General features: G+C 44.1%; 41 protein-coding genes. 23 read left to right on the top strand and 18 right to left on the bottom strand.

What is annotated here, in order from left to right:
- Positions 1 to 487 precede the first annotated feature (487 nt).
- The 5 genes from AB4517_RS08475 to AB4517_RS08455 all read left to right on the top strand — a co-directional run bounded on the left by AB4517_RS08475 (position 488) and on the right by AB4517_RS08455 (position 3720).
- Complete coding sequence (locus tag AB4517_RS08475) at positions 488 to 1735, top strand: RidA family protein (RefSeq protein WP_372148199.1); 1248 nt, start codon at positions 488 to 490, stop codon at positions 1733 to 1735.
- A 213-nt stretch (positions 1736 to 1948) separates the two neighbouring features.
- Positions 1949 to 2305, top strand: coding sequence for a hypothetical protein (locus AB4517_RS08470; protein ID WP_017062659.1), 357 nt, complete (start codon positions 1949 to 1951; stop codon positions 2303 to 2305).
- Between the two features lie 94 nt (positions 2306 to 2399).
- Positions 2400 to 2549: a hypothetical protein gene (locus AB4517_RS08465; RefSeq protein WP_017062658.1), complete on the top strand. Its 150-nt coding sequence runs from the start codon at positions 2400 to 2402 to the stop codon at positions 2547 to 2549.
- Positions 2550 to 2667: 118 nt separating this feature from the next.
- Entirely contained in the window at positions 2668 to 3132 is a 465-nt protein-coding gene (locus AB4517_RS08460; protein WP_372148198.1) for an acyltransferase, read from the top strand.
- A 69-nt stretch (positions 3133 to 3201) separates the two neighbouring features.
- Positions 3202 to 3720: a GNAT family N-acetyltransferase gene (locus AB4517_RS08455; RefSeq protein ID WP_017062656.1), complete on the top strand. Its 519-nt coding sequence runs from the start codon at positions 3202 to 3204 to the stop codon at positions 3718 to 3720.
- A 117-nt stretch (positions 3721 to 3837) separates the two neighbouring features.
- Here the strand turns inward: AB4517_RS08455 and AB4517_RS08450 are convergent, their stop codons facing one another.
- On the bottom strand, positions 3838 to 4284 hold the full coding sequence (locus AB4517_RS08450; RefSeq protein ID WP_017108085.1) for a DUF417 family protein: 447 nt from the start codon (positions 4282 to 4284) through the stop codon (positions 3838 to 3840).
- Positions 4285 to 4565: 281 nt separating this feature from the next.
- On the opposite strand from AB4517_RS08450, the gene AB4517_RS08445 reads away from it, so the two are divergent.
- Positions 4566 to 4928, top strand: coding sequence for a RidA family protein (locus tag AB4517_RS08445; protein WP_017062654.1), 363 nt, complete (start codon positions 4566 to 4568; stop codon positions 4926 to 4928).
- A 129-nt stretch (positions 4929 to 5057) separates the two neighbouring features.
- On the opposite strand, the gene AB4517_RS08440 is transcribed toward AB4517_RS08445, so the two are convergent.
- Positions 5058 to 6644 carry a BCCT family transporter gene (locus AB4517_RS08440; RefSeq protein WP_017072212.1) on the bottom strand — a complete coding sequence of 529 codons (1587 nt, stop codon included), beginning with the start codon at positions 6642 to 6644 and terminating at the stop codon, positions 5058 to 5060.
- Positions 6645 to 7120: 476 nt separating this feature from the next.
- Here AB4517_RS08440 and AB4517_RS08435 point away from each other — a divergent pair, with 476 nt between their 5' ends.
- Together AB4517_RS08435 and AB4517_RS08430 are read left to right on the top strand one after the other, a co-directional pair.
- The gene (locus AB4517_RS08435) at positions 7121 to 10288 is read left to right on the top strand and encodes a chitinase C-terminal domain-containing protein (RefSeq protein ID WP_372148197.1); all 3168 of its coding nucleotides are present in this window, start codon (positions 7121 to 7123) and stop codon (positions 10286 to 10288) included.
- 293 nt (positions 10289 to 10581) lie between these two features.
- Positions 10582 to 12045, top strand: a complete 1464-nt coding sequence (locus tag AB4517_RS08430; RefSeq protein WP_372148196.1) for a diguanylate cyclase domain-containing protein — start codon at positions 10582 to 10584, stop codon at positions 12043 to 12045.
- A gap of 135 nt (positions 12046 to 12180) precedes the next feature.
- Here the strand turns inward: AB4517_RS08430 and AB4517_RS08425 are convergent, their stop codons facing one another.
- Positions 12181 to 12435 carry a YgjV family protein gene (locus AB4517_RS08425; RefSeq protein WP_017068159.1) on the bottom strand — a complete coding sequence of 85 codons (255 nt, stop codon included), beginning with the start codon at positions 12433 to 12435 and terminating at the stop codon, positions 12181 to 12183.
- Positions 12436 to 12703: 268 nt separating this feature from the next.
- Here AB4517_RS08425 and AB4517_RS08420 point away from each other — a divergent pair, with 268 nt between their 5' ends.
- The 3 genes from AB4517_RS08420 (at position 12704) to AB4517_RS08410 (ending at position 15123) form a co-directional block, all read left to right on the top strand.
- Positions 12704 to 13291 carry a DUF4136 domain-containing protein gene (locus AB4517_RS08420; protein ID WP_017064475.1) on the top strand — a complete coding sequence of 196 codons (588 nt, stop codon included), beginning with the start codon at positions 12704 to 12706 and terminating at the stop codon, positions 13289 to 13291.
- A gap of 178 nt (positions 13292 to 13469) precedes the next feature.
- A complete protein-coding gene (locus AB4517_RS08415) occupies positions 13470 to 14654 on the top strand; it encodes a D-alanyl-D-alanine carboxypeptidase family protein (RefSeq protein WP_017064476.1) in 1185 nt (394 codons plus the stop codon).
- A 175-nt stretch (positions 14655 to 14829) separates the two neighbouring features.
- Positions 14830 to 15123, top strand: coding sequence for a YkgJ family cysteine cluster protein (locus AB4517_RS08410; RefSeq protein ID WP_080582263.1), 294 nt, complete (start codon positions 14830 to 14832; stop codon positions 15121 to 15123).
- Between the two features lie 166 nt (positions 15124 to 15289).
- Here the strand turns inward: AB4517_RS08410 and AB4517_RS08405 are convergent, their stop codons facing one another.
- From AB4517_RS08405 to AB4517_RS08380, 6 genes are all read right to left on the bottom strand, one after another.
- Positions 15290 to 16966 (bottom strand): RluA family pseudouridine synthase, encoded by a 1677-nt coding sequence (locus AB4517_RS08405; RefSeq protein WP_102333491.1) that lies wholly within the window; start codon positions 16964 to 16966, stop codon positions 15290 to 15292.
- Positions 16967 to 17116: 150 nt separating this feature from the next.
- Positions 17117 to 17737 (bottom strand): glutathione S-transferase family protein, encoded by a 621-nt coding sequence (locus AB4517_RS08400; protein WP_017064479.1) that lies wholly within the window; start codon positions 17735 to 17737, stop codon positions 17117 to 17119.
- A gap of 35 nt (positions 17738 to 17772) precedes the next feature.
- Positions 17773 to 18804: an NADP-dependent oxidoreductase gene (locus AB4517_RS08395; protein ID WP_372148195.1), complete on the bottom strand. Its 1032-nt coding sequence runs from the start codon at positions 18802 to 18804 to the stop codon at positions 17773 to 17775.
- A gap of 143 nt (positions 18805 to 18947) precedes the next feature.
- Positions 18948 to 19538, bottom strand: a complete 591-nt coding sequence (locus AB4517_RS08390) for a TetR/AcrR family transcriptional regulator (RefSeq protein ID WP_017062643.1) — start codon at positions 19536 to 19538, stop codon at positions 18948 to 18950.
- A gap of 188 nt (positions 19539 to 19726) precedes the next feature.
- Entirely contained in the window at positions 19727 to 20200 is a 474-nt protein-coding gene (locus AB4517_RS08385; protein WP_017062642.1) for an FKBP-type peptidyl-prolyl cis-trans isomerase, read from the bottom strand.
- Between the two features lie 76 nt (positions 20201 to 20276).
- A complete protein-coding gene (locus AB4517_RS08380) occupies positions 20277 to 20903 on the bottom strand; it encodes a thioredoxin domain-containing protein (protein WP_017062641.1) in 627 nt (208 codons plus the stop codon).
- Positions 20904 to 21161: 258 nt separating this feature from the next.
- Here AB4517_RS08380 and AB4517_RS08375 point away from each other — a divergent pair, with 258 nt between their 5' ends.
- The gene (locus AB4517_RS08375) at positions 21162 to 21797 is read left to right on the top strand and encodes an OmpA family protein (protein WP_372148194.1); all 636 of its coding nucleotides are present in this window, start codon (positions 21162 to 21164) and stop codon (positions 21795 to 21797) included.
- 109 nt (positions 21798 to 21906) lie between these two features.
- On the opposite strand, the gene AB4517_RS08370 is transcribed toward AB4517_RS08375, so the two are convergent.
- Positions 21907 to 22266 (bottom strand): glutaredoxin, encoded by a 360-nt coding sequence (locus AB4517_RS08370; RefSeq protein WP_017062638.1) that lies wholly within the window; start codon positions 22264 to 22266, stop codon positions 21907 to 21909.
- An 89-nt stretch (positions 22267 to 22355) separates the two neighbouring features.
- Complete coding sequence (norR, locus tag AB4517_RS08365) at positions 22356 to 23948, bottom strand: nitric oxide reductase transcriptional regulator NorR (protein ID WP_017062637.1); 1593 nt, start codon at positions 23946 to 23948, stop codon at positions 22356 to 22358.
- 368 nt (positions 23949 to 24316) lie between these two features.
- On the opposite strand from norR, the gene hmpA reads away from it, so the two are divergent.
- Positions 24317 to 25513: an NO-inducible flavohemoprotein gene (gene hmpA / locus AB4517_RS08360; protein WP_372148193.1), complete on the top strand. Its 1197-nt coding sequence runs from the start codon at positions 24317 to 24319 to the stop codon at positions 25511 to 25513.
- A 158-nt stretch (positions 25514 to 25671) separates the two neighbouring features.
- Here the strand turns inward: hmpA and AB4517_RS08355 are convergent, their stop codons facing one another.
- Positions 25672 to 26652 carry a TDT family transporter gene (locus AB4517_RS08355; RefSeq protein WP_104216296.1) on the bottom strand — a complete coding sequence of 327 codons (981 nt, stop codon included), beginning with the start codon at positions 26650 to 26652 and terminating at the stop codon, positions 25672 to 25674.
- 206 nt (positions 26653 to 26858) lie between these two features.
- Complete coding sequence (gene clcA / locus AB4517_RS08350; RefSeq protein ID WP_372148192.1) at positions 26859 to 28265, bottom strand: H(+)/Cl(-) exchange transporter ClcA; 1407 nt, start codon at positions 28263 to 28265, stop codon at positions 26859 to 26861.
- A gap of 541 nt (positions 28266 to 28806) precedes the next feature.
- Between clcA and AB4517_RS08345 the strand changes: the two genes are divergently transcribed.
- The 3 genes from AB4517_RS08345 to AB4517_RS08335 all read left to right on the top strand — a co-directional run bounded on the left by AB4517_RS08345 (position 28807) and on the right by AB4517_RS08335 (position 32062).
- Positions 28807 to 29790 carry a GTP-binding protein gene (locus tag AB4517_RS08345; RefSeq protein ID WP_017082085.1) on the top strand — a complete coding sequence of 328 codons (984 nt, stop codon included), beginning with the start codon at positions 28807 to 28809 and terminating at the stop codon, positions 29788 to 29790.
- Positions 29791 to 29972: 182 nt separating this feature from the next.
- Positions 29973 to 31259 (top strand): DEAD/DEAH box helicase, encoded by a 1287-nt coding sequence (locus tag AB4517_RS08340; RefSeq protein ID WP_004731392.1) that lies wholly within the window; start codon positions 29973 to 29975, stop codon positions 31257 to 31259.
- 182 nt (positions 31260 to 31441) lie between these two features.
- Positions 31442 to 32062 (top strand): LysE family translocator, encoded by a 621-nt coding sequence (locus AB4517_RS08335; RefSeq protein WP_017064486.1) that lies wholly within the window; start codon positions 31442 to 31444, stop codon positions 32060 to 32062.
- A gap of 256 nt (positions 32063 to 32318) precedes the next feature.
- Here AB4517_RS08335 and AB4517_RS08330 read toward each other — a convergent pair whose 3' ends face one another.
- The gene (locus tag AB4517_RS08330) at positions 32319 to 34346 is read right to left on the bottom strand and encodes a PhoX family phosphatase (protein ID WP_372148191.1); all 2028 of its coding nucleotides are present in this window, start codon (positions 34344 to 34346) and stop codon (positions 32319 to 32321) included.
- A gap of 254 nt (positions 34347 to 34600) precedes the next feature.
- On the opposite strand from AB4517_RS08330, the gene AB4517_RS08325 reads away from it, so the two are divergent.
- From AB4517_RS08325 to AB4517_RS08305, 5 genes are all read left to right on the top strand, one after another.
- Positions 34601 to 34942 (top strand): YggL family protein, encoded by a 342-nt coding sequence (locus AB4517_RS08325; RefSeq protein ID WP_008219317.1) that lies wholly within the window; start codon positions 34601 to 34603, stop codon positions 34940 to 34942.
- A gap of 409 nt (positions 34943 to 35351) precedes the next feature.
- Positions 35352 to 36059 (top strand): spondin domain-containing protein, encoded by a 708-nt coding sequence (locus AB4517_RS08320; RefSeq protein ID WP_372148190.1) that lies wholly within the window; start codon positions 35352 to 35354, stop codon positions 36057 to 36059.
- Positions 36060 to 36068: 9 nt separating this feature from the next.
- Positions 36069 to 36749 (top strand): spondin domain-containing protein, encoded by a 681-nt coding sequence (locus AB4517_RS08315; protein ID WP_017072230.1) that lies wholly within the window; start codon positions 36069 to 36071, stop codon positions 36747 to 36749.
- A gap of 81 nt (positions 36750 to 36830) precedes the next feature.
- Complete coding sequence (locus AB4517_RS08310; RefSeq protein WP_372148189.1) at positions 36831 to 37562, top strand: response regulator transcription factor; 732 nt, start codon at positions 36831 to 36833, stop codon at positions 37560 to 37562.
- Between the two features lie 66 nt (positions 37563 to 37628).
- Positions 37629 to 39002 (top strand): sensor histidine kinase, encoded by a 1374-nt coding sequence (locus tag AB4517_RS08305; protein ID WP_372148188.1) that lies wholly within the window; start codon positions 37629 to 37631, stop codon positions 39000 to 39002.
- A gap of 49 nt (positions 39003 to 39051) precedes the next feature.
- On the opposite strand, the gene AB4517_RS08300 is transcribed toward AB4517_RS08305, so the two are convergent.
- Both AB4517_RS08300 and AB4517_RS08295 read right to left on the bottom strand, forming a co-directional pair.
- Positions 39052 to 39516 (bottom strand): exoribonuclease R, encoded by a 465-nt coding sequence (locus tag AB4517_RS08300; protein ID WP_372148187.1) that lies wholly within the window; start codon positions 39514 to 39516, stop codon positions 39052 to 39054.
- A gap of 158 nt (positions 39517 to 39674) precedes the next feature.
- Positions 39675 to 40604: a DMT family transporter gene (locus tag AB4517_RS08295; protein ID WP_017064490.1), complete on the bottom strand. Its 930-nt coding sequence runs from the start codon at positions 40602 to 40604 to the stop codon at positions 39675 to 39677.
- Positions 40605 to 40753: 149 nt separating this feature from the next.
- Here AB4517_RS08295 and AB4517_RS08290 point away from each other — a divergent pair, with 149 nt between their 5' ends.
- A complete protein-coding gene (locus AB4517_RS08290; RefSeq protein ID WP_017062622.1) occupies positions 40754 to 41212 on the top strand; it encodes an Lrp/AsnC family transcriptional regulator in 459 nt (152 codons plus the stop codon).
- A 169-nt stretch (positions 41213 to 41381) separates the two neighbouring features.
- On the opposite strand, the gene AB4517_RS08285 is transcribed toward AB4517_RS08290, so the two are convergent.
- Together AB4517_RS08285 and AB4517_RS08280 are read right to left on the bottom strand one after the other, a co-directional pair.
- Complete coding sequence (locus AB4517_RS08285; RefSeq protein ID WP_017062621.1) at positions 41382 to 41624, bottom strand: hypothetical protein; 243 nt, start codon at positions 41622 to 41624, stop codon at positions 41382 to 41384.
- A 269-nt stretch (positions 41625 to 41893) separates the two neighbouring features.
- Positions 41894 to 42469: a hypothetical protein gene (locus AB4517_RS08280; RefSeq protein WP_371721746.1), complete on the bottom strand. Its 576-nt coding sequence runs from the start codon at positions 42467 to 42469 to the stop codon at positions 41894 to 41896.
- 96 nt (positions 42470 to 42565) lie between these two features.
- Here AB4517_RS08280 and AB4517_RS08275 point away from each other — a divergent pair, with 96 nt between their 5' ends.
- A complete protein-coding gene (locus AB4517_RS08275) occupies positions 42566 to 43249 on the top strand; it encodes an SH3 domain-containing protein (protein ID WP_372148186.1) in 684 nt (227 codons plus the stop codon).
- The last annotated feature ends 266 nt before the right edge of the window (positions 43250 to 43515 follow it).

Below are 43515 nucleotides of genomic sequence, written 5' to 3'. Positions count from 1 at the left end.
GAGTAAATGTATCTAATCATAGGCATTGTCAGATTGTAGGTATTTGATTCTCGAATATATTATTAACGTACTTATATAAAATAAGCTCTCGAAAATAATTAATTAAATAGCCTAAGAGTTTATGCACAGGTATAGGGGAGAAACTCACTAACTTAGCTATTAACGAAGTTTTAGTGTGAACAACCTATCAAATATTATCTAAAATTCTGGAATTACTCACCGTACTATCAGAGAGAGTATTCAGGATTATTGAATAGACTTAAAATTAAAGATAATTTAGCAGTTGATAAAGCCTAGTACGACGGATAATTAGTCGTTTGATGACTAATTATTCTGTAACTTGCTGATTTGTAGTCAACTGAGAGTCTGATTGATATCACGTTTACCTTAAAATAATTCACTTAATATGGAGCTACTTTAATCATTCTTTCCAATACGATTGTTAAATATAAATACGTATACCTATTTTATTAAAAGGATAATACCGATGAGTAGCGATATCATTAAAATTTCAAGAAACACTGAAAACGCACCAATTAATTCTGTATCTACACAAACGGTCGCTTTTTCTCATTATAATAACTTTTCTGCTCAACTTCCGATTGACCCTAAAACGGGTGAAATAGTCATCGGTGATATTAAAGATCAAGCAGCACAATGTTTGAATAATATTAAAGCGATTGTTGAAAGCATCGACCATGTTATGGATGATGTCGTGAAGATTAATGTTTTCGTTAAGAATATTTCTGATATCGATGCTATTGATGAAGTTTACAAAAACTTCTTCTACAACAGCCTTCCAACACGCACTGTCGTGGGTGTCACTGCACTGCCAAGCAGCGATGCGCTGGTTCAAATGGATGCTCTCATTTCTAACGGTGAAGGCACTAAACCACAAGCTCCTTGCGCGCTAATTAAGGTCTCAAGAAATACGGATAACGCACCTCAAAGTGCTGTGTCTACGCAGACTGCAGCCTTTTCTCACTACAACAATCTTTCAGCTCAGTTGCCTATAGATGTAGCCACAGGTGAGTTGGTTGATGGTGGTATCAAAGCGCAAACAGCGCAATGTCTATCAAACATTAAAGCTATTTTAGAAAGCATCGGACACGTCATGAATGATGTGGTTAAAACGACTATCTACCTAAAAAATATCGCAGATGCGGAAGTGGTAAATGAAGTATGTGCTAAATTCTTCCCAAGCTACGTTCCTGCTCGTACTGTTGTTAACGCAGCTGAATTACCAATGGGTGCTTTAATTCAAATTGATACATCCATTTCACATGGCGACGGTACACCGCCGCAATTACCAGAAGACACTCGCTTACTGGTTATTGAAACCAATAATACTGTTTCTGCACCATTCATGCCTTATTCGCATACTGTTGCTTTCTCTCACTACAATCATATTTCAGCCCAATTACCTTTAGATCCGAAAACAAATGAAATCGTTGCTGGCGGGGTAAAAGAACAAGCGGAACAATGTTTAAACAATATTAAGGCGATAATTGAAAGCGTTGACCATAGCATGGACGATACGGTGAAAATTAATATTCAACTTAAGGATATTTCAGATATTGATGTGGTAAACGAAGTCTACACCACATTCTTTAATGCTGAGCTGCCTGCAAGAACGGTAGTAGGGGTTTCAGAAATCCCAATGAATGCTTTAGTACAAATTGATGCTGTCGTTTCTAACTGTGAAGGGACACCTCCACAAGACGTTGTTGCATAAATCAATTGAACCCTTCTCGATAATATCGATCAGATCTCGGTTTAGCTTCCAAATAGGGAGCAAACTCAACAGGCCGAGATCTGATCCGTTCACTTCATTACTCAAGTCCATCGAAGTGACACACCTAAGCTTATCCCGTAAACATGGTATTTATAAGGTTGAAGTGTTTTAATATGAAAAACGGACGCTTAACGTAATAAAGAAAACCAGTTTATGCAATTTCGAGCCATTTTACTGCTATGCCTTACCCTAATAGGGTGTTCGTCCAATCAAGAGTTGGTACCCGACCCAACAACCATCACGCTATTTTATGGTGATACATCCATCGCCGCAGGTGTTTTAGAGGATAAAACATTCAATTCAGTCCTTGCCGATAGGGTTGAAAGCGTTACGTTTTCGGGCTCAATATCAAAGAAAGACTCTGGCTATTTTGTCGATATGTTAGTGATTCGAGAAACAAAAGAGCCACGTTCAACACGACAGCTTAACACCTCGCTTCTAATGAAACCGGGAGAGTTAGTAGATGTTGGCGGCGTGAATAACGATGTGTTCAGGGTAATCCTCGAGTAACAAAAATAAAGTGTTCAATTAATCTGATTTTTTGCTTTACCTCAACCTAACTTCAAGTCTTAAGCTTCTCTTACTGATTAAGAAGGAGCTTATTATGCAAAATAACTACGTAAAAGAACTCGCCGTTAAAACTTACCAAGAAGACCTTCAAAAAGAGTACGTTAGATCTAAAGCTCAGCCATTCCACGCCCCAAGTTTTATCGGTGGGGTGCTGTTGTCAGTTGTGCTGGTGGGACTGTTTTAATTTATGCAGAATTTCTGATCCATTGCCAACTCTCAACATATCTATTTGCTGCACTTTAATGCTTACGGCACAATCTCTTAGGTTGAATTGTGACGCTAATGTCGAGAGGAAGTGAAGTATGGCAAGTCCAAGAGTATTAAAGTCACAGATTACTGATATTACCTGTGGCGAGAATGTCACTATCATCGAGCCAAGTAACGTTTATGGCTGTGAGCTTAAAGATGATGTGTTCGTTGGCCCCTTTGTTGAGATTCAAAAGAACACCGTGATAGGTGCGAGAAGCAAGATTCAATCTCACACCTTTATCTGTGAGTATGTGACCATTGGAAGTGACTGCTTTGTTGGTCACGGAGTCATGTTTGCCAACGACTTATTCAAAGAGGGCAAGCCAGATCCTAATCCTGAAAGTTGGGGGCGTATCTTGATAGCTGACAACGTCACGATCGGTTCTAACGCTACGGTTCTGTCTGTCAGCATTTGCGAAGGTGCAGTAATCGGCGCGGGCAGTGTGGTAACGAAAGACATCACCGAAAAAGGTATCTACGCAGGTAACCCAGCCAAGAAATTGAGAGGTTTACCGTAACCGTATTAATAAGCCGTGGTTCATGAATCATAAGGTGCGGCTTTTTAGGGAAACATTAGAGTATTTGTCATGGATGTATTTTTACACTTACTTCAACCGAATGACGCGAGTGCGCTTTTGGATTTTGAGGTCGAAAATCGAGAGTGGTTTGAGCAATTTATTCCAGTTAGGGGTGATAGCTTCTATTCAAATGCAGGTGTGACCGAGCAAATCACCAGCTTTCTAACTGAATACGAGAATGGTGAGATGATTCCTATGTTGATCAAAGATGCCAATGGCACTGTCTGTGGAAGAATCAACATCCGCGATATCGACCAGATCGCCCATAGTGGAGAGCTAGGGTATCGAGTAGGTCGTTCCTTTGCTTCAAAAGGCATTGCGTCTAACGCAGTAAAGCAGTTTCTACTCTATTTGGAGGAACAGACCAACCTTAAATATGTTGATGCCTATGCGTTAGTGGGCAATATCGGTTCCAACAAAATCTTATCCAATACCGGTTTTGAATTGGTCGAGTATGTTGAGAGCTACGCGGTGTTTAAAGGAGAACATCAAGATGCTAATTTTTATCGTAAGGTTTTAGCTGACTAGGTGACTATCAGTGCCTTATACATTAGAAGCTGGCAGCGTCCTTCTAGCCAGCTTCGAGTCTTTTTATTTAAAGGTTTAAGGTTACTTCTAGGGTTATGGCCACTTCTAGTTATACAGTTACTTCTGAGGTTTATTGCGTTCGATTACGCTAATTGCGATTGCCAAAAACAGGATGTCTTTCACTAGGAAGAAGTTAGTGACTAAGATGCCATCCGATACTTTCCAAGCGTTTGGCGTTGTAATCAGGAAGCTGAGTGTCACAACAAAGATAGCCGCTGCAGCAATGCCTGAGTAGAAGGCAACTGTCGGTTTCTTAAATCCAACGATCAGTCCAATCGCGACAATGATCTCCGCGCCACCCACCATGTTAGACACAGCTTGGACTGAGAACAGATTGTAAAGCCAGTTCATTGCAGGATGGTTTGCGATTAAAGGCTCGATAAGCATTGCTTCGGTTGGCGTAAACTTGTAAATACCAATCCAAGCTAACACCAACGCTACGCCAATCACGCCTAGGTTATATCCCACATTACTCTGTTTTAAATCATAGGTTTGAACATGCATAAAAGTACTCAATTTAATAAACTCCCTGAATATGACCGCAATAGCTCAGATTAAATTTCGCATTGAGAATAATAATTAATATATTTATCTAAAAACTTAATAGGTAGCGACTTATTGTCTCGATAGGAACTCAAAGGCTAGTGATGTTGAGAACCAAAGCAATGGGTAGGCGATAGTGCTGTTCAAAAGGTAACGCGAGCTTTCTAATTTTTGTTTTCAATATTCATGATTTGGATTAGATTACGCTGATGTTCACCCTAATTATAAGAAGAGTATAACCAGTGAAAATTCATAGAATTAACCCGACCAAACGTTGGTCTGATGTAACTGTTTTTAACGGTATTGCAAGCTTTGTGGAAGTGGCAGAGACGGATACAACAGCAGGAATTAAGAGTCAGGTTCAGCAAATCTTCGAACAAGCCGAAGAAATGATGAGTTTGGTAGACAGCGACAAATCTCGCGTATTGTCAGTGACTATTTATCTCACGGATTTCGCTAACTTTGATGCACTCAATGAAGTTTGGGAAGCGTGGTTCCCTGAAGGCTGCGCGCCAAGCCGTGCATGCGTGAAAGCAGAACTTGCTAATCCTGAGCTACTGGTTGAGATGTCGTTTATGGTTGCTGCGGGTGAAAAGTTTCAATAAGCCGAACTATCGGTTGAAATAAGCTATCGTAGATAGAAGTAACGAACAGATAAAACAAAGCCACTCAGGTGAATCACTTGAGTGGCTTTTTAGTGTTCTACGCTACCCGAAACTAAATCGGGTCAGGTATTAAGCGATACCTTGATCTCTTGCCATCTGCTTCGCGATCTTCGGCGCGTGCCATAGACACGGGAGCAAGATAAACGATACCGGAACCGCTGTGATTACAATGAACGACTGTAGAGCGGAGATGCCGCCTGAACCCATTGAGATAAGTGCGATCGCTACCGCACCCATGATGATACCCCAGAAAGTACGTACCGCTGCGTTTGGCTCTGTCGTACCCGTCATTACCACACTGATGGTGTAAGTCATTGAGTCACCTGTTGTCACGATGAACGTGGTCGTCAGGATCAGGAACAGAATTGCAATCAGAGTTGGGAACGGCAGTTGCGCGGTAATTGCTAGAAGAACCGCCGGAAGGTTGAAGCCTTCGAACGCACTAGAAATCACACCTGGGTTCTCTAATTCAAACGCTAGACCACTACCACCAACGATGCTGAACCAGAAACACGTTACAAGCGGTGCAACGATGCTAATAGAAACGATCATTTGGCGAATAGTACGGCCACGTGAGATACGAGCAATAAAGATTGCCATCATTGGGCCATAACCTAAGAACCAACCCCAGAAGAACACAGTCCAGCCACCTAGCCATGCTGTATCTTGGCGGTATAGCGCCATTGGGATGAAGTTATCAACCATTTCGCCCATACCTTGCAGGTAGCCATCAACGATGAAGCTCGTTGGGCCAACAAGAAGGATGTAGCCGATTAGACACACAGACAAGATGATGTTGTAACGGCTTACCAGTTGGATACCTTTGTTCACGCCGCTCAAAGCAGAAAGCGTGTACATTGCGATAGCAAAGATAATAACAACACTTTGAGTTGCAAAGCTGTCTGAAATGCCAAACAGTTCGCTCAGTGCGTAGCTGATTTGTAGGCCAAGGAAGCCGATAGGGCCGATAGTACCTGCGGCTACAGCCACGATGCTGCATGCGTCGACAACGTTACCAACCCAACTGTTAATCGCTTTGTCGCCAAGTACTGGGTAAAGCAGAGTGCGAGGCTTAAGAGGAAGGCCTTTGTCGTAATGCAAGTGCATTAACACGATGGAAGACAAACCACCTAAGATTGCCCATGCAAGGAAACCCCAGTGCATGAAAGATTGTGATAGAGCATTGAACGCCATCGCTTGAGGATCTGCGTTGCCATACAGTGGCGGAGCTGAAACAAAGTGAGCGATAGGCTCTGCGGCTGCCCAGAACACACCACCGCCGGCTAGCAGCGTACATAGGACGATAGACATCCATTTAAAGGTGGTCATTTCAGGTAGGGCAAGCGTTCCTAAGCGAACGTGGCCGGTGCGACCTAGTGCAAGCACTAAACCGATAATGAAGTTGAGAAGTAGTAGGACTTGCCAGAAAGCACCGAACCACTTAGTTGAATAACTAAAGCCGATGTTTACAAGTTCGGACAACACGGAGGTGTTGGTGAAGGCTAGGATGACAAAGAGGGTTAAAAAACTGCCACTAAGCCAAAAGACTGGGTTTCCGAGTTCCAGTTTTTCACCCAAAGATTGAGCTTTATTGAAATCGATAGAAGTAGATTCTGCGTTGATGTTTTCGTTGGCGACTTGCGTCAAGTTGGACATTATTTCTTCGCTATATTTGGCTCTTTCGAGCCTATGTATTTCTCCCACACTTGCATTGGAAATGTGAGGTTCGTCAAAAAAATCCGCGATACTACCACAATTGTTAAGAAAAAGTGGGCAAATTTAGAAAAGAAATCAGTTCTACGGCGAAATCAATCCCTTTTGGTTAGTTTTAAAACGAAATTTCAGAACGAACAAATAAAGCAGATATGAATAGAGTTTTGTAATTAAGGATACGAATTAGGCGATATTTTTTAGCGTACCGAAATAAATTTAATATTAGTTGTTCGTGCAAAATAAGTGTCGACTCATTGCATGCTATAAACAAATTAATGCGAGTCATTTTATAAATATCGAATATTTTAGGTGTTAAATTGGCACTGTTACCTACAGTTGTTTTGCGAAGAGATTTAAGTGATGAGAAATATGACACTTAAATTAAGCATCTTGAAACAATAACTTAAGGGACAGCTAACATGCACCTAAACCAAGGAAGAGTGGCCAAGAAGGTTTTTACACTCAGTACTCTCACCGCGTCATGCTTAATGGCGTTCAACAGCTACGCGGCTGTGGATTGTTCAACGTTAGAAGCGTGGGATTCCGCCACGGTGTACACCGGTGGTGATCAGGTTTCACATGACGGCAGCGCGTACTCAGCGAATTACTGGAATCAAAATAACAACCCGAGCCAATTTGAGGGTGACTATGCACAATGGAAAAAGATTGATGTGTGTAGTGGTGGCGGAGGTGGCGGTACGCCAAATGAAGTACCAACGGCTTCATTAACGGCACCCTCTGCTTCTGACGTGATTACTGAAGGCGATAATGTTGTATTGAGTGCAACAGCACTAGATTCTGATGGCAGTGTGGCTTCGGTTGAGTTCTTTGTTGATGGCGCATCTGTTGCGGTAGTCACAGCGGCACCTTTCGAAACGACTTGGGCTGCAACGTCGGGTAATCATCAGGTTTCTGTTGTTGCAACGGATAATGAAGGCGCAGCAAGTGTTGCAAGTGCGGTTTCTGTTTCTGTTGATTCAGCACAACCAGGGAATGAAGCACCGACAGTTTCAGTTGCACTTTCAGTGACATCTGTTGATGTTGGTGGTGTAGTCACACTGACAGCAACGGCAGCAGATAGCGATGGCACGGTTGATAAGGTTGATTTCTACGTAGCGGGTGCTCTTGTGGGCACTGCTGCAACGAGCCCTTACACGTTAGATTACACAACAACTCAAGCGGGTTTTTTAGCGGTTTACGCGAAAGCAACAGACGACCAAGGTGCGACTGCAGATTCTGCGTTGGCATCTTTGACCGTGAACGGCGCTCCAACAGTGAGCACATGTCGCCCTGATGGCTTATATCAAACTCAAGGTGTCGATGTTCCTTACTGTACAATTTACGATGATGAAGGCCGTGAGAAAATGGGCGCAGACCATCCCCGTCGTGTCATTGGTTACTTCACAAGTTGGCGTGCAGGGGATGACCCACAAGCTGCTTACCTAGTAAATGATATTCCTTGGGAACAACTCACACACATTAACTACGCTTTCGTGAGCATCGGTTCAGATGGCAAAGTAAACGTCGGTGATGTAAACGATCCAAATAACGCAGCGGTTGGTAAAGAGTGGCCGGGTGTGGAAGTTGATCCGGCATTAGGCTTCAAAGGTCACTTCGGTGCATTAGCGACAGCGAAGAAAAAACACGGCGTGAAAACGTTAATCTCAATCGGTGGTTGGGCTGAAACAGGTGGTCACTTCGCGACTGATGGCAGCCGCGTGGCTGATGGTGGTTTCTACACCATGACGACCAATGCTGATGGTTCTATCAACCATCAAGGTATCGAAACATTCGCGACTTCAGCGGTCGAAATGCTGCGTAAGTACCAGTTCGATGGTCTAGATATCGATTACGAATACCCAACTTCTATGGCTGGCGCAGGTAACCCATACGACAAAGACTTCATGGAGCCGCGTCGTCAATACCTGTGGGCGTCGTACCAAGTGTTGATGAAAGTGCTACGTGAGAAGCTCGATGCGGCGTCTGCGCAAGATGGCAATCACTACATGTTAACGATCGCAGCGCCTTCTTCTGGTTACCTATTACGCGGTATGGAAACATTCGATGTAACCAAGTACCTCGATTACGTAAACATCATGTCTTACGACCTTCACGGTGCGTGGAACGATCACGTAGGTCATAACGCAGCCTTGTTTGATACGGGTAAAGATTCAGAGCTAGCGCAGTGGAACGTATACGACACGGCGGCTTACGGTGGTATTGGTTATCTGAACACGGATTGGGCTTACCATTACTTCCGTGGTTCTATGCCAGCAGGCCGTATTAACATCGGTGTGCCTTACTACACTCGTGGTTGGCAAGGCGTAACGGGTGGTGAGAATGGTCTTTGGGGCCGAGCAGCACTGCCAAACCAATCTGAATGTTCAGCGGGTACGGGTGAAGGCGAGAAAAACAACTGTGGCCATGGCGCTATTGGTATCGACAACATGTGGCACGATACCGATCCAAAAGGTAACGAAATGGGCGCGGGTTCTAACCCTATGTGGCACGCGAAGAACCTAGAGAAGGGTATTTGGGGCTCTTACGCTGAAGCTTACAAGCTTGATCCTGTGAATGATCCTTCAGATGTTCTAACGGGCACTTACACGAGAAACTACGACAGTGTGGCGGTTGCCCCTTGGTTGTGGAACGCAGAGAAGGGCGTATTCCTTTCAACAGAAGATAAACAGTCTATCGACGTGAAAGCGGACTACGTTATCGACAAAGAGATCGGCGGCATTATGTTCTGGGAACTAGCAGGGGATTATAACTGTTATGTTCTCGATGCGAATGGCAACCGAAGCTCTATCGATACGACTGAGCAAGCGTGTAACAGCGGTAACGGTGAGTTCCACATGGGTAACACCATGACGAAAGCTATCTACGATAAGTTTAAGTCTGCAACACCATATGGAAACAAAGTAGCGACGGGTGCTATTCCAACAGAAGCGCTAGATATCGCGGTATCGGTTGGTGGCTTCAAAGTCGGTGACCAAAACTACCCAATCAACCCTAAGATCACGTTCACGAACAACACAGGGCAAGCTCTTCCGGGTGGAACTGAGTTCCAATTCGATATCCCAGTATCTGCACCTGATAACGCGAAAGATCAATCGGGTGGTGGTTTGACCGTGATTGCTTCAGGTCATACTCGCGCGGATAACATCGGTGGACTAGATGGAACCATGCACCGAGTGGCGTTTACGTTGCCGACATGGGAAGAGCTTCCTGCTGGCGGTGTGTATGAGTTAGACATGGTGTATTACTTGCCAATTTCTGGCCCTGCTAACTACGCGGTGAATGTCGGTGGCGTTGATTACGCGTTTAGCTTCGAGCAGCCAGATCTACCATTAGGTGATATCAGTTCAGGTGGCGGTAACCCTGGCGATGGTGGCACCAATCCAGGTACATGTGATACGGCAGGTTTAGCGGTTTACCCAGACTTACCTCAGAAAGATTGGGCAGGTAACCCAAGCCATGCAAACACAGGAGACCAAGTGGTTCACAACGGTAGTGTTTACCAAGCAAACTGGTGGACAAGTTCTGAACCGGGTAGCGATGGTAGCTGGACTCAAGTTTGTTCTTAATTTAATGCTAAGCAAACTATTTATAGACAATAGAGTGTAGTAATAGGTAATAAACACAAATGCTTTTAAGTCTATTTATCAGGAATTAGTATCAATTAAGTAATCAATCTAGACGTAAAATCAAAAAGCCGAACTGAATCCAGTTCGGCGTTTTTGCTATAAGTCACAGATTGCGTATAGAAACCTCTCAGAATATCGACACTCGTTCAGTAAAATAGATAAGTATGATATAAAACAGTCTGCCTATAACAAAAAAATAGCGTTACCTAAAATTAGAAAGCTATGGGGTAATCTTGAAAGTCAGACGTAAATACATTCTTAATTTTTCAATTGCGCTCGCCGTCGTGTCGATGATTCTTTCTGCCTTTCAATTTAATCGAACTGAAAGGTCATTGTTGGAATCTAACCAACTGTTTTTTCGTACGATTGTGAACGCGAGTTACGACATCGTAGACACCACAGTCAACGAAGCGATCAAAACCTATCTAAAAGGTGTGACTGATACCGTCGCCTCTCACGCACTGCGTGTCTCTCCAGAACAAGAAGTTGAAGAAGTCATTCGAATTGCCAACGAATTGGTGATTGGAGAGTCTGGTTATATCTACCTGATGTCACCACAAGGTATTCATCTATATCACCCGTTTTTACAAGGGAAAAATCGCGCGCATTTAACCCATATTCAACAACAACTGAGCTTACAGTCTGGAATGACCCAATACTCGCACGCCAATCCACATGAAGTTGGCAAGCGTGCGAAGGTCGCATATTCAGTGAGGCTACCGAGTGGCAATACATTGGTGGCGACCACCTATAAAGATGAACTGATGTACCTGGTTGATCTCGAAGCACTTAAAGACAAATTGAGAAAGTACTCGTATGGCGATAGTGGCTATGTATATATCTTTGATTTACAAGGCACGTTAGTCCTTCAACCTAACTTTGAACACGAGCACTTAAAAACCTTGATTGATGACTCTTCAGAGTTGCTTATCGATAAAGTCGTCGATGAACCTGAAGGTCACTTTAGTTACTCTATCTCTACGGCAGATGGCACGACGAGTAAAAACATCTTCTACAAGTTTTATCCGTATCTTAATTGGGTTATTTCTGCTGGTGTCTTAGAACAAGAGCTCAACAAGAACCACAGCTTATTGTTGGCAAGTTTGATGACGTTGGTTGTTAGTCTACTGAGTATCATTGTTGTTCTGGTGCTTTACCTGCGGCATCGTCATCTCAAAATATTGGATGTTGCGAGCCTCGATTACCTCACAGGCCTTCCTAGCCGACGGAGTTTTATCGAGCAGCTAAAACTGAAAATTACTCAAAGGTCGCCTTATCCGCTAACAAATGTCGGTGTCATTTTGCTGGATATTGACCATTTCAAGCGGGTGAACGATCAATATGGTCATGCTCAAGGCGATAGGGTTATCTGTGAGGTCGCAAAATCACTGAAGAGATTTGTTAACCGTCGTCGTTTGATTGCACGCTATGGCGGTGAAGAGTTTATTTTGGTGACGTTTGATTGTGATGAACATGAGTTATTCGAATTATCAGAGGCGTTACGGTTATGTGTTGAGCAACTTCAAGGCTTAGTGTCGCCAGTAACAATCAGCGCTGGTTGTTGCCATGCTCAAGCACTGACTGACATTGAAACCGCTATCGATAAAGCCGACAAAGCGCTTTATCAAGCAAAAGAGAGTGGGCGTAACAACACTCAAGCGTATCGAGAGAACGAATATCACATTGCTTACATGTGATCGGTTGAAAGCCTCATTGAATTGAAAAGTTTTGTTCACACAAATCGAGCTCTTGAGAACGACAAACACAAAAAAGCCCAAATAGATCGCTCTATTTGGGCTTTTTCAGAATTATTTGAAAGGCTAATCGTTAATTTAAGCTTTCGCTGCTTTCATCGCTTCCGTTTTTTTTTCCTTTTGCATTTTTGCAAGGAAGTAGATGTTTACACAAGCGATAAAGCCGTTGGTGGCTGCAACTGGCCATGCGTCAATCATGATGCCGTATGCTGTGAAGAGTGCACAGCCAATAAAGTTAAGGACACGCAGACGAACGATATCTTTCATTGTTAATGAAATTGCGACCATAATAGACGCAGCGTAACCTAAAATTTCAACCATATTGAATTCCATTGTTTGACCCTCTTAAATTTGCCGATACTTTGTCGGTACCAATTCTTCTCTTCATGAGATGATTGAGGAAGCTCCGTGCCTCGAATGGTCTGGTTTTGTTTAACGGGGAGAACTATACCAACTCTGTTTTTGTGATTAAACCCCCAAAACAGACAGAGGTGAAGGTTAGCGATTACGCAAACGTTTAATGACCTTTCTATTAACATAATTACTATTTATGTTGGAGGTTGAATTGATAGTTATTCTTATATAGGTAAGGAAGCCTCGAATGATAAAACGATCCATTTGTGCAACAAAAAGCATAAAAAAAGCAGCACTATTGGCTTTGATGGCTATTGGGCTGACCGCATGCTCTACGCAAGAAATACCACCCACACACAATTATGGTGTGGTCACTAGCGGTGACTTTGGTTTCATGAAACACGGCGTGATGACGTACTCCTGGCACCCTGAGTCAGAAAAGGTTTACCTTTCTCAAAAATACGATGAAACCGTGGTAACCGATTTAGTGCGTGATTCGATTCAAGAACAGCTCTCAAGTAAAGGTTATCAGTTAAAGCAGGATGGTGTCGGTGATGTTGTTGTAGGCTTTGGATTAGCGGAAGAATCGGAACTGAACGATGAGTCTATCTTCGATGCGATTAAGCTATCTACTGGTGTGCCATTTTACGATGGTGAAGGTAAAGTCGCGGAGAAAGGGTCGTTGTACATTGCGTTTTTCGTACCTAACTCAGAGGTCGTACAATGGCAAGCATTAGCACAGTCTGGCATCCAACCTGATTTAGAGCCAAGCGAGAGCAAACAGCGTATTACTGGCTTTGTTGAAATGTTATTTAGACGCATGCCTGAGCGATAGCATTAGGCGTTGAATGCATTCGTGGAGTAAATATTAGTTGTGGAAAATATGGTCAGATCGCAGATTATACTTTTTTATTTGTAACGAATGGTACAAATACGTAAAGCAACGTAAAGTTCGCGCTTCTTTTGCTAGCATTTGTCTATACTGCTCAAAACGTTAACTTAGGTTTGATTCAATGAAACTGTTTTCCAAATACTCTCTCCCTCTATTAAGTATATTCATTGTAAGTAACGCCGCGATGGTAAGTAATGCAGCTATCGCAGCACCTTCTATAGTACCAAGCCCACCTAGCCTAGGCGCAAAAGGGTATGTGTTAATTGATTTTAATTCTGGTGATGTGCTGGTAGAAAAAAACGCACATACGAAGTTAAACCCTGCAAGCTTGACCAAACTGATGACTAGCTATGTGGCAGGTCAAGAGATGAAGCGAGGCAACATCTCTGCTGATGATCAGGTACGAATCAGTGAGAACGCGTGGGCGAAGAACTTCCCAGACTCTTCAAAAATGTTCATCGAAGTAAACACCGATGTAGCAATGATGGATCTTTATCGTGGCTTGATTATTCAATCCGGTAATGATGCTAGCGTTGCGATTGCAGAGCATGTTGCAGGCTCACAAGATGCATTCGTTGACCTGATGAACTCTTGGGCTACCTCTCTGAAGCTAGAAAACACCCATTTTGCCAATGCACATGGTTTGGATGCAGACGACCTCTATTCGACTCCTTACGATATCGCGTTACTCGGTCGTGCCATTATTCGTGATTTACCGGATGTGTATGGCTTATACAGCGAACGCTCTTTCAGTTACAACGGCATCACTCAACATAACCGTAATGGCTTGTTGCGTGATAGAAGCTTAACCGTTGATGGCATGAAAACGGGCTACACCTCTGGTGCTGGCTACAGTTTGGCGAGTTCAGCGACACAAGGCGAGATGAGACTTATCGCGGTTGTGATGGGCGCATCAAGCGTTAAGAGCCGTGAATCAGACAGCAAACAGCTGTTGAGCTACGGTTTCCGTTTCTTCGATACACTAAACCCGCATAAAGGCGGCGATCAAGTGGCTGAAGAGAAGGTATGGTTTGGTGAGCAAGACACATTGAAATTAGGTGTGGCAGAAGACACGTTCATTACGTTGCCTAAGTCAGACAGTAAAAAGCTGACTGCATCTATCGAGCTTAACTCTGAACTGAAAGCGCCAATTGCAGAAGGTCAAACTCTAGGTGTGGTTCATTACACCGTTGATGGCGAAGATGTTCAAACTCAGCCTTTGATCGCGCTTGAAGCGGTTGAACAGGGCGGTTTGTTCAAACGTTTAATAGACTACGTTAAGCTGTTCTTCGCGAGCCTGTTCTAAATAGAGCCTGTGGCGATAAGCCGCGCTGAAAAGTCGAAATATTATGGGTGTTGTGAGTGAATCACAGCGCCCTTTGTTATTTCTACATCAATGAAAACGCCGCGCCGCACTATCTTTATTAGCCGTAGCGGGCGGTTTCGATTACTATACGCAAAATTTAGCAGTGTAGTCACTTATGACGATAGATATAAAGAACGTAACCGAACCCGAAGTAACCTGTGCAAATTGTCAGGCATGCTGTTGTCGTTTAGAGGTTATGATCATCACAGATACGGGCGTACCTGAAGAGCACATCGCTTATGATGAATGGGGCGGTGAAACCATGAAGCGCTTAGACGACGGCTGGTGTTCTGCGGTAGATAGAGAAACACTGATGTGTACTATCTACGAAAACCGACCATGGATCTGTCGCGAGTTCGAAATGGGCTCTTTCGAATGTGTTGACCAGCGCAAAGATGTGATGGGCTAGGCGTCTGCAGTATTGAACTCAGTAACTAAAGTACGCTAATGAACTGTGATAATCACATTAAAATTAAATATCAGGGTTCTATACCTTAAGCAGTTGTAGAACCTTGATGCGTTTTATGAGATCAAATATTGAGTGAGATAAGAGTCTTAGCTCGATAAGTTAGAGTTTAGAACTCGGAAGGCACTTCAAACTCCATCCATTCACCGGTTGTCGGGTGAATCAACTTTAAGTAGCCAGCGTGCAGGTGTAAGCGCTCGCGTTTGTATCCGTATAAGTCGTCACCACGAATAGGTACAGCAAGCCCTAATGGATGAGCACAGTGCACTCGCAGCTGGTGGGTTCGCCCTGTTTTAGGGTACAAGTGAACCTTGGTTTTGCCATTGTGAGTGCTAACCACTTGCCAATGGGTCTCTGCATTTCGGCCGTGTTGGTGACAAACCAGTTGTCTTGGTCTGTCCGTGATGTCGCCGCGCAAAGGAAGGCTGATATTGCCAGATTCGCCCGTTATCTCGCCATCTAACAAAGCGGTGTAGCGTTTCTCTACGGTTCTATTAATGAACTGCTTCTGAATATGCTTGTTTGATTCCGCCGTGAGCGCCAAGATCAACAAACCTGACGTCGACATATCCAACCTATGGATAATCAAAGGACCAGTCGCATCCGGGTAACGCGCTTTTATGCGGGTATAAACTGAATCTTCGATGAACTTACCGGGAACCGACAAGAACTCTTCAGGCTTATTGACGACTACGATTTCATCGTCTTCATAAACAATATTAAAAGACTTACCAACCGCAGGGTTCACGATAAGCGGGTTATCTTCTAGCTCTATGCCACTTAACTGGTGTTCGAGGATCTCAAAGCTTTTACTCTGACAAACAGGGTAGAGGTTTGCGTGTTGTCGAATGATGTCTGTAGGCGGTAATCCCCACCAAAATTCAGACAAAGCTAACGGCTTGAACCCGTGTTCAAAGGCGAAGTTAAGCAGCTTTGGTAGGCAGCAGTCACCAGAGCCTTCAAGCGCGTCTTTACCATCGAGCAACTCGAGTAAATTCTTAGATTGCTTGGCTTGATTGATAAAGCGATAGTGAGAGAGGCGTTGAGTTTCCAACTGTTGTGAAACTGCTTGGTGATCTTGCTTACGGTTTTTCAGTTCGCTTTCAATCAAATCAATTTGTGATTGGCGCTCTGCGATCTTCTGTTTCCACTCAATACGAAGTGCTTTTAGGTCACGTTTCTCTTGGCTACTTTGATTGCCCAGTTGTTTGAGCAAATTCGCCGCTGACTCTAGATTCCCTAATGCTTTTTCTTGATTGGCTTGTTCTCTGAGTTCGTTACGCTGAGCTTTGTTTGCGGCCATTGCTAACTGAAAGGCTTCGATAGCTTTTGCTGATTCGATTTTTAACCCTTCAAGCTCGGCCAATAATGTGTCTAGATTGTGCGACTGTTGCAGCTTTTCAATGTCGTCCGAGAGCTGCAATTGTCGAGCAAGGTTCGCACTGTTTTGAGATTGAAACTGTTTTGAATCGAAGGCTGGTGGAACAAAGTGAATGTTGTTTAACTGAGAGACCAAAGCCGGATCTAACTGCAAGCCTGAAAACGCAGAAAGGTAACCTAACCCTTGTGTGGTTGGATTCTGAACAAGAAGCACAGCGTAGAGATTACCTTGCGAGGTTTCATTCACACCACAGTCGACAAGTGATTGCTGAAGCTGCAGCATAGCGAATTCACACACAGGGTGCGGGGTATAGTAATACGGAAACGTAAAACGAGTCGGTAGCGCTAAATCGACATTCGTGTTTGCTAGGTGCAGAGGTGTGTATTGAGCGACGTTTGTTGGCATTAAGATCAAACTCTATGGCTGTTCAGTTAGAGTTCGGTATTGTTGTCGAAATGAAGACAAATGAGAAGCCAAAGCAGAAGATAAATCGGCTTTGGCTTCATTTAGTTTCTTGTGTTTACTCTAGCAAGCACGTGTTTGAGTGAAACTCGATCAGTTCGAGTGTTCTAGCTCTACTTGCTCAGCTTTTTGGTAAGCAGGGTGGCTCTTTAAAAGTTCACCGTATTTAGCGATGTTAGGGTAAAGCGCAGTTGCACCAAAGTTACCCACGATTTCTACGATGAACGACATCATAAAATCTGCACCTGTTAGTGTGTCTGCAACCAAGTAGGTTTTACCTTCAAGTGCATTATTCACGTAAGTGAGGATCTTTTGGTTTTCATCGTCTGCATAACCGCCTAGGAAGTTAGTTTCACAGCCGTCCTTCATTACAAAGATCTTAAGCAGCATTGGCAAAATACCTGAACTCTCAGCGAAGTGAAGCCATTGCGAATACTCAACGTAGTTTGCGGTGCCGCGTGTAGGTGCGAACTTACCCTGACCGTATTTGTCGATTAGGTATTCCGTGATAGCACCAGATTCAGTGATCACGACGCCATCGTCTTCAATGACAGGAGATTTACCCAATGGGTGAATGGATTTGAGTTCTGGTGGTGCAAGAAAAGTGACACTGTCTCGTTGGTAGGGTTTGATTTGGTAATCTACCCCAAGCTCTTCCAATAGCCAGATGATGCGCTTTGAGCGCGACTTATTCAGGTGATGCAAAGTAATCATGATTCTACCTAGTTAACGGGTTCAGTTTATTGAATTTATTTAGCTTCGTTCGTTTTGATAACAAGCTTACCGAAGTTCTGACCTTCCAATAGGCCCATGAATGCTTGTGGCGCATTTTCTAGACCTTCAACCAGGTGCTCACGATAGTGCATCTTGCCTTGAGACAACCATTCTGTCATTTGAACAGCAAATTCGTTGTAACGGTGTGCGTAGTCATCAAAGATGATGAAACCTTGCATCTTAATTCTTTTAACAAGCAGCATACCCATCAGGCTAGACATACGATCTGGTCCTTTAGGCAGTGAAGTCGCATTGTATTGAGAGATAAGGCCACACACAGGAATACGAGCACCTGTGTTAAGCAGAGGCATTACTGCATCGAATACCTTGCCGCCAACGTTTTCAAAGTAAACGTCGATGCCGTTGTCACACGCTTTAGCCAATTGCTCCGCGAAGTCGTCAGCTTTGTGGTCAATACATTCATCAAAGCCAAGAACCTCTTTCGCGTATTGGCACTTCTCTTGACCGCCTGCAACGCCGATAACACGACAACCTTTTAGTTTGCCGATTTGTCCAACGGTTGCGCCTACAGCACCTGTTGCTGCTGCAACGACTAGCGTGTCGCCTTCTTTAGGTTGGCCGATATCAAGCAAGCCCATGTAAGCAGTAAAACCAGGCATACCCATGATGCCAAGCGCGTAAGAAGGGTGCGTTGGTTCTTTACCTAGTTTGATAAGGCCTTCACCGTTAGACACACCAAGATCTTGCCAACCTGTGTAAGCCAGTACCCACTCGCCAATTTCGTAATCAGCGTGGTTTGATTCTTCAACCTGACATACGGTTGCGCCTACCATCACTTCATCAATCGCAACGGGATCTGCGTAGGATTTAGCATCGCTCATACGACCACGCATGTATGGGTCTAGAGAAAGGTAAACTGAGCGAAGTAACATCTCGCCGTCTTTGATGCTTGGCGCAGCTATTGTCTCTAAACGGAAGTTGTCTTGAGTCGGTGCGCCAACTGGGCGAGAAGCCAATACGATTCGGCGATTGTCTTGTTGAGTCATTGGATGTCCTTAATTGTGTATTTTATACATTTAGAATTAGACCAGTCGTCTAGTCTTATTGTCTAAAAATCCCGCCGTCATCAAATTGATAAGAGGGCGGGTGATTTTTTTAAGTTAAAGCCAATAAAGCGCGCTGCGCGTTATTAGCTTTCACCTTTTAAAATTCGTTCGGTAAGGCTCAAAGCTGACTGTAAGCTATGTGAGCTTTGGCTCAGCTTGCTCAATAAGCTGGCGCCTAACCACATTGAGTATAGGTTCTGAGCTGCTTCTTGGCTCTCTTCAACCTTTATGGAGCCATCTTCAATACCGCCGACAATGCACTGTTCGATGGTATTCGTCACTTTTTCTGCACCCTTTAATAGCGCTTGGCGCATAGGATCAGAAAGATCAGAAACTTCCGCGCTGAGTTTAACGACCAAGCATTTATGAGCATTGCAGGTGCCGTTTTCAATCTGTGACCATCGAGTGAAATAACTGACAATTCTCTGGTAATGGTTGCCTTCACCATGAACCAAAATAGTTTCAACTCTGCTGATGTAGGTCTCAAAATAGTGCTGGATCAGAGCCTCGCCAAATTGCTCTTTCGATTTAAAGTAGTGGTAAAACGACCCTTTCGGCACGTCCGCTTCTTTAAGCAATTGCGATAAGCCAACGCCGTTAAAGCCGTTGTTCACTATTAATTGGTAGCCAACATCTAAAACATGCAGGCGTGTGTCATTCGTTTTTTCGTTCATGGGCGGTACTATAAGTTAAATTAGACCAGTCGTCTAGTGGTCGGTTTTCGAGGGTATATTTGGTCGTTGTTACAGTAGCTAAATAGCTAAATAGCTAAATAGCTCAATATCTAAAGAGGCTTCAAATGTTCAGATATAAAAAAGCCCCGACATAGCGCGTATGTTGGGGCTTAAATCAGTAACTTCGATTATTTGATAGAGATGAGTTCTACATCAAAAATCAGAGTCGATGATGGTGGGATAGGGCCTGAACCGCCTTTACCGTAAGCTAGAGTGCTTGGAATAAATAGACGAACTTTTTGGCCTTCAACCATGTAAGTCAAACCTTCTTGCCAGCCTTTAATTACTTGCTTAAGAGCAAATGAGATTGGCTCGCCGCGCTCAACAGAGCTGTCGAAAACAGTGCCGTCGATTAGCGTACCGTGGTAGTGAACCGTTACTTTGCTGTTCTTAGTTGGGTGCTCTGTGCCTGTACCTTCTTCAAGAACAAGGTATTGAAGACCGCTTTCAGTCGTAATCACGCCTTCTTTAGTGCCGTTTTCAATTAGAAATTGTTGGCCTTGTTCGAAGTTTTCTCCGCCAGACTTATGATTCGTCCAAGTACGGTAAATCATGAAACCCGCCAAAAGAAAGACAATGACCGGGATGACAAATTTAGACATAGTAAAACCTATTTATATTGAGTGCTGAATTTCGTAGTTAATACAAAATGTGTTAATCAGTTGACTAAAGCCGTGATTATGGTTGAGTCAAAAGGTAGTTGATCGTTTTTGCAATGCCAGCAACGTCTTGGTGACCTGCTGTTAGTACTTGGTATTTACCGTTGATGATAAAGGTTGGTACTGAGTTGATCTGACCTTTTACTGAGATCTCTTCTGCTTGCTTAACGTAGTCGAAAAGAGCGACTTGCTGTTCTTTATTCAGCTGGTATGGGCTAACCAAACCACGAGAAGTAAACGCTGTCTCTAGTGCTTGTTGACGCTGCTCAGGTGTTGCATCTGCACCCATTTGAACGGCACCAAATAGGTCGTCCATGAATGCGTGGTCAGGCGTCGCATCAAGCTGCATCACTGCTGTGTAGTAGATCATTGCGCTGATTTGAGCGCTTTCGTTGAACGTCACGTGCATCTTGCCAATAGTTTGGTCTGTTAGAGATTCAATCTCTGGAATGGCACTTTCCATTTGACGGCAGTGACCACAGTTAAGAGAGAAGATTTCAGTGATCGGAGACAAGTTAAATTCTGTTAGAGCAGTAGGAAGCGCTTCGTATTGAACGCCTTTTTGTGGCTCGTCTGTTTCACTACAACCCGCGATAATGAGTACGGCAGCGAGTGCTGTGATGAATTTAGTAAATGGTTTAAACATAATGTTTGCTCTAGCGTTGAGAAGTCGTGAGATTCTAACTATTTAGTACGAATTGGAAAACAATTATAAGGTAAATAAATGCAAACAGTTCGAACTAGCGGCTGAAGACAAGCTAGTAGACGGTTAACTGTGATCAACAGCACTTTTTTGGGTTCTGCTTTCTTTTCGTCTAAAGTTTTTCCCTCGGTGCCGATATAGACATTAGTGAATGGTTTATCTGCATGAGTGGTTGGTGAAGTAATGAGATATTTAGCGATAATGTTAAGCATAGCTTTGGCTGGGTGTGAAGCCACGTCACCAACTGACTTACTTGGCGGTGACATGCTAGAGACTGCACCACAAACCGATTACGACTTGATGCATCCTGAATGGGGTGTGGTTCAAACGACTCATGTAGCAAGCAATCGTGGGTACTCGATTCAGAGCAGCACTCATCAACACAGAACCATCACGACCAACTACGGACGTGGCGTTTCGACTAACGATCCACTGGAAGTCTTTTTAAGACAAAACCGTATCGATTTTGAAGTGTTGCCGGGTAACCATGTGATGGTAAAGCTTGAGCAGCACGTGAACTTTAAAACAGGTTCAGCATTCCCTGAGCCAGCGTATAATCAATGGCTAGATACGCTAGGCAACTACCTTGCTCAACGCCAAGATATTGATGTGGTGATTGAAGGGCACACCGATAACACGGGCACAGATCGAATCAATGATCCGCTTTCAGAGCAGCGAGCAAAAGAAGTGAAGGCTCGATTAGAGAGTAACTACGTATCAAGTCGTTCCATCTATACTCGTGGCTTCGGTGAGTATGTTCCAGCTTGTACGAACGCTTCTGCGCAAGGCAAGGCGTGTAACCGCCGTGTTGAATTGATGCTGATTGTCACGAAGTAGTCGTTTGAACTTTCGCGCCCAATTTGAAGCGATTAACGCCAAATAACAGACATAAAAAATCCCTCACATTCGAGGGATTTTTTGTATCTGACTTTTGTTGCTTTATTGCTTATGCAAACTGCTTTTCTAAGTAAGTTACGATATCTGAAGATTCGTACATCCACTCAGTTTTGCCGTCTTTTTCGATACGTAGACAAGGCACTTTCACACGACCGCCGCCAGCTTCAAGCTCAGCACGGTGTTGTTCGTTGTTTTTTGCATCACGAAGTTCAAATTGAACCGACTGACGTTTCATCGCGCGGCGCACTTTCACACAAAATGGGCACGCTTCGAATTGGTATAACGTGTGCGTTTTTGCTTGCTCATTCACTTTGCTTTGTTCTTCTTGAGAACGCTTCACACCACGTGGGCTGAAAACAAAATTCAATAACAAGATGACACGACCTAAGAACCAACGGATAAACTTCATAACTCTCTCTACATATTTAAAATTAGCGTTACAATTTGCAGCATTATATACACAAGTTTTGTCAGATGCTCGCAACAAACCGCTAATATCTATTTTGTCCGTTCGATCGTATGAGACTTAGCCACATTTAGCCCTAAACGCTTAGACAGTCGAGTCAGATTTGCTCGGTCTGTTTTCAGAACTCGCCCTGCTTGTGCCCAGTTAAAGTTGGCATCTTCCAACACCTCAGTAATGATACTGCGTTGAAAATCGTCCGTTGCACCACGTAGCCCTGCAGAAAGGTCGATCGTTGGTGTCGATAATGGTGTGTTTTTCACCTGAGTCGTCGCAATTGGCTGATCTTGGTCTAGAGGACCACAATCTTCCTTGGTGATTGTCACCAGGTTTTTATTGGTGCTGCGCGCTAACGCTTTCAATGCGGAACGACTGATCACATGCTCAAGTTCACGCACGTTACCCGGCCAACCATAACGGTTTAGGAAAGAAAGAACGTCGGAGCGGAACTTAACTTGGTTGATACCAAGCTTACGACGCGCTTGTTCTAAGAAGAAACCCGCTAATAGGCTGATGTCGTCACCACGATCTTTCAGTGCTGGCACCGCGATAGGATACACACTCAATCGGTGGTACAAATCGGCTCTGAATCGACCGTCTTCAACTTCTTGTTTTAGATCTCGGTTTGTCGCTGCCAATACTCGAACATCAATAGTTTGAATGTTGTCTTGGCCAACCGGTTGGATTTCGTTGTTTTGCAGCGCACGTAGGAGCTTACTTTGAGCGGCCAAAGGCAATTCACCAATCTCATCAAGGAACAGTGTGCCACCATCGGCTAAAGCAAATTTACCTAAGCGGTTTTTGTCTGCGCCAGTGAACGCGCCACGAACGTGACCAAACAGTTCACTCTCTACTAAGTTTTCAGAAATTGCAGCACAGTTTACGTAGACGAGTGGGTTACGTTTACGTTGAGATTGGTGGTGCAGGGTGCGAGCCACAAGCTCTTTACCAACCCCGGTGTCACCATGAATCAAGATATTAAACTCAGATGGAGCTACAACAGCGATGTCGTTCTTAAGCGCGACCATGGTGTCACTGTTACCAATCAACTCACCGCCGTCACGTTCCCACGCTTCTACGTTCAATTCTTCGAGTAATTGCTTTGACTGTTTTGCTTGATGCTCAAGTTGCGAGAAGGTCAGTGCCATCTGCATGGTTGAGGCTGCAATAGCTGCCAGTACTTCAAGGTTACGCGCCGGAATATTCGCGAAGACATCAGGTTTCAAGCTGTCTAGAGTCAGAATACCTAAGAGCTTATCGCCAAATAGCAAAGGCAAGCCCATACAAGCATGCATTGGTAAATCGCCATCATGGTCAATAAGCAAACCATCGAAAGGATCGGGTAAGGAGCTGTCAGCATCGAAACGAACAGGAGAGCGAGACGCGCAGATCTCTTCAAACCGTGGGTGTTCTGAAATGATAAAGCGACGACCGAACGTATCTCGGCTGAGCCCTTGCATTGCGATAGGTACTAGCGTGTCGCCTTGAAGGCTTAAAAGCGCGACACAATCACACGTTATGGTTTTGCGAATGGCATCGATCAGGCGATTGAAACGATCTTGATCGTTGACACCACTTGCGAGGCCAATGGTCATTTCCATGAGGGTAGATGCGGAGATATCTTGCATAAAAAACTCTAACTGTGTGTGTTTATCTACATAATAGAGTCTTATTGACTTAAAAAAAAGGTCTTTTTGACATTTTTATAAGATGAGTTTTGAGAAGAAAATCAGTAATGACGGGGATTGATAAAGTTGGCACTGATTGTGCAGAAGATACAGAGAAGCCCAATTATAGCGCTGATTAAACAGACTATTCTTGATCTCAATCAATCAGGTTGCATTAATCAGGTTTCGCGATTTTTTGAAATGAAAACGAGTCAAAATAACTCAGTTTCTAAAAATAACTAAGGTTTCAGAAAATCGATAAGTCATTCTTAATTTTTAGTAGTCAAAATGACATATAGGTCATAAGGCTCAGTGTTCGGAGTAAATTCATGCTTAACAATGCACATATCGAAATCATCAAATCTACTATTCCTCTACTTGAGCGCGCAGGCCCAGCTTTAACTCAGCATTTTTATCAACGTATGTTCACGCATAACCCTGAGTTGAAAGATATCTTCAATATGACTCACCAAAGAACAGGTCGCCAAGGCGTAGCACTGTTTGAAGCTATCGCGGCATATGCAAAGAACATTGAAAATCTAGCAGCGTTAACAACTGCCGTTGAACGTATTGCTCAGAAACACACAAGCTTTAACATTCAACCAGAGCACTACCAAATTGTTGGTTTGCACCTGATTGAGACATTACGTGAACTAGCTGCTGACGCCTTTACTCCAGAAGTGGAAGAAGCATGGACAGCCGCTTACCTATTCTTGGCGCAAGTATTCATCGATCGTGAAGCTGAACTTTACCTACAGCGTAAGCAAGCTGTTGGTGGTTGGGAAGCAGCGCGTGCGTTTGTGATTGCAGACAAAATCGAAGAGTCAGCGCTAGTAACAAGCTTTATCCTTCAGCCAAAAGACGGCGGTGAAGTTCTGGATTACACACCAGGTCAATACATCGGTATCGAAGTGAAACCAGAAGGCTCTCAATACAGCGAGATTCGTCAATACTCACTGTCTGATAAGCCAAACGGCAAGCAATACCGTATTTCTGTTAAACGTGAAGGACAAGGCCAAGAGACACAAGGCGTTGTATCTAACCACCTACACGATACGGTTGCTGTTGGTGATGAGGTTAGCCTATACGCACCAGCGGGTGACTTCATGTATCAAGAGCGCAGCAAGCCAGTAACACTTATCTCTGCAGGTGTTGGTGTAACGCCAATGCAGTCTATGCTTGAGTTCCTAAACACGGAAGATAAAAACGAGCCAGTACTTTACCTTCACGCTTGTGAGAACGTAGGCCAACACTCTTTCACGACTCGTGTTAAAGATATTGTTGCCGACAAAGGTTGGGAAGCGAAAACGTGGTACATGAACAAAGATGAATCTGCATGTGAAAACACGCATCAAGGTCAAATGGATCTAGCGTCTATCTCTGATACTAAAGGCTTTGAAGAGAGCGATTTCTACATCTGTGGTCCTGTTGGTTTCATGAAGAACATCGTAGAGCAGCTAGATGCAATGAAAGTTGACCGTTCACGCGTTCACTACGAAGTATTCGGCCCTCACGCTAACTTCTAATAGGTCTCGGCATTTCTAGTAACACTCGCCTGAACTATTAATACCTTGCCTATTCAAAGGTCTCACAGTGTGAGGCCTTTTTGGGTTTGGTTGGTTTTGTCTGACATCATCGACTACTGCAGAACACGATGGTTCAGCTAAGATCTTTTCGCTTCTATCTAAGAACGTTTCATCTTCTTGGACATGTAGTCGGAATCGAAAAACTCAGGCCAGTACATTTTTACGTAACCACCGGCAACCCAAATCACTAGAATGGTGGCGATGGTTAGCTCAAAGAAACCAAACTTGTGTAGCCAATACCATTGTGGGTATTCCGCGCCGAAAAATGTAGTTAGACGATGCATGGCAATAGCGCTGATCACAGATGGGAAGGTGACGGCAGCAATCGAAGGTTGGAACTTCAAACGCATTAGGCGGATGTAACACAAGTAAATCAACAAAGTCATGGTGATGGCAATGCCCGCCAATGCACCTGTTAGAATCGGGTCTGGGTTGTCGAAGTTAACCAAGTAAGCGGCTAAAGACAAGTTAACCGGAGCTGCCATGATAGCGAGTGTTGGTCTTGCTCGGCGAGGAAGATTGCCTTCGAACACCAAGCGGTATAACACCACTGGCAACATAAGGAAATAGATACCAATACAAGTGACCGCAAGTGTTTCTGAAAATACGGTGTGCCCGAACTGTGTGCCAGCTAAGGAACTGCTGATCAAACCGACCGGATACAGAAACCAACTCGGTACAATGTTCGACATTTTGAAGTTGATGATCTGAAAACTAAAGAACAACACCATCATGGTAAAGTGCAGCAATAGCGCGCAGAACCAAACTGGGTAGGCGATAGCTGGCGATATCTCGGCTAAATAGTCGCACAGAATCAGTAAAGCCATGCTCATTGGTGCCATCAAGCTTCCACTTAACGGGTGGCGAATGTCATTAAGGAAGGTATTAAAGCTCGTTAAATAGCGCAGTAAAACAGGCAGCAATAATAGCGCGCCGAATGCAGCGAGGTAGGGACGAATTATCTCACCAATGCCCGGGATATATAACGCCCAAGCTTGTCCTAACCCAATAACGCCAAGTGCTAAAGACGCCTGAGATGGCGGCACATTTTTTACTTGGGTTAATCTTCTCCAGTTCAACGACTTACTCCGACTTAGTTAATTAAAGACTTTTAGAATATTTGCTTTAGTTAGAGTGTGTAGGCCTTTCATCAATAGATTTTGAGGGCACTCAACTAATTTTGAGTGGATGATACCAAGTTTAACGTTTGCTTTTTTGATTTTGATACGGAATCGGGAGATTAAGCACGTTGAATGTGTGCTTTTGTTTCATGAGTCATTTGTAATTAACGTACTTCCTCTTGTTGAGGGAGATCTTGTTGTCTTAGTTTTTCGTTTTTCAGCGTACGGTTAAGCAGTTGACTGTAAATTGGCTGCCCACCTAACATTTGAGCAATGATTACCGCACCTAAGCAGGTGATGATCAACGGCAGGATCAGGTAGTAGTTATTGGTCATTTCGATAACCAACAGTATGCCAGTGATAGGCGCTCGCACGGTGGCGGCAAATAATGCTCCCATGCCAGCAATTGCAAACATACCCGGTTCAATATTCAGTTCGGGAAAGAATGCCGCTGCGATAAGCCCGAACGCATAACCAAAGAGTGTTCCTAGCGCAAGCATTGGTGCAAAGATACCGCCTGGCGCACCAGAGCCGAAACAAAGCAGGGTAGTGAGGACTCGGCCTAAGAAAATCAACAACAACACATTGGCGCTGTAGCTGCCATTCGTGATGTTCGGGATGATACCAATACCACCACCAGTTAATTCAGGTGTATAAAGGAGCAACAAGCCAAAGCAACCGCCAAGTAGGGTGCCTGTCATCAAGTAGCGTTTACGGTCATTCTTGTGGATCGCCACAAACAGGTCTTGGGAAAGCGTAATCAGTTTATTGAAAATCACACCAAACAGGCCGAACAACACACCTAATAATAAGAATAACCAAAGTGCGTCGAGTTCAGGCGGCTGGTACTGAGGCATTGTGATAACGGCAGATTGGCCATTGATAGAACGAAATACAATGTTGGCTGAAACTGCTGAGATGATGACAGCTTTGATTGATATGAGTGAGTAGCGAAACTGTGGTCTCATCTCCTCAACCACAAACATGATTCCTGCCAGTGGTGCGTTAAATGCGGCGGCTAAGCCACCAGCGGCACCTGAAGCCAACAGTGAGTGGCGAGTGTCATCGTCTTTGACTCGAAAGATATCAGTGACCATACGACCGATACTGCCGCCCATTTGAACGGTTGGCCCTTCACGGCCTAAAACCATACCAGAGCCTAACGCGCCCATGCCGCCAAAGAATTTTACTGGCAATACTCTCCACCATCGAACAGGGCGCATACCGTCCATCGCACCTTCAATTTCGGGGATGCCTGAGCCTGCAGCCTCTGGAGCAAAGCGGTGAACGAGGAAGTAACCAATAAAGGCAAATGCAGCACTAATAAGGAAAGCGGCCAACCAAAGGGGTAAATAGCTACCGATTTCATCTTTAAGCCAATCGGTACGAGTTTCTGTGATGAAATGAACCGCGACTTCGAAATAGGTACCCACTACGCCAGCAAGTACACCTACAATACAAGAAAGAAAGAGAACGGAAGCGGGTGTCTTATCTCTTGAGAGAAATTGATTAATAGCATCCCTTGGCATTTTGGCTAATAAGGATTGCTTAATTTTCTCTCTTCTGGTCATTGAAATAAGGCTCCTGAATGGGTTAAGGCGGGGTTGTCATAAATTATACGCGTCCTCTGCATATCCTATAGCAGCAAAGATGAAAAGTTGAATTTCATTTATGGAATGTACGTGTTACATAAATGGAATCTATGGGCAATTGTGGAATCGCCGTCACAATTTTGATCGATTCTCTGATGGTGGCTTGAATATCCCCAAAAATGAACCATAGTTAAATCGTAAAGCAACATAACGAACCGCAAGGAGAAGTGAGGTTTTACACACAATTTGGATGGATTCAGATACAAAGTTTTAGTTTCTCGTTAATTGTTCAGGTCGATATTTAAGGCTTCCTGATTCGCGAACTCACGATTGAGTAACGAGAGTGAGGCGTACTGATAAGTACGCCTTTAGTTCGTCTGGAGCATTCATTTTTCTTCGTTCCCCCCTTTTCTAGTGACACTCATACAACTTCTGGCTTAAATCATTCTCCGTATAAACAAGCGATTGGGGTCAATTTCTCCGTGATTGTGTATATACTCCCTTAAAAAGGAGAACTGATATGACCAAAAAAGTTCCTACAAACATAATTACGGGTTTCTTGGGTGTTGGCAAAACGACAGCTATTTTGAACCTGCTCAAAAATAAACCTGAGAATGAAAACTGGGCTGTCCTGGTTAATGAGTTTGGCGAAATCGGCATTGATGGCGCATTAATGACAGACCAAGGTGCTTTAATTAAAGAAGTACCGGGTGGCTGCATGTGTTGTACTGCAGGTGTGCCTATGTCGGTAGGTATTAATGCCTTACTGCGCCAAAAGCCGGACCGTTTATTGATTGAGCCAACTGGGCTTGGTCATCCTAAACAGGTTATTGCGACACTCACTTCAGAGCAATACACACCTTATGTTGATTTAAAAGCGACGCTTGGCTTGGTTGACCCACGAAACCTATCCAATGAAAAGTACACGTCGAATCAGAATTTCAATGATCAACTGGACAGTGCAGATGTGATTCTTGGTACTAAGGTTGACCTTGTTCATTCTGAAGACATCGATGTGTTCAATGATTGGGTGACGGATCAAACGCCAGCAAAAGTCTTCCATAAGCTAATTCACGATGGTGAAGTGCCATTGGAAGTGTTGGACATTGAAAGAGTATACGGCAGTGCTTCCTCTCATATTGAAGCGCATCATCACGATCACGCTGAACAAGAGCCTCAATTCCAACTTCCTCCCGGTGAAGCGTTCATCCGTAAAGAGAATAAAGGTCAGGGCTATTTCAGTTGCGGTTGGCTATTTGGCGCAGAGCATAAGTTCGACTTTGATGCGCTGTTTTCAATGCTGTCGGATCTTACGGCTGAGCGTGTAAAAGCCGTGGTGAATACTGACCAAGGTTGCTATGCGTTTAACGTGGCGAATCAAGTGGTGTCAGTGAATGAAATTTCCCTTGATGGCTTTGAGTCTCGTCTTGAAGTGATCGACTCGCAGTTAATGCCTTGGGACGATCTCGAGCAGATTCTACTCAAGCTGTGTGGTATCAAATAGCGCCATTTTAACTGTTTGAACTGATGATCTCGGTGTTTACTTCGTTGAAGGTGGGGTAAACACCAGATTAAATGAGAAAGTTTGCGTTATATCACGATAAATGTGAGATAAATCACTCTAATTACTTTATAGTGCTCGGCTGAAATAAGAATGTAGGCTGTCTGCTTAAGGAACCCGTAACAATGTCATTTTCCTCTCAAGGTTTTGCTCCTGAATTAGTCAAAGCGTTGACTGAGTGTGGTTATGAAAAACTCACTCCAATTCAACAAAAAGCGATTCCAATGGCTCGTAAAGGCCATGATATTTTTGCTACTGCTCAAACCGGTACGGGTAAAACAGCGGCATTTTCATTGCCTGTTATTCAGCACCTTTTGAACAGCGGTAAAAAGGCGTCTAGAGGAACGGCTCGCGGCCTTATTCTTGCTCCAACTCGAGAGCTCGCTGCGCAGATCGCTCAAAACATTAAAGACTACGTTAAATACACTGAACTAAGCGTTTCAGCGGTTTACGGTGGTAACAAAATGTCTTCACAAGTTCGTCAATTAGAACTGGGTGTGGATATTTTGGTTGCAACACCTGGCCGTTTGGAAGAACACTTAGAAGCGGGTAACGTGTCTATCGCAAACCTAGAATTTCTAGTATTCGATGAAGCTGACCGTATCCTTGATATGGGCTTTATCAATGCCGTTCGTAAGATCATGTTGGATGTAGAAACATCGCCGCAAATCATGATGTTCTCGGCAACGACTTCTACTCAGTTAAACCAACTGTCTGTTGATATTCTACGTAAACCAAAACGTATTAGTGTTGAGCGCGAAAACTCAACGGCTTCTACTGTTGGTCACGTGGTTTACCCTGTGGATCAAGAGCGTAAAACAGAACTGCTTTCTGAGCTGATTGGCCGTAAAAACTGGCGCCAAGTGCTTGTGTTCGTGAACTACAAAGAAACAGCGAATGACGTTGTTAAAGAACTTAAATTAGACGGCATTAAAGCGGTACTTTGTCACGGTGATAAAGCACAAAGCGCTCGTCGTCGTGCTTTGGATGACTTCAAAGAAGGCAGAGCACGTGTGATGGTAGCAACCGACGTTGCAGCTCGTGGTCTTGATATCGAAGACTTACCACACGTAATTAACTACGACATGCCTTTCCTAGCGGAAGATTACGTTCACCGTATTGGCCGTACAGGTCGTGCTGGTAAACAAGGTCATGCGATTTCTTTCGTTAACCGCGAAGAAGAGTTGACTGTTGTTCAAGTTGAAACACTGATTCAACAACGTATTCGTCGTGTTGAACAACCGGGTTATGAACCGAAGAAACGTGATGCTTACATCGAGAAGCTGAACACTAAATCGGCGTACAAAAACCGTCAGGGTCGTAAGAACAATGCAAACGAAGAGCCTCAAGATCAAGCAAGCGCTGAACGTCGTTTGACTATGATGAAGCGAATTAAAAACCGTCGTAAGTAATTACGGTTGGTGACTAAAAAGAGCCACTGTTATGTGGCTCTTTTTGTTTGTATTGATCGCAATATTGTTTATTGTCATCACTACTTCGTTTCACCTCGCTTCATTTCGAGCCCGCGTAATAATAAGAAGCATCAAATAAAAGTAAGAACCAGTAAATAAAAATAAGTCGATAAGGTAATAATATGGATAGCGCACTACTTTGGGCTTTTATTCCCACATTTTTCTTCGTGTCAATCACGCCCGGTATGTGTATGACTTTGGCGTTGACACTTGGAATGAGTGTTGGATACAAGCGTACATTATGGATGATGATCGGTGAACTGGCTGGTGTCGCTGTGGTTTCTATTGCCGCGGTATTGGGTATCGCTTCGATCATGTTGAATTACCCATGGCTATTTACGGGCTTTAAATTTGTTGGTGCGGGTTACCTGTTTTATTTAGGCGTTCAGATGTGGCGTTCGAGAGGCAAACTGGCGATCAGTACTGACAACCAAACAACAAAAGTCAGCAATGATTGGGACTTGGTGGTTCAAGGTTTTGTCACTGCAATTGCGAACCCAAAAGGCTGGGCGTTTATGATTTCTTTGCTGCCTCCTTTTATTAACAGCAATAAAGACTTAGCACCGCAGTTGTTCATTCTCGTGTCAATCATTCTGGTTTCTGAGTTTGTTTGCATGACCTTATACGCGACAGGCGGAAAGAGCTTAAAGCATATGCTGGGCAAAGCCGACAATGTTAAGTTGATGAACCGCATTGCAGGTACGTTGATGATGGGCGTTGGTGTTTGGTTGTTCGTGAGCTAATTCTGGTTAGCCTACAACGAGCAGAGATCCCCGACTCAGTCGTTCCTCCTTCTCGAGGGTGACGCGTACGTGGGATGATGACGACTTAGGATTACGGTGAGTTTTGAAAATTCGGATTCTTACTTAAACCGAAGAATGCATAGAATATAAAAAGAGCGATAGGGCATTTGGCCTTATCGCTCTTTTTGATTTTACTTAGCTAGCGAACAGAGACTAGATAACAGAAATGTTTCTGATCTTAGCCTGCGTTGTATATTTAAACCGCGATTTCACCGCCGTCTTCTCGACGAATCACAACCGTAGATGCTCTTGGGCGGACTTTGCCTTGAGTTTGTGCGGTTGCATCTTCAGACGATGGCCAGTTTGCCGGGTGTTGAATGTTCACAAACAGTGACTTGAAATCTGGGCTTATGGTAAAGCCTGTTACTTCACATCCGTTTGGTCCCACAAAGAAACGCTTTAGCTGCGCTTGATTGTTTGCATCAATTACCGCGCTGTTGCCTTGGTCATCCGTTAATTGAGATGGAACCACTGCCAGCATTTGGTCATTGGTGTAGCCAGTGACTTCGTCTGCGCCATTATCTGTCTGAATCCATAAAATACCACGAGCATCAAACGCTAAGCCGTCAGGACTCGCGAACTGGTTCATGTCTGTTAGACCAGAGCGGTTAATAGACTTGTCTTCCACTGCTGGTGAACCAAATACGAAGATATCCCAATCGAACTCGCCTGCCGTTTTGCCTTCATCCCAACGGATAACATGACCGAACTTGTTGTCTACGCGAGGGTTTGCAGAGTTCGCTTCTTTACGCTTGTTGTTATTAGTCAGCGTTAGGTAAGCCGTACCTGTCATTGGGTCAACAGAGCACCATTCAGGGCGATCCATTGGCGTTGCACCAACAAGGTCGGCAGCGCCCGCTGTATTGATGATAAGCGCTGCTTGAGAGTCAAATGAATCACCTAGCTTGCCGCCGTTTGTTGTCTTGCTGCTCAGATTCAGTGGTAGCCACGTACCTGAACCGTCATCGTTGAACTTAGCCACATACAGCGTGCCTTTATCCATGTACTTGTCACCCGCACTTAGGCGATTACTCGGTTCTGCGTCACGCGGGTCCCATTTCTCTTCAGAAACAAATTTGTATAGGTATTCAAAGCGAGAATCGTGACCAGAGTAGAATACGATTGGCTCGCCTTCGGTCAACTTACCAAACGTACAGCCTTCGTGACGGAAACAACCCAGTGCAGAACGTTTCTTAGCGCGAGAGTTTGCTGTGTATGGGTCGATTTCAACAATGTAGCCGTGACCGTGTGCTTCGTTACGGTAATCGTCCATTGCTGACTCACCTGTTGGTGTTACGTCAAAGCGAGCAAATTCGTCTAGGCGTTCTTGTTTGTTACCTGAAAGCGTGTCCCAACCGTAACGTGTTTTGTCGGTAGCGATACCAATACGTTCTTGCGCTGGTGTTGTCTCGCCTTTGTTAACGAAATAACCCGGCCAGTTTTCTTCACACGTTAGGTAAGTGCCCCATGGTGTGTAGCCATTACCACAGTTGTTCAACGTGCCACGAGCTTGGCTGCCGTCTTGTGAGAACTTGGTTTTGGTAAATTCACTGTGTGCAACAGGACCAGACAGATCCATTACGGTCGCGCCTGTGTAGCGGCGGTTCAGAGGATCGTTATCGACCATCACCCATTGGTTGCCTTCAAGTTTTACACGAACCACACTCACGCCGTGTGCGTTGATCTCTTTACGTACTTCATCAAGGCTAGGGCGGTTGCCTTCATCGTATGTAGGACCATTAGCGTGCAGTGCTTTTTGGTCGATGTATTCGTGGTTGATCACCAACAAGCCGTCATTGCTGTTGCCATCAAGCGGGAAGAAGTGCATACCGTCATGGTGCATACCCAGTGCGTTTGCTTGATCTTGTGCGTTGTTGGTTCCATCTTTTAACCAAGCATTGCCTTGTTTGTTAAGTGGCGTGCCCCAAGGAACCAATACTTGTGCTGTATAGCCTTTCGGTACGACAACACTGTCAGTCAATGAGCCTTTAACCGATTCGAATGCAAGTGTTGCGGTCCTTTTCTGTGCGCCTGTTGCTTGCATTGTTGCGGCGTTAGCTGTGCTGTGACCTGCTAAACCAAACGCGCCAAACGCCGTCATTGCACTAATGCCTAAACCGCCTTTTAATACGTTTCTTCTTGAAAGGTTTGCATCTAGAACTTCTTCGAAGGGCTTGTTTTTACTCTTGTTAAAACGAGTACTATCAAATGTTTCCTTGCTCATCGCGACTGCTTCCTATTAGCTGACTTTATTATTCATTATTTATGACTTACCCGCGTACTAACGAATTGGTTAATAAGTTGGGTAAATGTGTGACCAATCGTGAAGCAGTTAAGTGACAGATTTTTATAGTTTTTATTAAGCTTTTGTTTCTGTAGCACGATTTTTGCCATAACACTTCTCATGCAAGACAAAACACTTGGGGATTAGGTTAGAACTGTGTATAAATGCTTAATCAAATGAAAAGAGAGACAGTTATGAAATTAGATAAAATCGAAAACAAAAATCGTCGCCTACGCAAAAAGCTATACCTAGGTGAATTCGCGATTCTGGGTTTTGAAGTAAGCTGCAAGACATCGATTGCTGATTTTGACCAATACGATGTGTTCATTGATGAGTTCATCGATTTCATCGACAGCATCGGTCTATGCTTTGGTGGCGGTGGCCTAGAGCTGTTTGAAGGTTTCTTATGTTCTATCGAGCGTTACCGATCAGTAACTGAAGCAGAACAACTGCAAGTTGCACAATGGCTTGAAGCGCGTGCTGAAGTAACGAAAGTTGAAGTAAGCGAGCTTATTGACGCAAACTACGCGTTCTAAATTGATGTTGTACTGTTAGCTTTTCTTAGAGGCCTATACGGCTTTTAGAACGAGCAACAATACACAAAAACAGAGGCCGAATCGGTATATCGATTCGGCCTTTTTGCGTTTTCATCCTTTGTTATTCTTATTTTAATGTTTCCCTTTTGCTTTGCTTTGCTTTGCTTTGCTTTGCTTTGCGAGGCGACTAATTTCACTTAAATATCAGCGCTCTATGGGTACTTATCTGGGCTGTAATAAGTTTGGATAAACTTGTGAGACTTTTATGAGAATTCAATGAAGTTGCTGATAGATTTGATCGCCATTCTTAGAGTCAACAACACCGCAGTTCGTGGCTGACTAGATAACACGTATTTAGATGTTATCCATTTGTCGGTCTCGAAAGGACTCAATAAAGGATGGAATCAAAATGAATAAACGTACTCAAATCAGCTTAGTGATTGGTTCAGCGATGTTCGCTCTTGGGGCTGTTCAAGCTCAGGCAGCCCAGCTTGAGGTGACAGTGACTAATGCGACTAAAGGAATCTACTTTACGCCAATCTTGGCAGCGGCTCATGATTCAAGCTTGTTCATGTTTAGAACAGGGGAGGCAGCTTCTGCTGAGTTGGAATCCATGGCGGAAGGTGGTGACATCTCGGGCTTATCTGGTGTCATCGCCAATGCAGGTGGTGTCGTCGTTGAAAACCCTGCGAGCGGTATTCTTGACCCAGGTGTCGCGACCACATTCGATATTGATACGGGTGATCTGGCTTACTTGTCACTCGGCGCGATGTTATTGCCAACCAACGATGGCTTTGTTGGATTAGACAGCTGGAAGATCCCAACTCAAGCAGGTACCTATAAAGCCATACTGAATGGCTACGATGCCGGTACTGAAGCCAATGATGAGTTGGCTAGTAGTATGCCAAATCCTCCATTCATTACCTTTGGCGCTGGTGGCACAGGTGTAGAAACGGCAGTATCAAACGCTAAGGTTCATATTCATCCAGGTAACATTGGTGATGGTGATGGTGATGGTGATGGTGATGGTGATGCGGCGGGCGGCATCAGTGACCTCGATAGCAGTAGCCATCGATGGTTAAACCCTGTTGCAACTATCACCATTGTTGTGAAGTAAGGGGGATGTATGAAAGCTAGAATTCTATTTATCGCTGCATCAGTAGCTGTGTTAGCGGGTTGTCCGGACGATGACGACGATTACTATCGCTATGATGTGAGTGTTACTAACCTCACCCCCAATCAACCAATGTCACCACTCGCGGTGTTGACTCACAATACGAATTTTGATCTGTTTGAAGTTGGGCAAAGTGCCTCTGTCGATCTGGAATACTTGGCGGAAGGGGGTAGTAATGCACAATTGCTTGCGCTCAGTGACAGTGACGCCAATGTTTATCAAGGCATCTCAGGCAATGGACTGATTCTTTCAGGTGAGCAAGACACGGTGTCGATTCGTGTCGACCCAAATCAAGAAGGGTATATCTCAGTTGCTTCCATGTTGGTGAACACCAATGATGCGTTTGTCGGCGAATCCGGATTATCGCTCAAGTCATTAGCGGTGGGTGATACCTTTACCATGAACATGAATGTTTGGGATTCGGGAACTGAGCTGAACGATGAGCTTGCTGCAACCATTCCGGGACCAGCAGGCGGTGGTGAAGGTTTTAATACCACACGAGACGACACCGATATAGTGAGTTTTCACTCTGGCGTAATCAGCCAAGATGATGGCCTTACGACTTCTACTTTAAGTGCAAATCATCGTTTCCTTAACCCCGGTGCAAGAATCACCATTACTCGAACTCAGTAACAGGTTGAAAGCACGATGAAAGAATTCCTGCTCTGTTCCGGTCAATTGAAAGGTGGGCGGACTCAGAATAGAGCAGGGATCATGAATAGTGCTGCGGTAAATTTGATGGCAAACATATTGTTGGTTGAAGACGATGATGACTTGGCTGAACTGGTGCAGATGCATCTTAAGTTCCAAGGGCATAACGTAATCAGAGCTAATGTGATTGAAAAGGCTCAGGCGCTCTATAAAGAGGGTCATTTCGATTTGATCGTACTGGATCGTGGCTTACCAGACGGTGACGGACTCGATTTCTGTCGAATGTTGCGTCAGCAAGAGGATTGGACGCCAGTACTCATGCTAACCGCAAGAGACGCTGAGTTAGATAAGGTGTCAGGCTTAGAAGCCGGTGTTGATGACTACATAACGAAACCTTTCAGCGTTCTCGAGTTTCAAGCAAGAGTGAGGAACGTGCTTCGCCGTTTAAGCCATGTCGAATCAGCGACTCAAGAGGTTGTGACAGCAGAATCGATTATGAATTTTGGTGTGCTCACTATTCAACCTGAACGCCATCAGGTGTCACTCAATAACCAAGACGTACCGCTGACAGCTACCGAGTTTACCTTACTTCATTTCTTAGCAACCCGCCCGGGGCGTGTGTATAGCAAAGACGAGCTGCTCGGTCATGTTTGGAATACTCATCACTCTGGCTATCACCATACCGTGTGTAGCACAGTCAACCGTCTAAGAACCAAGCTTGCGATGCCGAATAGTGATGATGATTTCATTAAAACCGTTTGGGGTGTTGGTTATAAGTTTGAGTCGAAAGCTTAGGCCTATGTGTCGCGTCCGAAGTTTACTAAAAGGCCAGTAAGACCTAAGAGCCATCGAGGAGAGAACATGAGTTTCAAATCGCGTTTAGTGTTGTTCACCAGTTTGTGGTTTCTGCTCGTGAGTGTGGTGATTGCTTATACCTATAATTGGCAAAAAGAGACCATAGAACAAAGAACTAAGCAGAGCTTACACAAAGAGCTCGCGGTTCATATGCGCGATGATAACCCTCTGATGATAGGGACTGACTACAACCCCAAAGCCCTTAAATCCATATTTCATACCTTGATGTTGATTGGTCCCGATTTCGACATTTATTTTCTCGACAGCCAAGGAAATATCACGACGCACGCTGCGCCAGAAGGCACTGTGTTGGCAAGCCAGATAGACTTAGCACCCATTAGACAATTTTTAAATGACGAGCCTTATCCGATTCTGGGGGAAGATCCGATCAATCCCGGGGCTCGTAAGGTGTTTTCCGTAGCAGCGATTGAAGAGCTAGGTTCGACCGTCGGGTATCTGTACGTTTTGATTGGCAGTAATCGTCACACCGTGATTGCCAATTCGCAGGTCGACACGCCATACATTGCGCTCGCGGGGCTCATGCTGATCTCTATCTTGGGTTTTGCAGTTGGGGCTTATCTATTGGTTAAACGTAGCCTGTTAAACCCAATAGAAGCAGTAACCAACAAGCTGCAACAACAAGCAGAGCAAGATTTTCGATTGGACCCGAACTTCATTCATCAAGTACCAGAATTGGTGCCGATTGCACGCTCGTATCAGTTGATGGCGAAGCACATTCAACAGCAATTTTTGCAACTTGAATATCAGTCGTCACATCGAAGACAAAGCTTATTACAGCTCAGTCATGATTTGAAAACGCCATTGTCGAGTGTATTGGGGTATCTAGAAACGTGGAGGATTCAAAACCCACATTCGGATCCACTCATAGATGTGGCATATCGCAATGGCAACAAGTTATCTGAACAGCTCCATTCGCTGTTAGATAGCGCCAAGAAAGATAACCCGGTACCCACATATCAATACGCTTCAATCGATTTCAATGGGCTGATGAGCGAATGCTTAGAAACGATACAAAGCAAATATCGCCATAAAAATGTTGAGTTGAACATTAATATGCCTATTGGAATCAAGGCTGTGGGTGACAGTGATCTGCTTGAGAGGTTGATTTTGAATCTGTTAGATAATGCATTGAGGCATAGCCCAAGTGGCACTGTGGTGTCGTTAGATGTTGGTTTTGAAGCGGATTCCAAACGGGTGAAGGTGGTCATTCATAATGAGGTTGAACTGGAAGCGCCGAATGGTTCTTTGGGAATAGGAACCAAGATCGCGCAGTCGATACTGATGTTGCATCACAGTGTGCTAGAAACAACAAAGGCAGAGAACTCCTTTCAGCAAAGCTTTTACTTGCCTTCGGTATAGCTCTATCTGCCTTCGATTTAGCTCGATGTGTACTTACGTAGAAGTAACGTTAAGCGTCTTTTCTGTCTTCGTTACCTTCGTTCATTTTCGCGTAGAAGTGAAGCAGCTCAGTTAATTCTTTAACCCAGCCAAACGCATCTTTAGGTGCGTTCTTTAAGATCTTTTCTACTTTCTCACAGTGCACTTCGATTGCGATTGCTTCTTCAAGGTTGAAAGAAATTGAGTAGAAGTGCCAAAGCAGTAGGCGAGTCATTCGCTCGATGTTCTGTTGCGAGTTATCCGACTCTGAGAAGGCGAGGTTCACTTCACCAAGCGCGATAGCGGTCATTCGAAGCATTGCGTCAAATTTTGCTGATTGCATGCGCTCTTCGCTGGTGACTTCTTCTTGCTCGAACGTAAACAATTCCGTCATTGCATCTTCAGGTACAAGGCGATGAATCATTCTTAAACTAAATTCTTCTAGTTCATGGCGAGGCATGGTGATTAAGCAATTTAAGGTGTAGTCGCGTTGCATGGTGTTCTCTTGGATCTGCAAAAAGGTCGGACAGTTTAATGGAGAAGCGAGCTCAGAAAAAGCAGATTTTAGATAAGCCTACGTTTGTGGGCTTATCTGTGTACTACAAGCCCTAAAATCGATGCTTAGGGGAACTGTATTTAGGTTTGAACGCAGTATCAGGCTTTGCTGTGGCTTGGCGGTTGGTACTGCATCGACTGGTCGTTTCTCATGAATATGTTGCTCGCGACCAAACTGCCGATGCAAATAGAACCAAGGGCGAGCCAAGTCATCGCATCAGGAATCTCGTTGAATAGTGGGATCGCCAACAAGGTCGCCACTGCGGGTGTTGCACTGCCAAAAGCGGCAGAGCGTTCAGCCCCTAAGGTATTAACCGCATAAAGGTAAGTGAACGCAGCGATTAAACCCGCCCCAACGCCTTGCACTGTTGAATGAACGGCAAGCTCCGTGAAGGGCCAATTAGCGATTGGTGTGTCCATTAGGTGGCTTGGGAGGGTTCCAGTCAGAATTAGGACGAGTAAAAGCAAAGTAGAACAGAGAGAAATAAAACCGGCACTGACTAACGCATTAAGATTAGCGACACGGGCTGAGATGGTGAACATCGCCCACATTAAGCTTCCGCATAAAAACAATAAATGACCTTTGGTGTATTCAAAGTTGAAGCTGCTTAAGCTACTTCCTAAAAACAACAGTATACCGAGTAAAACCAAACCTAAACCAACAACACGGTGTCGGCTGAGTGGTTGCTTAAAAAAGAGTACCGCAATTCCTGTGACGAACAGAGGGAGCGTGCCCGGAACAAGAGCACTGCCATGTGAGACCGGAACAAACTGCATGGCCGTTCCCGCAACAAGCAGATAAGGCAATCCGCTACCGACAAACATACCCGTTAGATACCGTTTAGGGACGACGGCAATCGCGCTGCGTGCTTTCCACATCAAAGGCAATAACACCAAAGCCGGTATGAGAAATCTTGTGAGAGCGATATCGGCAGGTGTTAAATCTGAATTTGCGCCGCCTTTAAGAGAAAGAAAAAAGCTCGCCCAAATGAGTAGGGTGACAGTAATAGATAAGTAGCCAAGATTCATAATATAGAAGGAGAGTGGGTGATGACTCATTATGGAACAGTTGGTGTGCCACAGGTTGGCAAGTTTTGGCTAAACTTGAACTATCGTTGATGATTTCTGCTAATATTCACCAAATAATTAACGGATTTAACTAATGTTTGGCATTTACTATGGATAGAATTGATAGGCATCTTCTCGAACTGCTACAAAAAGATGGCAGGTTAACCACGGCTGAACTTGCTGATGAAGTGGGTTTATCACCTTCGCCTTGTGCAAGACGAGTCAAAAGGCTAGAAGAAAAGGGCATTATTGACGGTTATCGTGTGAGCTTGTCACGAGAACAAGTCGGCATCGCAATGAGTGTGTTTGTTGAGGTGAGCCTAAACAACCACCAAGAAGTGTCGATAGATAAGTTTGAGGCGGCTGTTGTAGAGATGGAAGAGGTGATCAGTTGCCACGTTGTATCTGGGGCTTATGACTATTTGCTAGAAGTGGTTAGCCCGAACTTGATGGCCTACGAGGCATTTACAAGAAAACTTCAAAGGCTCTCTAACGTGAAAGATATTCATACCCACCTTGCGATAAGACAAGTAAAAGGCAATGCACCACTGCCAATTTATACCGATTAAGCCAAACTCTGAGCAGTAACACGAAGGCAGAATGAGCTGAAAACGAAATGGTTTACTCCTGAAGTAGAAGCGCGGTCAATATCAAAAATCATCCATTAAGTGTCAGGCTTCAGGCAATAAAAAACGGAGCACCTCGTGAAAGGTACTCCGTATATGATAGGTGCAAAACTTAGTGATACTTAAAGTTAGAGATTGAACAATCCCCAGTTTGTGCATTAATTCTGAATGAAAAAGCATGTGAATGATAATCCACGCCGTCATTCCAAATTGTCTCTCCAAATATCTTACATAGCTCTAGCTCACTTACTGAACCGAACTCTTCCATGTGTTTAGCTACAGATAAAAGTTTACCTCTTATCTCTGCAGTCCATTCCGTGTTACTCAAGCAGTTGAAAGCCATAGTCTTTTGCATATTACCTAGCCAAAATATTTCTTGTTATTAAGTTATATGAAGATTCATGATAACAATTTTCTGGCGTTTGTAAATCTATTTTGTGATGAATATCTCACATACTCGCTTGCATTGGTCGGAAATTGAACTTCATTGTTGATAGATAGCACATTACTTTTACAACCTATTGATAAAGCTTTGATTAACGAGTTCTTAGAATATTATGAATGGGATTGAGCATATTTATCGGAAAAGTCCAGTCGAACGAGTGAGAGAATCTAATGGTGATTTCAGTTTGATGCATCGTTTGCTGGTTGGTTTATGTGGCGCGCTTCATCAATCATCGTCGCTTCTCTGCGGTATTTTGAAGACAGCTGACGGAATTTTTCACTGAGTGTATGGAGATCTCGGGAGAGTGATTGTGAGCTTTGGACGTGCACCTGCGCGCTTTCTGCCTGGCGTGGGAGTTTTGCTTTGGTGCAGTGTTTGGCGACGGCTTGCCATGAATACGCTAGAGAGTCAGCGCCTTCAAGTTCACTAGACACAAAATACGCCTGTTGTAGCAAAACCTCGGAGACGTCATACGCGGTATTCATATGACTATTGAGCTGCACATTAAACCTTTCTTCGTACTTTGCCCAAAGCTCAATGATCTGCTTTTCATTAAAGTGTTTAGATAACAATGTCTGTGACTCATAGGTTGAAAGAACTTGGTTGAACTCTTTGGTGTACTGACTATAGCGACCTTCAAAAGAGAGCTGACGATCCAACAGTGTTTGCCAGTTTTCACGGTCACAATGATTCGCTAGAGCGACATTGGCACTCAAAGTTACGCTTACAATGATAACTTTCCCCCAAAAACTCATGACTTTCCTCTACTTACCGTGCGCTCTATTGAGAGTATAGATGAGCAGCAGCATGAGTTGATGTACACTTGAGACATACCTATAACGGAAGAGCTGGTGGATTTGATGAAAAAAGCGCTGATCGCTTTACTTGTGTTGTTGATATTGGGCGGAGGGGGAGGAGCGGCATACTACTTCTTAGTCATGAATAAAGACCCAATCCCACAAGAGAAAACGGAAGAGCCGGCGTTAGAAGCTACCGAGCAATCTGAATCTGACCTTGTACCCATCATGGATCTTCAGCCTGAACCCGAGCAGACGGAATTTTACGTTTTGGAGAGAAAGCTTGAAGTGGTCGAGCAACCTGAAATTGATGGCTTGATAACAGATTACCTCTATAAAGGGGAAAAGGTGGTGGTACTCGAGAAACAAGGCGAATGGGCACGTATCTCAGACTATATAGTCCTTAAAGAAGGCGGCCCACAGACGGCGGAATGGGTCTCTATGTCAGGCTTATCGAATGATGAAGTCATTATTTTGAAAAAAGAAAGCAAAGAGATATTGGATTCCTATTTGGTTAAGTCTGATGACCTCAAGATCCATCAAGAAAAATTCCGTAATTCGGTGGCTAAACTGATCTCTGAGGGGGAGTGTGCCCCAAGTGATTTTGAAGAATTAGGCGGATGGGTGAAATCTGTTAAGTACAGCAATCGAGATGTCTATTTTATTTATTGTGGTGGGTTGTCCCTTGAAAACAAAATTTATCTTGATGTAAATACAAATGAAATATTTACGAAGTAAGATCCCACGCTCAATTTATTAATGCTATTTACTTAAGCCCACTCATAGATTGAGTGGGCTTTTTTGTCTATTCATAATGCTCATCGTCCCCATTTAGAACGTTAATTATATTGAAGCTCATATAGAATCATTAGGAACCATTTATTAATTTCTAATAATAGTTTTGTTATTATTCTCGTGATCAATCATTTCAAATTCCCACATTGCATTATTCTTGAAACAAGCTGAGAGATATAGATTTATCTCGTATTTACAAAGGCTTATCT

This window comes from Vibrio sp. 10N.222.52.C3 (genome assembly GCF_041474195.1).
GTDB lineage: Bacteria > Pseudomonadota > Gammaproteobacteria > Enterobacterales > Vibrionaceae > Vibrio > Vibrio crassostreae_C.
Note: the sequence above shows the minus strand (reverse complement) of the source record. Positions and strands in the feature narration are given on the sequence as shown.

Bases quoted from the DNA above. Each gene is read 5' to 3' on its own strand.
- AB4517_RS08475 (WP_372148199.1), top strand. From the start codon at position 488: ATGAGTAGCGATATCATTAAAATTTCAAGAAACACTGAAAACGCACCA.
- AB4517_RS08470 (WP_017062659.1), top strand. From the start codon at position 1,949: ATGCAATTTCGAGCCATTTTACTGCTATGCCTTACCCTAATAGGGTGT.
- AB4517_RS08465 (WP_017062658.1), top strand. From the start codon at position 2,400: ATGCAAAATAACTACGTAAAAGAACTCGCCGTTAAAACTTACCAAGAA.
- AB4517_RS08460 (WP_372148198.1), top strand. From the start codon at position 2,668: ATGGCAAGTCCAAGAGTATTAAAGTCACAGATTACTGATATTACCTGT.
- AB4517_RS08455 (WP_017062656.1), top strand. From the start codon at position 3,202: ATGGATGTATTTTTACACTTACTTCAACCGAATGACGCGAGTGCGCTT.
- AB4517_RS08450 (WP_017108085.1), bottom strand. From the start codon at position 4,284: ATGCATGTTCAAACCTATGATTTAAAACAGAGTAATGTGGGATATAAC.
- AB4517_RS08440 (WP_017072212.1), bottom strand. From the start codon at position 6,644: ATGTCCAACTTGACGCAAGTCGCCAACGAAAACATCAACGCAGAATCT.
- AB4517_RS08435 (WP_372148197.1), top strand. From the start codon at position 7,121: ATGCACCTAAACCAAGGAAGAGTGGCCAAGAAGGTTTTTACACTCAGT.
- AB4517_RS08425 (WP_017068159.1), bottom strand. From the start codon at position 12,435: ATGGAATTCAATATGGTTGAAATTTTAGGTTACGCTGCGTCTATTATG.
- AB4517_RS08420 (WP_017064475.1), top strand. From the start codon at position 12,704: ATGATAAAACGATCCATTTGTGCAACAAAAAGCATAAAAAAAGCAGCA.
- AB4517_RS08415 (WP_017064476.1), top strand. From the start codon at position 13,470: ATGAAACTGTTTTCCAAATACTCTCTCCCTCTATTAAGTATATTCATT.
- AB4517_RS08410 (WP_080582263.1), top strand. From the start codon at position 14,830: ATGACGATAGATATAAAGAACGTAACCGAACCCGAAGTAACCTGTGCA.
- AB4517_RS08405 (WP_102333491.1), bottom strand. From the start codon at position 16,966: ATGCCAACAAACGTCGCTCAATACACACCTCTGCACCTAGCAAACACG.
- AB4517_RS08400 (WP_017064479.1), bottom strand. From the start codon at position 17,737: ATGATTACTTTGCATCACCTGAATAAGTCGCGCTCAAAGCGCATCATC.
- AB4517_RS08395 (WP_372148195.1), bottom strand. From the start codon at position 18,804: ATGACTCAACAAGACAATCGCCGAATCGTATTGGCTTCTCGCCCAGTT.
- AB4517_RS08390 (WP_017062643.1), bottom strand. From the start codon at position 19,538: ATGAACGAAAAAACGAATGACACACGCCTGCATGTTTTAGATGTTGGC.
- AB4517_RS08385 (WP_017062642.1), bottom strand. From the start codon at position 20,200: ATGTCTAAATTTGTCATCCCGGTCATTGTCTTTCTTTTGGCGGGTTTC.
- AB4517_RS08380 (WP_017062641.1), bottom strand. From the start codon at position 20,903: ATGTTTAAACCATTTACTAAATTCATCACAGCACTCGCTGCCGTACTC.
- AB4517_RS08375 (WP_372148194.1), top strand. From the start codon at position 21,162: ATGTTAAGCATAGCTTTGGCTGGGTGTGAAGCCACGTCACCAACTGAC.
- AB4517_RS08370 (WP_017062638.1), bottom strand. From the start codon at position 22,266: ATGAAGTTTATCCGTTGGTTCTTAGGTCGTGTCATCTTGTTATTGAAT.
- norR (WP_017062637.1), bottom strand. From the start codon at position 23,948: ATGCAAGATATCTCCGCATCTACCCTCATGGAAATGACCATTGGCCTC.
- hmpA (WP_372148193.1), top strand. From the start codon at position 24,317: ATGCTTAACAATGCACATATCGAAATCATCAAATCTACTATTCCTCTA.
- clcA (WP_372148192.1), bottom strand. From the start codon at position 28,265: ATGACCAGAAGAGAGAAAATTAAGCAATCCTTATTAGCCAAAATGCCA.
- AB4517_RS08345 (WP_017082085.1), top strand. From the start codon at position 28,807: ATGACCAAAAAAGTTCCTACAAACATAATTACGGGTTTCTTGGGTGTT.
- AB4517_RS08340 (WP_004731392.1), top strand. From the start codon at position 29,973: ATGTCATTTTCCTCTCAAGGTTTTGCTCCTGAATTAGTCAAAGCGTTG.
- AB4517_RS08335 (WP_017064486.1), top strand. From the start codon at position 31,442: ATGGATAGCGCACTACTTTGGGCTTTTATTCCCACATTTTTCTTCGTG.
- AB4517_RS08330 (WP_372148191.1), bottom strand. From the start codon at position 34,346: ATGAGCAAGGAAACATTTGATAGTACTCGTTTTAACAAGAGTAAAAAC.
- AB4517_RS08325 (WP_008219317.1), top strand. From the start codon at position 34,601: ATGAAATTAGATAAAATCGAAAACAAAAATCGTCGCCTACGCAAAAAG.
- AB4517_RS08320 (WP_372148190.1), top strand. From the start codon at position 35,352: ATGAATAAACGTACTCAAATCAGCTTAGTGATTGGTTCAGCGATGTTC.
- AB4517_RS08315 (WP_017072230.1), top strand. From the start codon at position 36,069: ATGAAAGCTAGAATTCTATTTATCGCTGCATCAGTAGCTGTGTTAGCG.
- AB4517_RS08310 (WP_372148189.1), top strand. From the start codon at position 36,831: ATGAATAGTGCTGCGGTAAATTTGATGGCAAACATATTGTTGGTTGAA.
- AB4517_RS08305 (WP_372148188.1), top strand. From the start codon at position 37,629: ATGAGTTTCAAATCGCGTTTAGTGTTGTTCACCAGTTTGTGGTTTCTG.
- AB4517_RS08300 (WP_372148187.1), bottom strand. From the start codon at position 39,516: ATGCAACGCGACTACACCTTAAATTGCTTAATCACCATGCCTCGCCAT.
- AB4517_RS08295 (WP_017064490.1), bottom strand. From the start codon at position 40,604: ATGAATCTTGGCTACTTATCTATTACTGTCACCCTACTCATTTGGGCG.
- AB4517_RS08290 (WP_017062622.1), top strand. From the start codon at position 40,754: ATGGATAGAATTGATAGGCATCTTCTCGAACTGCTACAAAAAGATGGC.
- AB4517_RS08285 (WP_017062621.1), bottom strand. From the start codon at position 41,624: ATGCAAAAGACTATGGCTTTCAACTGCTTGAGTAACACGGAATGGACT.
- AB4517_RS08280 (WP_371721746.1), bottom strand. From the start codon at position 42,469: ATGAGTTTTTGGGGGAAAGTTATCATTGTAAGCGTAACTTTGAGTGCC.